The organism is Rhodanobacter sp. TND4EL1, from assembly GCF_054061035.1.
Window position 1 is genome coordinate 1,131,090 of record NZ_JBSSDT010000001.1, and the last position, 56,030, is coordinate 1,187,119.

The window sequence follows — 56,030 nt, forward strand, 5'->3', positions numbered from 1 at the left end:
CTCCCTGTGGTTTCTGGATGAAATCGTAGGGAGGCGCGGCGAGCCGCGCTTGACGCAAGTCATCTTTGCCGCTGGAAAACGATCGCTGCGTCAAGCCGCCACAGTTGCCGCCAAAACAGTCAGCGCGGAAGCAGATTCCTGCCGAGCTGACGCAGGCGTTCGGGGTCGCGCAACAGCAATTCGCGACCTTCCAGCTCGATCAATGCCTGCTGGCGGAAACGGCTGAGCACGCGACTCACCGTCTCGGCCGCCAATCGCAGGTAGTTCGCGATGTCGCCGCGCGACATGCTCAGGTGGAAGCGCGTCCCGGAAAAGCCTCGCTCCTCGTAGCGCGCGGCAAGGTCAATCAGAAACGCGGCCATGCGCATGTCGGCGTTGTGATCACCCGCCAGCAGCGTGGCCATGCCCAGCTCCTTGCTGATCAGGCTGAACAGGCGCTGCTGCACCGCCGGCATGCGCGTGGCCAGCGCGCTCATCGCGGGGAACGAGAAGCGGCAGAAATACGCGGTGTCCAGCGCCACCGCATCGCAGGGAAACTGGTCCGGGTAGATCGCATTGAGGCCGATCACTTCGCCGGGCAGATAGAAGCCCAGCACCTGTTCGTGCCCATCGGCGTCGACCATGCTGGTCTTCACCGTGCCAGCGCGCACTGCGAAGATCGAACGAAACGGATCACCGGTACGGAAGACGTGCTCACCGGCGTGGAATGGTCCGACGTGCTCCACCAGGCAGTGCAATTCAAGCAACTCGGGCTTGCCGTAGCCTTCGGCGATGCAGGCGCCGGAAAACGCACAGGTGCGACAGAAATGGGTCTCGTCGCCATCGTCGGAAATCGGATTGGGTGGCTCGGGCAGGCGGCCTGCCGGATTGTTGCGGCGCATGGGAGACCCTGGAAGTCGCGCGAATCAGACCGGGCGGCACAGACGCCGGATGCAGCCGGCACGTCACCCCTCGGTGGTGTACCGCGATGATACGCAATGACAACGAACCCGGTGGCGACGTGAACGAGTCATGTCGTCGCACCACCATCCTGGCCGCCGCCTTTTCCGCCACAAAAAAAACAAGGGTCGGCATGTCTGCCGACCCTTGTTTGCATTTGGCGCCCGAAGTTGGACTCGAACCAACGACCCCCTGATTAACAGTCAAGTGCTCTAACCAGCTGAGCTATTCGGGCGTGAGCTGCGTAGTTTGCTGAGCAGGTGGCGACCTGTCAAGCCGTCAGGCCGGTTCGCCACCGATTTTTTTACGCGCCGAGCACTCGATAGCATGGCTCGTAGGCGGTACCGCCGGGAAGCTTCATTCGATGCTGCGCCACAAAAGCCTGCAACAGCTTGTCCAGGGCCTTCATGATGTCGGCATCTCCGTCGATATCGAAAGGTCCATTCTTCTCGATCGCCTGCACGCCCTCCTCCTTCACGTTACCGGCGACGATGCCGGAAAACGCTCGCCGCAAGTCCGCCGCCAGCTCGTGCAGCGGGCGTCCGTGACGGATCTGCAACGCACGCATGGCCTCGTGAGTGGGCCGGAACGGCTGCTGGAATTCCAGCGGAATCTGCAGCGCCCAGTTGAAGAAGAACGCGTCCTTGGTATCGAGCCGGTTGTGGCGGACCTTGTCCAGACCCTTGATCATGGTGCGCGCCACGGCCTGGGGATCATCCACGATGATCTGGTAGTGCTGCGCCACCTCGTCGCCCAGGCTGAGCCGCAGGAAGCGGTCAATCTGCTCGAAATAGGCGGCGGATTGGCGCGGTCCGGTGAAGATCAGCGGGAACGGCGTGCCGGCGTTGTCCGGATGCAGCAGGATGCCGAGCAGGTACAGGATTTCCTCGGCCGTACCGACACCGCCGGGGAACACGATGATGCCGTGGCCCAGGCGAACGAAGGCCTCCAGCCGCTTCTCGATGTCCGGCATGATCACCAGGTGGTTGACGATCGGGTTCGGGGATTCGGCCGCGATGATGCCCGGCTCGGTGATGCCGATGTAGCGATTGTGCCGGCGCCGCTGTTTGGCATGGGAGATGGTGGCGCCCTTCATCGGCCCCTTCATCGCGCCCGGACCGCAGCCGGTGCAGATGTCCAACCCGCGCAGGCCGAGCTGGTAACCCACATCCTTGGTGTAGTCGTATTCCTCGCGCGAGATCGAGTGTCCGCCCCAGCACACCACCAGATTGGGATCCACCTGCGGCTTGAGGATACGCGCATTGCGCAGGATCTCGAACACGCCCTGGGTCAGCCCCGCGGACTCCTCCAGATCGAAGCCGACCTGCTCCAGCTGGGTCGACACGTAGACGATGTCGCGCACCACGGCCACCAGCAGCTCGTTGATGCCGCGGATGATCTGGCCATCCACGAAGGCCTGCGCCGGCGCATTGGTCAGCTCGATTTTCATGCCGCGATCCTGTTGCAGCACCTGGATGTCGAAATCCGGATACTGCTCGAGAATCGCCCGCGGATCATCGCTGATGTTGCCGGACGTCAGCACCGCCAGCGCGCAGCGCCGCAGCAACGCGTGCAGTCCGGAACCACTGGCGCCGCGCAGGCGCGCCACTTCATTGCGCGACAGCACGTCCAGCCCGCCGATCGGCGAAATGCGAGCGCTCACGACGCCGGTTCTGGCGGGCGCGCCGTTGTAAGTGTCATTCATTCAATCATTTCTCCTGACCGCTTCATCGCGGCCGACCCGTAAGCTTCCTGCTCAAACCACGATATGGTCAAGCATAAAAAAACCGGCGCCCTCGCGGGCGCCGGTTGTGTTTCAGACCACATTCCGCATCAGAACGTGTACTTCACCGTCAACTGCACCGCCCAACGCTGAGCCAGATCGCTCGGATAGGTCGAGGTCGGGATCTGCTGCGGGTCGTAGTGACCGTTCTTGTCGATGTAGTTGCTGCAGCTCGCGGCACCACCGCAGCTGATGTCGTAGATGTACTTGCCGTCCGCATCCACACCGTAGAAGTCAGCCAGGTTGCGGTAGCCCGGGAAGTTGGCGCGCTTCTCGATACCCCAATGCTTGTTCAGCAGGTTGGTGAAGTTGTAGACGTCGAGCTTGACCAGACCCTTGTTGCCCTTGAACAAGCCAGGAATTTCCTGACTGAAGCTCAGGTCAATCTGGTTGAGCCAGCCTGCACGATCACCGTTGCGCCCGGCGACACCGCCCTGATGATCCTTCAGGTAGTCATTCGACTTGATGTAATCGTAGAACTGCTGGATCAGCGCCGGATCGGTCCCCTGACGGAACGACACCTGGCCCGGCTTCGGAATGAAGACGAGGTCGTTGCTGATGCCGTCACCATTGGCGTCGTTGCCGAAGGTCCAGCTGTACGGCGATGCATTGTGGCCGTCATAGAACAAGCTGGCGCTGGTCGCGTAATCGCCGAAGAAGCGATGCTGCCAATTGAGGCCCGCGATCACGCGGCGCGGAATCGAGTAGTTCGACGTGCTCGCCTCGTTCTCGTTCGGGTTGTAGACGTAATTGTTGACGTAGTTGGAACGGGCAACGCTGCTGGTACCCGGATTCACTTCCGTCGCGCGACTCCAGGTGAAGCCCACCATGCCCGACCACTCGGTCGAGAACGGCTTCTTCAACGACAACGACAAGCTATCGGCGCTGCCACGGCTGGTGTTGGCCAGGTTGATGGTGCCGTCAGAGAATCCGCCGTTCGCAAGATAGCGTGCCGTTTGACCCTTGGCGCGCGGATCCAGATTGGGGTTCTTGTAATAGGTGAAACGGCCATCCGGCAGCACACCGGTCGGCGCGCCAACGTTGAGGTTCTGATACCAGATACCGTCACGCACCTTGATGTGCTGATAGTCGGCCGTGGCGATCAGGCCCCACCACGGCAGCTCCTTGTCCATGCCCACACTGAACTTCCACACACTTGGAATGCGGAAACCCGGCGAAATGGTGTTGACCGTCTGCTGACCGGATCCGACCACGCCGTCCTGCTGGTTGTGCGCATCGGTACTGAACGGCGGCAGGTTGACGTTGCACGGGGCCTTCTGCGTCGGGCCGCAGTTGAACTGCGTCTGCGTCGCACCGGAGTTGGAGAAGATATTGCCGATCCACACGCCGGGCGGATTGGAGATGAACAGGCCCGCGCCGCCGCGCAACTGGGTCAAATGTTCGGTATCGAAATTGTAGTTGAACGACAAGCGCGGCTGGACCACGCGGTTGCCGTTGATGGTGGTCTGATTGGTACGACCGAAGCCACCTTTCGCCGCCGTGCCGGTATGCGCGGCCGGGTCATAGGTAGCAGCAATCGGCGCCGCCGCAAACAGCGGATTGTAGGCGGGCTGGTCACTCATCAACGGGATGTCCACGCGGACGCCGTACTGCACCGACAGGTTGTTGGTGACCTGCCAGGTATCCTGCAGGAAGATGCCCCACTGCTTGAGCTGGAAATTGGCTGCGGCATCGGCCAGGTTGCCGCTGGTCGGGCGGCTGTAGCGATACTGGTAGTAGTCACCCTTCGCAAAGTTCTCCAGGCCGCTCAGACCGTTCAGATCCTCAAACGTGTAGCTGCCGAAATAGTTCTGCAGAAACAGGTTGTAGGCGGTATCCCGCTCGTAGTCGAAGCCACCCTTGATGGTGTGGTCCCCGGCGTAATAGGTGCCCGCCCAAGCCGCATTCAGCGTCTTCACGTCCAGGATGTTGGCCTGGTAGGAATAGTTGGTACCGAACTCCACCTGCGCACCGTTGGCGTAACCGACGGGATACACGGTGATATCCGGCAGGTCACCACCGGCCACCGGGTTGCTGCCCTTGTGGAACTTCGCGTACGAAATGGTCGTGTCGGTCGAGAACGAATCGGACCAGTCATCGTAGAAATGCAGCGCGTAGCTGGTGTTCTTGGTGTCCGAGTTGTACCAGCCACTGGAAAGCACCAGCTTGCTGCTGCTGCCGCCGATGGTCGGCTTGCTTTCCTTGGTCTGGGCGAAGGTGAAGCTGGCACGATGGCTGTCGCTGATGTTCCAGTCGATCTTGCCCAGGTAGCGCTTGTCTTCCAGATCGGTGTTGCCACCACCGACGGAGCCGATGTCGGTGATGCCGTATTTGCTGGCGGCAATATCGCGCACCTGCTGGACCATGTCCGGGGTGAGCCCGTTCACGATCACGCTGGCGCCGCTGCCTTCCGGACCATACGGGCTGCCCGAACCGATCTGCTTGCTCTTTTCGGCCGAAACGAAGAAGAACAACTTGTCCTTGATGATCGGGCCACCCACGGTGGCGCCGCCGGTCCACTGGCGATCGAAGCCGGTGAATTCCGCGTCATTCTCGTTCTTGCCGATCATGTTCTGGTTCTGGAACACGTAGTAGACCGAACCGTGGAAATCGTTGGTACCGCTCTTGGTCACCGCATTGACCGTGGCACCCACGCCGCGGCGAACAGCCACGTCGTAGTTTGCGGTGGAAATGTTGTATTCCTCGATCGTGTCCTGCGAAATCGGCGTACCGAGAGTCGGCAGGCCGTTCGCATTCAGGCCGAACGGGTCATTGGCGCTGACCGAGTCCACCGTGATGTTGTTGTAGCGACTGTTCTGGCCAATGGCCGAGAACGAACCGGCGGCGCGGTCGGTGACCACGATGCGCGGATCCAGACGCACGATGTTCTGGATCGAACGATCAGGCGTCGGCGTGGCTTCGATTTCACGGGCCGACACGTTGGTCGAGATGCCCTTGTTGTCAGCGGAAAAAGTCTGAGCCAGCGAGCTGGCCGAGACCGTCACGCCACCGAGGTTGGTGGCCGTCTTTTCACTGGCGCCACCCATGGTGAGGTTGATCGCCGACTCTTGAGCCAGCTGCAGGTAGACATTGTCCTGCTCCGCCTGAGCCATGCCGGCCTTGGAGACCGTCACGTCGAACGGGCCGCCCACGCGCAGACCCTGCGACGAATAGCGACCATCAGGACCCGTGGTGGTGATCTTGGTGGTACCCGACGGCTCATGCACGATCTGGACGGTGGCGCCTGCCACGGGCTGACCACTGGCGTCGACCACGCGACCACTGATCGCGGAGGAGGTGTCTTGCGCAACGGCAGGCACCGATGCCGCCAGCAGCGAAGCAATGGCAAACGGCAGGAGTTTGGTGCGAATTCGGCTATTCATTCTTGATCGACCCTCAGGCTCGCAACGAAAAGAAACTTTGGTTTGAAGGTCAAAAACGTGACTTTGCCCGACGAATGCCAGGCAACCGCGACACATCTGCAACCCCGATTTGATTTTTTTGGCGGCCCCAACCACACCCTGGACCGCAAGAACTACGACACGCCACGGAACTCATCGCTCGCGGCTTTGTTAAATGATTGTAACGGCATTGTATGACATTTTTGTAACATTTACACGTCACCAACACTCAACCATCACTTCCAAAAACCCCAAGCGAATCTTTGTGAATCAGTCAGTTGCAAGACGCCCCCGCGTCGGCAACCATGCCATGGTGCACTACATTCCCATTCCTGCCTATACCGAATGGCATCTGCATATCGGGGCGCTGCGCACACTTGACGGACCCGGGTCACCGCAAGATTCGGCGCCGCAAGCTTTCACGGGCAGCCTTGCGGGGCCTTCAGGACTTGGGCGCTACCGAGCCTGACGAGGGGACATGCACCTGCACGACCGCGGCGGAACCGCCGACAAAGCGCGACGGCAACTATCTCTGGCACAGCAGCCAACACCGGGAAGTGCGCGGGATGAGGTGTGGCTGGCTCAGCTGGCTGCGCGCAGGAACGACGCCACGCCCGCCATGAACATCTGCACCGAAAGTGCGATCAGCAGCATGCCCATCACCCGCTCCAACGCGGTGAGCACGCTTTCGCCCAGCCAGCGGAACAGATAGGTGGCGCTGAGCAGGATCAGCGAACTGGCCAGCCACGCCAGCAGCAGCGCGATGGTCCAGTCAGCGGTGCGGCCAGGCTGGGTATTGGTCAACAGCAGCAACGCAGCCATTGCCGAGGGACCGGCCACACCGGGTATCGCCATCGGCACGATGAATGGCTCGCCGCCACCGGATTTGCCGAAGATGCCGCTGCCATCGGCCGGCGGGAACACCATGCGGATGCCGATCAGGAACAGCACGATACCGCCAGCGATGCTGATGGATTCCTGCTTGAGCTGCAGCAAGTGCAGGATGTACTGGCCGCCGAACAGGAATGCCAGCAGCACGCCCAGCGCGATCAGCAGCTCGCGCACCATGACGTGGCGACGACGCTTCGGCGGCACATCCTTCAGCAGGCTGAGGAACAACGGGATATTGCCCAGCGGATCCATGATCAGGAAAAGCAGGATGCCCGCGGACAAGGTGGTCATCTGCGCTTCCATTTCAACTCCATGCTTGATGGACGCTTGCCGCGCCCAGGGTCAGCCCGGCCCGCAGGCCGACCATGTCTTGTGCCGGTCAGTCGACCCGCAAATCCAGTATCGCGCCACGCGCCGCCGATCCCTGCGCACTGAGCAGGTGGATCGCGGCAGCCGCTGCGGCGTCCGGCAACGGCCGCTGCAGGACATCTTCACCAAAGTACGCCAACTGGCGCAGCGCCGTGCGCATCGGCGCCGGCAGCAGCGCGTGGACACGCAGCGGACTGGTGTCGGTTTCCTCGTGCAGGATCGCCACAAAGCGCTCCAATGCTGCCTTCGATGCCCCATAGCCGCCCCAATGGGCGCGTTGCAGCAACTCGGGATTGTCCAGAACGAACACCACCGCACTGTCTTCCGACTGGGTGAGCAGCGGCAGGCAGGCCTGGGTCAGCGCGAATGGCGCATTGACGTTGACATGCATCGCGCGCAGCCAGGCATCGGGCTTGTGCATCGTGATCGGCGTGAGCCCGCCAAAGCTGACGGCCGCATGCACGATGCCGTCGAGGCGTCCGAAGTCGCGCTCCAGCCCGTCGGCCAGCGCGGCATAATCCTTCGGCGTGGCCACTTCCATGTCCAGCGGATGGATCACCGGTTCGGCAAGCCCTTCAGCGAGCATAGCATCGTAAAGCTGTTCGAGCTGGCGCTTGCGCTTGCCGGTGATGACCACGGTGGCGCCGGCACGAGAAGCCGCCCGCGACACCGCGCCGCCCAGGCCGCCATAGGCACCGGTGACCAGCACCACGCGACCGGCCAAAGTGTCGTTGGCCGGTTGCCATTCGTCGGGCAGACGCGCGAAAGGCAGCGCGGTCACGGTGCGACCCCGGCCACATCACTGGCCATGCGCGAGAGTTCACCGGCCGCCTTCAATTCTTCAATGATGTCGCATCCGCCGATCAACTCGCCCTGGATGAACAACTGGGGAAACGTGGGCCAGTTGGAAAAATGCGGCAAGGCGGCGCGGATGCGCGGATCCTCCAGCACGTTGACCGTCTTGAACACGGCGCCCGCTTCAGTCAACGCCTGGGCGGCACGGGCGGAGAACCCGCACATCGGATACTCCGGCGTGCCCTTCATGAAAAGCACGATGGGATGCGTGGCCAGTAGCGCCCTGATTTGCTCGTTGATGTCCATAGCGTGGTGATTCATCTTTACAATGCAGGCAGAGCGCTATTGTATCAGTCGGCCGTCGGCTGCCGTCTGCCGCGCCGACCATTTTCCCCAGCCAACGCAAAGGAGCCTCACCATGGCGATTGAACTTCCCCCGCTTCCGTACGAAAAGAACGCACTGGAACCGCACATCTCTGCCGAAACGCTGGACTTCCATTACGGCAAGCATCATCAGGCCTATGTGACGAATCTCAACAAGATGATCGAGGGCACCGAGTTTGCCGATGCCCCGCTGGAAGACATCATCCGCAAGTCCTCTGGTGGCGTGTTCAACAACGCCGCGCAGGTCTGGAACCACACGTTCTACTGGAACTCGATGAGCCCGAAGGGCGGCGGCGAACCGAGCGGCAAGCTCGCCGACGCGATCAACAAGGCATTCGGCTCGGTCGACAAGTTCAAGGAAGAATTCAGCAAGTCGGCCGCCGGCAATTTCGGCTCGGGCTGGACCTGGCTGGTGCAGCGTCAGGATGGCTCGCTCGGCATCGTCAACACCTCCAACGCCGCCACTCCGATCACCGGCAGCGACAAGCCGCTGTTCACCGCCGATGTGTGGGAACACGCGTATTACATCGACTACCGCAACGCCCGTCCGAAATATCTGGAGGCGTTCTGGAATCTGGTGAACTGGGAATTCGCGGCGAAGAATCTCGCCTGAATCCACGGCATCTGAAAATGAAAAGCGGAGCCCTCGCCGGCTCCGCTTTTTTATGTCTGCTCAAGTCGGCCAAAGAGGTCGTCAGCCGAGCCGATCATCCGCCAGGTGATAGTGCGGGTCCTCGGCCGCGTTCGATTCGACCATGCCTCCAGCCTTCCGCAGCAACTCGGCGCAATCGGGGCTCAAATGGCGAAGATGCAGCCGCTTGCCCAGTTTCTGGTAGCGCTCGACCAGAGTATCGATGGCCTCGATGGCCGAGTGATCCATGACTTTGGCCTGGCCGAAATCCACGATCACCTGCCCCGGGTCATCCTTGGGATGGAACAGGTTCTGGAAATTGCGGGTCGAGGCGAAAAACAACGAGCCCTTCAACGCGTAGATGCGCCTGCCCTGGGCATCGACGCGCGCGTCCACCTCGATCTGGCTGGCGTGCTGCCAGGCAAACACCAGCGCCGAGATCACCACACCCAATACCACCGCCACCGCCAGGTCGGTGAAGATGGTCACCACCGTGACGGCCACGATCACCAGCGCGTCGGCACGCGGCACCTTGCCCAGCACGCGCACGCTGCCCCAGGCGAAGGTCTTGGCCGAGACCACGAACATCACCCCCACCAGCGCCGCCAGCGGAATCCGCTCGATCAGCGCCGAGCCGAACAGGATGAAACTGAGCAGGCCCAGACCGGCGACGACGCCGGACAAGCGATGCGTGGCGCCGGCGCCAACGTTGATCATGCTTTGCCCGATCATCGCGCAGCCGCCCATGCCGCCGAACAGCCCGGTCACCACGTTCGCGGTGCCCTGCGCCAGGCATTCGCGATTGGGTTTGCCGCGGGTATCGGTCATCTCGTCGATCAGGTTCAGCGTCAGCAACGACTCGATCAGGCCGACCATGGCCATGATCAGCGCATACGGAAACACGACGCGCAGCGTGTCGAAATTCCACGGTACATCGGGAAGATGAAAGCTGGGCAAGCCGCCCTTGATCGACGCCAGGTCGCCAACCGTGCGGGTATCGATGCCGAAGATGTTGGTCAGCAAGGCCACCGCCAGAATCGCCATCAGCGCCGATGGCACGGCCCTGGTCAGGCGCGGCAGCAGGTAGATGATGGCGATGGCCAGCGCGACCAGGCCCAGCATGACCCACAGCGCGCGGCCGGCAATCCATGCGCCGTGTTGCTGGAAATGTGGCATCTGGGCCAGAAAGATCACGATTGCCAGACCATTGACGAAGCCCAGCATCACCGGGTGGGGCACCATGCGGATGAACTTGCCCAGCCGCAGCACGCCGAACAGCAACTGCAGCAAGCCCATCAGCACCACGGCGGCGAACAGGTATTGCACGCCGTGCTGCACCACCAGCGCCACGATCACCACCGCGATCGCGCCGGTGGCACCGGAGATCATGCCGGGCCGGCCACCGAGCACGGCCGTGATCAGACACATCATGAAGGCCGCATACAAGCCCGTCAGCGGATTGACGTGGGCGATCACCGCAAAGGCAATCGCCTCAGGCACCAGCGCGAACGCCACGGTGAGACCAGACAACGTGTTGTTCTTCGCCTGGGCGAGCGACAGAGACATCGGAATTTCCCGGAATGGTGGATGGACCGCGACGGAGGTTGCCCAAGGCCGCAGCACAAGTATTGGCTCGCGCTGCGCACGACATCGGGTGGCGGAAACGCCACCGACGAGACCGGCAGACAGGTGTCAGCCGGCAGCAGATGACTGGGCCGGGTTATGCCGCGCGAATGATGTAACCGGGGCTTATGACAACGCGTCGACGGTCGGTTGCACCTGGGTTTGACGAGCCAGCGTGCCCGCGAGGTCAGTCAGCCGCGTAGCCAGCATGGCCGGCGTGGCGGCGCACACGGTGGCGTGGCCGACCTTGCGTCCCGGACGCGACTGCTTGCCGTAGTCGTGCCAATGCGCGTCGGGCGTCATCAACACGCCGTTCGGTTCGGGCAGCTCGCCGATCCAGTTCAGCATCGCCGACAACCCGCGTGCACCGGTATCGCCCAATGGCAGACCAAGCACCGCGCGCACATGGTTCTCGAACTGGCTGGCGTAGGAGCCCTCGATGGTCCAGTGACCGGAGTTGTGCACCCGTGGCGCCATTTCGTTGCCAAGCAACTCACCATCCTTGACGAACAGTTCCAGCGCGAACACGCCGACGTAATCCAGCCGTTCGGCCAGTGTCCGGGCCAACGCAGTGGCGCGCCCCTGCAGCTGATCGATAGCCGGCGCCGGCGCCAGACTCATCGACAACACGCCATCGACATGCCAGTTGCGGGTCAGCGGCCAGGTACGGAATTCGCCATCGCGACCGCGCACCGCGATCACCGACAACTCGCGTTCGAACGGCACGAAGGCCTCCAGAATCAGCCCATGGGCGGAGGCCTGGGCGCCAAGCGCAGCCCATGCCGCGTCCGCATCGGCGGCATCGCGCAAGCGGAACTGGCCCTTGCCGTCATAGCCGAGCCGACGGGTTTTCAGGATCGCCGGCACGCCGACCTTGAGCAGTGCGTGATCGAGCTGCTCGCGCGTGTCCACCGTCTCGAAGTCCGGCGTGGCCAAGCCGCATTCACGGAACAAGGTCTTCTCCGCCAGCCGATCCTGCGCCACGGCCAAGGCCTGCGGCGCCGGAAATACCGCGACGCGTTCGGCCAGCCAGCGCGCAGTTGCCGCCGGGACGTTCTCGAAATCGAAGGTCACCACGTCGACCTGCGCAGCGAATTTTTCCAGCGCGGCGTAATCGGTCCAATCGGACACCACCAGCGGCGCGACCTGCCCGGCGCACGCATCGGCCGAACTGTCGACCACCAGTGATTTCACGCCCAGCGGCGCTGCCGCCAACGCCAGCATGCGCGCCAGCTGGCCACCACCGAGTATGCCCAGTACGGGCTGCTGTCGTTCGCTCATTGGCGTGGATCCGGCTGTTCCAGTACGGCATCGGTCTGGCGCTGCCGCCAGCCTTCCAGCGCCGTCGCCAGCGCAGGGTCATGCAAGGCGAGCACCGCGGCAGCCAGCAAGGCGGCATTCACGGCGCCAGCGCGACCAATCGCCAGCGTGCCTACCGGGATGCCTGCGGGCATCTGCGCGATCGACAGCAGTGAATCCATGCCATTGAGCGCCTTAGACTGCACCGGCACGCCGAACACCGGCAGGCGGGTCTTGGCCGCCAGCATGCCGGGCAGATGCGCAGCGCCGCCCGCGCCGGCGATAACCACCTGGATGCCGCGCTCGGTCGCCTGTTCCGCGTAGCTGAACAAGAGGTCAGGCGTACGATGCGCGGAGACCACCTTGACCTCGTGGGCCACGCCCAACTCGGTCAGCACATCGACCGCGTGCTGCATGGTTTCCCAGTCCGAACGCGAGCCCATCACGACGCCAACGCGTGGCTGCATGCTTGTTCCTGTCATGGCCGGAATGCCCAAAAACGGCTATTGTACGGGCTTTCCCCAGCCCGGCACACCCAAGTCACTCATGGACAAGCGCCTGCTAGATATTCTGTGCTGCCCGGTCAGCAAAACCCCTGTGCGCCCGCTGACGAAGCGTGAACTCGACGCGCTCAACGACGGCATCGGTGCCGGCAAGGTCGACACGGTCGCTGGCGTGGCCGTGCGCGAACGAGTCGGCGAAGGCCTGATCACCACGGACAGCAAGGTGATCTATCGTGTCGAGGACGGTATCCCGGTGATGCTGCCGGAGGAAGGCATCGGCACGCTCCAACTGCCGGACTTTCCCGCAGCCTGAGATCCGCGGGCCTGAAACACGCGTCCGCGCATGACACGGAGGCGTCGTATGGCTTATCGTCAACACCTGCGCGGCCCGTTGTGGGTCAGGGCGCACGCCATGTTCCAGGGGGTTGGCGATGAATGAAGCCACCGATCCGTCACGAGTCGTCAGCCTGAGCCAGCGCATGGATCCGGCCAGCGAGCGCGTGGGCGAATTGCTGAGCGCGGTAAGGGACATCGCCAACAAGCGTTTGCAGCAATGGGTCGGCAATGCCTTCGAACACGTCGATGATGCCCTGTTCGACCTGGCCGAGAAGGCAGAGAACAACGCCACCCAGATGCACTACTTTGACGGCATGCGCGAAGTACGCAAGCGCCGACCGACGGTCGAGCGCAATTTTCTGGGCGCCGTGAGTCGCAGCATCGTCGAGCTGGCACATCCGCCGAAGACGCCGACCGCCGCCATCCCGAGCTCGCTGGGTGGCGTCGAACTCTCGCTGGTGGCGGACAACGAACTCGAGGAATCGCTGGCCATCACAAGCATGATCGGCAAGAACGAATCACGCCTCTCGCGCGACCTGTTCTCGGTCAACCAGCGCTTGTCGGTGATCTGCGGCGGCCACAAGGTCGATGACGCGGCCAACCCGGTGGGTCCGGCGATCCTGGCGCAGTCCTTCCGCCAGGCATTGCACGAACTCAGCGCAGACATGCGCGTCAAGCTGATCATCTACAAGCTGTTTGATCGCTACGTGCTGTCCGCTCTGGAAGAGTTGTATCAGGACATCAACACCGAGCTGGTTAGAGCCGGGGTTTTGCCGCAGCTTCGACACGAGATTCTGCGTACCGGCGGAGCCCGGTCGAGCGGAGTTGCCGGTCAGGCCGGGGCGGACCCCGCCACGGGCGCCGCCGGCGCGGCCGGCGAAGAGGGAGGCGAGATACCCAGCGACCTGTTGCAGACCTTGCACGCCTTGTTCAGCGCGCGGCGTCCGCACGCCCGCGGCGGCATCGGCGGGGCAAATCTGCCCGCCTCGAACGGTCCGCTGCCTTCGGCAAACGAATTGCTTGGCGCACTGAGCGTCCTGCAGAGCCAGATCGCCAGCGCCGGTCCGCTGCCACATGCGCAGCCGGACGACGCCGCTGAACTGAGCCGCGAAGTGGTGCAGCTGAAAAGCCATCTGATGACCCAGCTTGGTGCGCTGCGTGGCGAAAAGCCCAGCCACGTCGCCACGATCGATGAGGACACCATCGACCTGGTCGGCATGCTGTTCGAATTCATCCTCGAAGACCGCAACCTGCCCGCCGCGATGCAGGTGATGCTGGCGCGGCTGCAGATTCCCTACCTCAAGGCGGCGATCCTGGACCGCAAACTGTTCGCGCATCGCCAGCATCCGGCGCGGCGACTGCTGGATTGCCTCGCCGAACAGGCCAAGGGCTGGTCCGAAGAGTCCGACCGCGATCAGCGCCTGCACGACAAGGTGAAGTGGATCGTCGACCAGTTGCTGCATGACTTCGACGACGACATGGGCATCTTCGAGCGGCTGCTGATCGATTTGCAGCAGTTCCAGGACGTGAACAAGCGGCGCTCCGAACTGGCCGAGCAACGCGTGGCCGAATCCACCCGCGGTCGCGAAAAACTCGAGCAGGCACGCCACCGCGCCGCCCGAGAAATCCTTGATCGCATCGGCCCGAACAAGCTGCCGCCGCTGGTACATGGCGTGCTGGCACGCGCGTGGGCCAATCATCTCGTGCTGACGCTGTTGCGCGAGGGTGAAGAGTCCCCGGCATTCAGGAGCGCCCTGCGCTTCGTCGACGAGTTCATCGCCAGCACCCGCACACCCGATGACGCCGACGGTCGCCAGCTGTTGCGGGACATGTTGCCCGGCATCGAGCGATCGCTGCGCCTTGGCCTGGCCAACGTGGCCTTCCAGGAGCAGGACGTGGAGCGGCTGCTGGCGCAACTGCATACTTATTATCGCCAGCGACTGGGTGAAACCCTCGGGCCGTCCGAGGTCGTCACCATCGAGGAAGACGCCGCGATGCTGGCCATTCCCGACAGCATCCAGCCGGTCGTCGAAAGCAAGATTCCGCAGGAAGAAGATCCTGAGGAAGAAGTTGCCGAAGTTCCGATGGACAGCCCGGAATGGAATCAGGTACTGGCACTCCAGCCCGGTACCTGGCTCGAGTTCTGCCTGTCCGACGAAGCGATGACGCGCGCGAAACTTTCCTGGATCAGCCCGATGAGCGGTCGTTACCTGTTCGTCAATCGGCGCGGACTGAAGGTCGCCGACTATTCGCCGCAGGAGTTGACCATCTTGATGACGGAAGGTCAGGCCCGCGTCCTGGCGGCCAACGCGCTGTTCGACCGCGCGATGAGTGCGATCGTCGGCAAACTGAGCCAGCCCGGCAAACCAACCTCTGCAGAAACGCCCAGCGAATGACACTCACCGCATCACTGACACCGCCCTCCTCCAATCAGATCTCCCTGGATGTTGAACGCGCCCTCGCCGAAGACCTCGGCTCGGGCGACGCGACGGCGGACCTGCTTCCCGTCGACGCCCGGGCCCATGCGGAACTGACTTGTCGCGACGCGGCGGTGCTCGCTGGCACGGCATGGTTCGACGACTGCTTTCGACGAATGGATCCCGCAGTGCGGATCGACTGGCAGGCACGCGACGGAGATCGCGTGGCGCCGGGCAGCGTGATCTGCCGGTTGTCCGGAGATGCCCGGTCGCTGGTCACCGCCGAGCGTTCAGCGCTGAATTTCCTCCAACTCCTTTCCGCCACCGCCACGCTGACCGCACGCTACGTTGAAGCGGTGGCTGGCACCCGCGCGCGGGTGCTGGACACCCGCAAGACGATTCCCGGTTTGCGCGTCGCGCAGAAGTACGCGGTGACCTGCGGCGGTGGCCACAACCATCGCATGGGCCTGTTCGACGCCATCCTGATCAAGGAAAATCACATCATCGCCGCTGGCAGCATTGCTGCCGCCGTCGCCGCGGCCCGGCAGTCGCATCCCAAGCTGCTGCTCGAGATCGAGGTGGAGAATCTCGCGGAGCTGGAGCAAGCGTTTCTGGCCGGCGTGGACCGCGTCATGCTGGACAATTTCACGCTGGCGGACATGCAGGAGGCCGTGCGTCGCAATGCCGGCCGGGTGGCGCTGGAAGTATCGGGCAATGTCGACCTCGACACGATCGGCGAGTTCGCTCGTACCGGCGTTGATTTCATCTCGGTCGGCGCCCTGACCAAACACGTGCACGCGGTCGACCTCTCCCTGCGTCTGCGGCTGAGCTGATCCGACCCGCCCGGCTCGCTTTCCTCCGGGCATCGTCGATCGCCAGCGCCTTGCACAACGTGGGTTGCACCCACACACTGCACGGATGAGCGACGTCTTCAATCTCCTGTTTTTGCTGGGCCTTGTCGCCGTGGTGACATCGTGGCTGAAACTCAGCGCTGCGCGCGAGCGTGCCGTGCTGGAGGCGCGCAGGCAGTGTCAGCAACATGGCCTGCAATTGCTCGACGAGACGGTCGGGTTGCGCGCCCTGCGCTTGCGCCGCCACAACGGATTGCGCCGTATAGAACGCTGTTACGGCTTCGAGGTCAGCGTCGACGGCCATGATCGCGAGTCGTGCCGGCTGTGGGTGCTTGGAAACACCGTCATCGGAGTCAGCCTGCCAGTCATCGCGTCGTTGCCGCATGAGGAAACGGCCAGCCGGACATTGACGTCAGTCCAGGTCGACAACGTGGTGCCGTTGCGACCACGTTCGAACAATCGCCTGAACTGACCCCGCGTGGCCGTGGGCTACTTCACCACGCGCAGGTGCGATCCGCTGCGCTTCGGCTTGGATCCCGCATCCTCCGCGCCGCTCGTCGTCGACGGGGTTCGGTCGTCCGGCGCGGGTGAGGACGGCGGCGTATCGCCACCCTCCTCTTCGGCGGGAAACATCATGCCCTGGCCATTTTCCTGGGCGTAAAGCGCCAGTACGGCCTGTACCGGGATCTGGATGGACTGACTGACACCGGAAAACCTCGCCTGAAAGCTGATCCAGTCGTTGCCGAGGTCCAGGTTCGCCACCGCTCGCATCGCCAGGTTCAGGACGACCTGACCGTTCTTGACCACCTGCTGTGGCACGCGCACGCCGGAAAACGCCGCGTCCACCAGGATGTAGGGCGTCAGTTCGTTGTCGCTGATCCAGTCATAGATCGCCCGCAACAGGTACGGCCGATTGGAACTCATTGGCACAACGTCATTATTGCTCATGGATTTGCCGCATCGCCTTTTCCTGATCGGTCATGCTGCGCGCAAAACCCTGACTGTGAAACAAACGCTCGCCGTAATCGATCAACGACTTGCCTTGCTTGCCCAAATCCACGCCCAGCCAGGACAGTCGCCAGATCACCGGCGCCACGAGGCAATCGACCAGACTCATCTCGGGATTGAGGAAAAACTTCGCCGCCTTGAACAACGGCACGGAGGCCAGCAGATGCTCGCGCAGACGTTTGCGCGCCGCGTCGGCCGGCCGGCCGCCAGCGCGAATGATGTCGATCTCGGTGAGCCAGTCCTTCTCGATGCGCACTGCGGCGACCCGCAGGCGCGCCCGCGAGAGCGGGTCAATCGGCATCAGCGGCGGATGCGGATAACGCTCGTCGAGATATTCGCAAACCACGGAGGTATCAAACAGAGTCAGGTCACGATCGACCAGGGTCGGCGTGCTGGCGTAGGGGTTGAGGTCGATCAGGTCTTCCGGCGGGCGCGCCGGGTCAACCAGGACGCGTTCGTAGCTGACCGCCTTGGCAGCCAGCACCAATCTGGCACGATGACATTGCACGTCATCGGCAGTGGTGTACAGCGTCAGTACGGTACGCGAGCGAGCGCTTGGGACCATGCGCGATTCCCCCTCGATAAGACGATTGCGGCGGCTCGTGGCCGCCGCAATCAGTTGATGCCATCCTGATTCAGTGAACGTCCTTCCAGTATTCCTTCTTCAACATCGCTGCCAGCAAGGTGAAGAACGCCAGGAACAACAGCACCCAGATGCCGTAATGGTGACGTTCCAGCGCCGCCGGCTCGGAGGCGTACTGGAGGAACGAGGTCAGGTCACGCGTGGCCTGCTGGAACTGCGCGGGGGTCATCTTGCCCGGCTGCGACAGCACCAGCTTCTCGACCTTGGCATCCTCACCCGGCTTGGGCTCGGATTTCACGGCCGTCTGCAGACCCTGCAACTCCCACAGCGGGAACGGCATGGACGCATTCGGGAACACCGTGTTGTTCCAGCCTACCGGACGGCTCGGGTCCAGATAGAACGAATTGAGGTAGGCGTTGACCCAGTCCGCGCCCTTGGCGCGCACTTCCAGCGACAGGTCCGGCGGAGCCTTGCCGAACCACTTGGCTGCCGAATCCGCCGGCATGTGGGAAACCACGGTTTCACCGAACTTGGCGCCGGTGAAATTGAGGTTCTCCATCACTTCCTTTTCGGTCAACCCCAAGTCGCTGGCGATCCGCTCGTAGCGCATGTACTTGAGCGAATGGCAGCCGACACAATAGTTGAAGAACAACTTGGCGCCGCGCTGCAGCGAAGCCTGGTCATGCACGCTGGTACCGGCGGGCGGCAAGCCACCCTCTTCCGACGCCTGCACCGACGCGCTGCCGACGATCAGACTGAACGCCAACGCCACCGGGAAGATGTATCGCTTCATTAGCAGCTGCCGCTTAGTCATGCGTCGTCACCCGTTCCGGAACCGGCTTGGTCTTTTCCCAGCCGAAATATGTATAGGCCCAAAGGAATGCGAAGAACCCGAAGTAGATCAGCGTCATCAGGCGACCGAACAGGTTCTCCCAGAACGTCACGTCGATATCGCCAAACCAGACCGGCATCACCTCGGCGGTGACACCCGCGCCCACCGCACCCAGCGAAATGAACGACACGACGAACAGGCCCAGTGCAACCTTGAAGCCGGTGCCGCGATAGCGGATCGACTTGACCTTGCCGCGATCGAACCAGGGCAGGGCGAACAGCACCGCGATGGCGCCGAACATGGCGATCACGCCCCACACGGCCGAGCCGAGGAAGGACGGAATCATGCGCACGATCGCGTAGAACGGGGTGAAGTACCACACCGGCTTGATGTGCGACGGGGTCGCCAGGTTGTTCGCCGGAATGAAGTTGTCGTGTTCCAGGAACCAGCCACCGAAGGTCGGCGCGAAGAAGATGATGAACGCGGCGATCATCAGGAAGAAGCCCACGCCGACCAGATCCTTCACCGTGTAGTACGGGTGGAACGGAATGCCGTCAGCCGGCTTCAGCGCATCCCAGCGATTGCCCTTGGGACCTTTCTTGATCTCCACGCCATCGGGGTTGTTCGAGCCCACTTCGTGCAGCGCGGCGATGTGCAGCACCACCAGCAGCAGCAACACGATCGGCAGCGCGATCACATGCAGCGCGAAGAAGCGGTTCAAGGTGGCATCGGCCGGCAGGAAGTCGCCCATGATCCATTCCACCAGCGTGCCGCCGATGTAGGGAATCGTGCCGAACAGCGAGATGATCACCTTGGCGCCCCAGAACGACATGTTGCCCCATGGCAGCACGTAGCCCATGAACGCTTCGGCCATCAGCACCAGGAAGATCAGCATGCCGAGCAGCCACACCAGCTCGCGTGGCCTCTTGTACGAGCCGTACATGATGCCGCGGAACATGTGCAGGAACACCACCACGAAGAACAGCGAAGCGCCGGTGGAGTGCATGTAGCGGATCAGCCAGCCCCACTCCACGTCACGCATGATGTACTCGACCGAGTCGAAGGCACCCGCCGCACTCGGGTTGTAATTCATGGTGAGGAAGATGCCGGTGACGATCTGGTTGATCAGCACCAACAGCGCCAGCGACCCGAAGTAGTACCAGAGATTGAAGTTCTTCGGTGCGTAGTACTCGGTCATGTGCGCGCGATACATCGGCGCCATGCCGGGTGCGCGTTCGTTGACCCAGTCACCGATATTCGTGAATACGTTGGCCATTAGCCAGCCTCCTTCGGATCCACGCCAATCTGGATGGTGCTGTCATCGATGAAATGGTACGGCGGCACCGGCAGGTTCTTCGGCGCGGGTACGCCCTGGAACACGCGGCCGGCCAGGTCGTAGCGCGACTTGTGGCAGGGGCAGTAGAAGCCACCCTTCCATTCCGGGTCGAACGGCTCGGGCTTGATCTCCGGCACGAAGTCCGGGACGCAGCCCAGATGCGTGCAGATGCCGATCACGACCAGCCACTCGGGCTTGATCGAGCGCGCTTCGTTCTGCGCGTACTTCGGCTGCTGGTCGGCGGAGGCGCCATCGGACTTGGGGTCCACCAGGCGCGAGTCCACCATCGGCAACGTGGCCAACTGGGCCTTCGTGCGGTTCAGCACGAACACCGGCAGGCTGCGCCAGGACACGGTGAGCAATTGCCCCGCCTCGATCTTGGCCAGCGACTGCGTAACCGGAGCGCCAGCGGCCTTGGCACGCGCGCTGGGTTCCCACGACTTGATGAAGGGCACAGCTGCCGACACGATTCCAATACCACCAACCACCGCAGTGGTTGCTGTCAGGAAACGGCGGCGGCCGTGATCGACGACTTCGTTCGCCATCAGGCTCTCCGGATTACATTGCTTGGCATTGGGCACAGGCATTTTAGTGCCCGCACAAATCGCGTTAGTGTAGCGTCAGGCCCCGCCCCGTACAATAAACGGCATCACGCTGAAGTCCAGCCGCCGCCACACTCGCCACGATCGCCGGAACCCCCCCTCCGACATGAAACATGCCGCCGGCACGCTCCTGTTTATTGCCCGCTTTGCCATTCTCGGCTTGGCCATGGCCTTCGTGGTCGGCCTGTTCTGGCCCGGCAGCGGTGAGCGGCTGCGCGCCCGCTTCGGCCTCGCCGCCGCGCCAGCGCCAACGGCCAGCCAGCCGCACGTGGGCAACGGCCCTGTTTCATACGCCGATGCCGTCGCCGCCGCGGCGCCTTCGGTGGTCAATATCTACGCCAACAAGATCGTTACCGAACAAGCCGTGCGGATGTACGACAACCCGGTGCTGCAGCAGTTGTTCGGCGGCCAGCCCACCACGTACCAGCACAAGGAACAGACCCTGGGCTCGGGCGTGATCGTCAGCCCACAAGGTTATGTGTTGACCAACAACCATGTAATCGCCCATGCGGCCGACATCCAGGTGCTGCTGTACGACGGTCGCATCGCCAAGGCCAGCCTGGTCGGCGCCGACGAGGAATCCGACCTTGCGGTGCTGAAGATCGACGCCAGCAATCCGCCGGTGATCCCGATCGCCACCGGCACGCTGCGTCCGGGCGACGTGGTGCTGGCGATCGGCAATCCACTCGGGCTCAACCAGACCGTGACCATGGGCATCGTCAGTGCCATCGGCCGACAGTTGAACAGCTCCAGCGCCGAAGACTTCATCCAGACCGATGCCGCCATCAACCTGGGCAACTCCGGCGGCGCGCTGGTCAATGCCGAGGGCCAACTGGTCGGCATTAACACCTTGTTGATCGGCAAGGCCGCTGGCGCCGAAGGCATCGGTTTTGCCATTCCGATCACCACCGCCAAGAAAGTGCTGGACCAGATCATCGCCACCGGCCACGTGGTGCGCGGCTGGCTCGGAGCCGATTACGCGTTCGTGCCGGTGGCGGCCAACAGCGGCTTGCCGGCAGCTGCACGCGGGGCCTTGGTGACCACGGTTTACCCCGGCAGCCCGGCCGCGGTGGCGGGCATCAAGCCGCGCGACATCCTGCTGCGCCTTGGCCAGGACGACGTCCTTGACCCGGCCGATCTGCGCCGCTACGAGGCCGCGCTCAAACCCGGCAGCAAGGTGGAGGTCTCGGGCCTGCGCAACGGCAGTCCGTTTCATCTCGAGGTCAACGTGGCGCAGCGTCCCGACATGGGCTCGAGCAGCCTGCCCGCCAACTGACGGCCAGGCATTGCACGCGGTCAGCCCGGGCCGCGCGAGGCCAGCGGCGGATGGATCGCGGCACCGTATCGTTTGCGCAGGGTACCGACCCGCTCCACGTAGACCTGGGTCTCGGCATACGGCGGCACGCCCTTGTAACGCTGCACCGCGCCGGGCCCGGCATTGTAGGCAGCGGCGGCCAGCCGCTCGTCGCCATTGAAGTTGTGCAGCAGCAGACCGAGGTAGCGTGCGCCGCCGCGAATGTTCTGGTCGCTGTTGAACGCATCCAGCACGCCCATGTCACCGGCCGTGCCGGGCATCAGCTGCATCAGACCCTGCGCGCCCTTGAGCGACAGCGCCCGCGGATTGAAGGCGCTCTCGGCATGGATGATCGCCCGCAGAAACGCCTCGTCGACGCCGTACTCCATGCTGGCGGAACGGATGGAGTCCGCGTACGCGGTGAGATTCAGCGACACGCTGCCCCAACGCACCGTCGAATGCAGGTTGCACGCGGCGCAGGTGGCTATGTAGGTGAACAGCATCGTCACCGCATTGCCTTGACGGCCACCCGCTTGCGGCAGATTCGTGTATTCCACGCTGCCATCCGTTCGCACGATCCGATACACCGCCCCGCGCAGCACCTTGTCGGCAGGCTGTTCGGGGGTAGGCAGTCGGGCGACCGGAGCGGCCGATTCGCGATAGGTCCACTGGCCGGGAACGGCGGGCGGCGCCACCCGTTTCGGGGTAGCGGGGTCGGTAACCACCGAACCCTGCACGGCAGCCAGTGAGACATTGCCGGCCGGCGCCTGGCCGATCGGAGTCGCGCCGGTTTCGACCGTTCCGCGCACATTGGCCAGCGAGGTCGTCTCCACTCCAGTCGTTGTCAGCTGGCGAGCCGAGGTGAGTACCGTGCCGGACACGCCGGTCAGCGATACCCGGGAAGGCGGAGCCGCCCGACGCCGTGACGCGACGGGCGCCGCGTAACTGCTGATTGCCCGACACCCGTGATAACCGGCCTTGCTGCTGCTGTAGACCGTTTCACCGTTGCCGCCGGTGCACTGATAAAGCACGCCGGCTCTCGCCGCCGGCCACCACAGCAAGCCACAGACGAGCGCGACCCCGTAAAGGATCGTGCGTAATGGGAAGCCCCGCAGCGGTTGATCGACGCTTCCCCCATGACATGCGACGTCGAGCATGGACGCAGTGTGCCGCCATGTGTTGCCAGCGCCAAGTGCGCGCAGGCGATTTCGTGCGCCATGCAGCGTTCCCGGCAGCCATCCAGCGGTTGCCGGCGCGGCACACATGGCCGACACATCACCGGCCAGAGAGCTGCAAGTGCTTGATCCATCATGGCCAATTACTGGCGAGGCGGCGTCAGCACGGGTAAACTGCACGGTTCACACGATGGCACGTCGTGCCTCACGAACCACGGTATCTACAGCCATGAGCGGCAACCCAACGCCTTCCAAACTCTTCATCAAGACCCACGGTTGCCAGATGAACGAGTACGACTCGGCCAAGATGGCCGACGTACTGAAGGCGTCGCACGGCATGGAGCTGACCCTGGACGAGTCCGAAGCGGACGTGATCCTGATCAACACCTGCTCGATCCGCGAAAAGGCCCAAGAGAAAGTGTTCAGCCAGCTCGGCCGCTGGAAGCAGCACAAGAAGGATGGCAAGCCGGTGCTGATCGGCGTCGGCGGCTGCGTGGCGTCGCAGGAAGGCGCGGCGATCGTCAAACGTGCACCGTATGTCGATCTGGTGTTCGGCCCGCAGACCCTGCATCGGCTGCCCGAACTGATCGAGAAGCAGCGCGCCAGCGGTTTGCCGCAGGTCGACATCAGCTTCCCCGAGATCGAGAAATTCGACCGCCTGCCGGAACCTCGTGCCGAAGGCCCGACCGCCTTCGTATCGATCATGGAAGGCTGCTCCAAGTACTGCAGCTACTGCGTGGTGCCCTACACCCGTGGCGAGGAACTCAGCCGCCCGTTCGACGACGTGATCGTCGAAGTGGCCAAGCTTGCCGCGCAAGGCGTGCGCGAGGTGAACCTGCTGGGCCAGAACGTCAACGCGTATCGCGGGCCGACTTTCGATGGCGGCATCGCCGACCTCGCCGTGCTGATCCATGCCATCGCGCAGATCGACGGCATCGGCCGGATCCGCTTCACCACCTCGCATCCGCTGGAGTTCTCCGACTCGCTGATCGAGGCCTACGCCAACGTGCCGCAGCTGGCCAATTACCTGCATTTGCCGGTGCAAGCCGGTTCGGACCGCATCCTGAGCGCGATGAAGCGCGGCTACACGGCGCTGGAATTCAAGCAGAAGATCCGCAAGCTGCGCGCGGTGCGACCGGACATCTGCGTGTCGTCCGACTTCATCGTGGGCTTCCCCGGCGAGACAGACGCCGACTTCGAGAAGACCATGAAACTGATCGAGGACATCGGCTTCGACCAGAGCTTCTCCTTCATCTTCTCCTCGCGCCCCGGCACGCCTGCGGCGAGTCTTGCCGACGACACGCCGGCAACGGAGAAGCACGCGCGACTGAGCCGTCTTCAAGCCGCCATCAATGCGAACGCCAAGGCCATCAGCCAGGCGATGATCGGCAGCGTTCAACGCGTGCTGGTGGAAAAGCCCAGCACCCGCGACCCGAATGAGCTCACCGGGCGTACCGAGAACATGCGCTTCGTCAATTTCCCGGGCCACCCGCGGCTGATCGGCCAATTCGTGGACGTGGAGATCACCGAGGCGATGAGCAATTCGCTGCGCGGCCGGGTGAAAACCACGGACGATATCGCCGCGTAACGGAACGACAGAAGCGGCGCTGCCGCTTTCAGACCATTCGCCCAACACACTCTTCGCAACCGGCTCGCTTCCCATGACCAACGGCATCAACCAGCGCGACTTCACTCTCGACCCCGAAGACAACGCCCGACTGGCCAACCTGTGCGGACCGTTCGACGAGCACGTGCGGCAGGTCGAACTGCGTCTGGGCGTGGAGATCAACCATCGCGGCAGCATCTTCCAGGTCATTGGTGAAGATGCCGCGGCCCGCGCCACGGAAAAAGTGTTGCGCGCGCTGTACGCCAACACCGCGGACGAGGCGTTGACCGGAGCCAGGGTCAACCTGCATCTGGCCGAGTCGGGTGTTGATGCCATGGTGGGTGCCGATGCCGACGCGGCGGCCGAAGGCGCCCAGGAAGTGGTGATCAAGGTCAAGCGCGGGGTGATCAAGGGTCGCGGGCCGAACCAGGCGCGTTACCTGCACGCCATTGCCAGCCACGACATCAACTTCGGCGTGGGCCCGGCCGGCACCGGCAAGACCTATCTCGCCGTGGCCAGCGCAGTCGAGGCGCTGGAGGCCAACCGGGTGCAGCGACTGATCCTGGTGCGGCCTGCGGTCGAGGCCGGCGAAAAGCTGGGCTTCCTGCCTGGCGATTTGAGCCAGAAGGTCGATCCCTACCTGCGACCGCTGTACGACGCGCTTTACGAAATGCTGGGCTTCGAGAAAGTCGCCAAGCTGATCGAGCGCAATGTGATCGAGATCGCGCCGCTGGCCTACATGCGCGGACGCACCTTGAACGACTGCTACGTGATTCTCGACGAGGCCCAGAACACCACGGTCGAGCAAATGAAAATGTTCCTGACCCGGATCGGCTTCGGCACGGTCGCGGTGATCACCGGCGACGTGACCCAGGTCGACCTGCCTCGCCATATCAGCTCGGGCCTGCGCCAGGCGGTCGAAGTGCTGCGCGGCGTGGACGGCATCAGTTTCACCTTCTTCACCTCGCGTGACGTGGTCCGCCACCCGCTGGTCGCCAAGATCGTGCGCGCCTACGAGGCGTTCGAGCTGACCGACGGAAACGGCGAATGAGCACTCCGCTGGTCCTCGCCGTCGGCTATGCCGTGCCACGCGCCGGCTTGCCCGCAACGCCCAGCTTCCGGCGCTGGACCGAAGCCGCGCTGCGCGGCGCGAAGCGACGCAAAAGCGCCGAACTGGCGATCCGCATCATCGACACCGGCGAAGGCCGTGCACTCAATCGCGACTATCGTGGCAAGGACTACGCCACCAATGTGTTGTCTTTTCCCGCCGAACTGCCGCCCGGGCTGAACCTGCCGCTGATCGGCGATTTGGCGATCTGCGCACCGGTCGTCCTGCGCGAGGCCGCCGAACAGGGCAAGGCACCACGCGACCACTGGGCTCACCTGACCATTCATGGTGTGCTGCACCTGCTCGGTTACGACCACATCGAGGACGCGGATGCCGAGGTCATGGAAGCACTGGAAACCCGCATTCTGGCAGGCCTCGGGATCGCCGATCCTTACGCATGATCCATGCGCCACCTCGCTTTGGTGCAGCGACTCGGGCCGCCCCACGACGCTTGTGCCCTGAAGCGTCTCGTTTTTTCCGCTAGAATCGGCCTTCCGCCCACTGGGCTGAATTCCAAAGAGTAATGAGCGACGACCCTGGCAGTACCAGCGGCCCGGCCCACCGAACCTGGTGGGATCGACTGGGCCACATGTTTTCCGGCGAGCCACGCAACCGCGACGAATTGATCGAGGAACTGCGTTCCGCCCAGACCAACGGGCTGCTGTCCGTGAACACCCTCACCATGGTCGAGGGTGCGATCAAGGTCACCGAACTGAGCGTGGACGATGTGATGGTGCCGCGCGCACAGATCGTCATGCTGGCCGCCGAATCGCCGCTGCCGGACATTCTCGCCGCGGTTGTCGAATCCGGCCACTCGCGCTTCCCGGTTCACGGCGAAGACAAGGACGAAATCCTCGGTGTGCTGCTGGCCAAGGACCTGTTGAAGTATTTCGGCGCCGCCGAACATTTCGACATTCGCTCCATCATGCGCCCGGCCGTGCTGATTCCCGAGTCGATGCGACTGAACGTGTTGCTGGAAGAGTTCCGCCTGACGCGCAATCACATGGCCCTGGTGGTCAACGAATATGGTGGCGTCGCCGGATTGATCACGATCGAGGACGTGCTCGAGGAAATCGTCGGCGAGATCGACGACGAACACGATGACGAGGAAGAGCCCGAGCTGATGCACGAGCAGCCCGACGGCAACTGGCTGGTCAGCGCACTGACCCCGATCGAGGACTTCAACGAACACACCGGCGCCGAATTCCCCGACGAGGAATACGACACCGTGGGCGGCATGGTCACCTCCGAATTCGGCCATCTGCCTGAGGTCGGCGAGGAAGTCGCCATCGGTGACTTCCTGTTCCATGTCACCCATGCCGACGACCGTCGCGTGCAAGGCTTCCGCGTGGTGCGCCAGCCCACATGACGACTGCCCACTGGCCAATGGGCCGCGTTCGCCTGTACGCCCTGGTCTTGCTGGCGGGACTGTGTGCCCTGCTCGCGCCGGCGCACGCCAGCGTTGCCAATGCGCCGGGTGCCAACCTTGAGGTGTCGCTGATCACCTACGGCCCGGGCGAGACCTATTGGGAGCGTTTCGGTCACGACGCCATCGAGGTGCGCGACACGGTGTCCGGTGAGGCGATCAGCTTCAACTATGGCGTGTTCGACTTCAACGAGGCGAACTTCTTCGTCAATTTCGCCCGCGGCCGCATGCACTATCTGATGGATGCGGCACCGACCAGCCTGGACGAAAGCTATTACGTCGAAGCCGGCCGCTCGATCACCCGCCAGCCGCTGGCGCTCAATGCCGATCAGGCCACCGCGCTGCGCGACTTCCTGCTGTGGAACCTGCGCCCGGAAAACGCCGGTTACAACTACGACTACTACGCGGACAACTGCACCACGCGCGTGCGCGATGCGCTGAACCAGGCGCTGGGCGGCGTGCTGTCCACGCAAATGACATCCCGCGCCGGGGGCATGACCTATCGCCAACAAACCGATCGCCTGATGAGTGCCCAGCCCTGGCTGATGCTGGTGCTGGACCTTGGGCTGGGTCCGTATGCCGACCAGCCACTGAATGCCTGGCAGGAAAGCTTCCTGCCCGAAGTGCTGCAGACGCAACTGCGCCAGGTTCAACTGGCCGATGGCCACGGCGGCATGCGCCCGCTGGTGCTCAGCGAACAGCTGGTGTCCGCGAACCGGCTGGAAGTACCGCCGCCCACAGCGCCCGATCTGCGCCTGCCACTCGCGTTTTCAGGATTGCTGTTTGCCGCGCTGATCCTGCTGGCACGCCGTCATTGGCCGACCGGTTACGCACTGCTCGGCACGGTTTATCTTGTTGCCGCGGGTCTGGTCGGCATCGTCCTGCTGGCGCTGTGGACGCTGACCACCCATCACTCGGCGTGGGCCAATGCCAACCTGTTGCTGTTCAATCCGCTGGCGTGGCTGCTGCTGCCGACGCTATGGCGCGCCCGCCGTGGCCTTGCCGCCTCGCGCTTCATCGACGGCGTGATCGCCATCCAGCTGCTGGCTTGCATGATCGCGCTGCTGCTGCATCTGCTGCCCGGTACCGTGCAGCAGAACCAGCCGTGGCTGCTGTTCGCGCTGCCGATCTGGCTGGTGCTGGCATGGAGCCTGCGCCGCGCGCGCTGATTCGCGTTGCCCCGCCCGCGGGCGCGGGGCATCATGCGTTGCATGAACCCCATTTTGTCCGCACCAGACTCCACCTTGCCCGGTGACCAGCCGATGGTGGTCAACTGCATCGCCTATCGGAAGGATGGCAGTCGCGTCGGCGATATCACGCTTGATGCCATCAGCGACGTGCTGGCCGAACCGGACACTTTCGTCTGGGTCGGCCTGCACGAACCGGACGAAGCCACGCTGCAGAAGATCCAGCAGGAATTCGGCCTGCACGACCTGGCCATCGAAGACGCGCACGCCGCGCATCAGCGCACCAAGATCGAGGCCTACGGCGACTCGCTGTTCCTGGTGGTGCAGACCGCCCAGTTGATCGATGGCCAGCTGGCCTTCGGCGAGACACACATCTTCTTCGGCCCGCGTTACCTGGTCACCGTGCGGCATGGCGCTTCGCTGTCATACGCACCGGCGCGACGCACCTGCGAACACACTCCGAATCTTCTGGCAAACGGGCCCAGCTACGCGCTTTACGGCGTGCTCGACTTCATCGTCGACAACTTGTTGCCGATCGTGCGTGACTTCCGGGAAGAGGTGCAGAAACTCGAACACGATATCTTCGGCGAGACCTTCAAGAGCAGCACCATCCGCCGGTTGTACGACATGCAGCGCGACCTGATGACCCTCCGGCTGGCCGTGGCTCCTCTGCAGGACATCGTCCAGCAGCTTGTCCGGCTTCACCCGAACCTGATCCCGGAAGAACTGCGTGCCTACTTCCGCGACGTCTACGACCATGCGTTCCGTGTCAACGAGGCGATCAGCGCCATGCGCGAGATGCTCACCGCCGCGATCAACGTCAACCTGTCGCTGGTCAGCCTGCGCCAGAACGAAGTGATGAAGAAACTGGCCGGCTGGGCCGCGATGCTGGCCGCCCCCACCCTGCTCACCAGCTGGTACGGCATGAACTTCACCCACATGCCCGAACTCAGCCAGCCCTGGGCCTACCCGGTGATGATCGTGGTGATGGCCAGCATCGTCGGCGGCATCTTCATCGGGCTGAAGCGCGCGCGCTGGTTGTAGTGCCGCGCTCCGACAGGCGGTTGTCGACACGGTAAGGAACCGTCAACATGACGACTGCTTCCATCCTGCCTGCCGTGACCGAATGAACGACGCCGCCAGCCGCATTCCCGCCGACGCCAGCGCCCCGGTGGAAACCCTTTACGAAGGCCGCTGGCTGAGTCTGCGCAAACGCGGCCGCTGGGAGTACGCCGAGCGCAACAACCCCGGCGGCGCGGTGATCATCGTGGCGGTGACGCCCGAAGACAAGGTGCTCTTCGTCGAGCAATACCGCGTGTCGATCTTGCAGAACACCATCGAGATGCCTGCAGGTCTGGTCGGCGATCTGCCCGGGCAGCTCGACGAAAGCGTCCTGCTGGCGGCACAACGCGAACTGGAAGAAGAAACCGGCTACCGCTGCGAGCGGGTCGAATTCATCCACCAGGGGCCATCCTCGTCCGGCATGAGTACCGAAATGATCGCTTTCGCACGGGCCTGGGATCTGCAGAAAACAGGGCCCGGCGGCGGCGACGAAAGCGAGAACATCGTGGTGCACGAAGTCCCGCGCAGCGAAGCCGGCGCGTGGCTGTTCGCCCGCGCGGCGGAAGGCTATTCGATCGACCCCAAACTGTTCGCGGGACTCTGGTTCATCGAGCACGCACGGCCATAGTCGTCCGCGCGGGTTGTCGTCCAGCCCCCGGTTGAAGGGCCGCTGACCCGGGACGGTTCGCAAGGCGGCGTCCGAAACGCCATAGGGTGGGCGTCCGCACCGACAGGCATTCGCATCCGGTAGCCGAACGGTGCGGGTACGGCATTTTGGCGGGCCAACCCTAAAGTTCCTGCCCTGCCGGCCGATCAGAGTCGTACCCACATCAAAACATCCGGGACGACTTCGACCTATGAAAACCATGCTTCTAGCCTCTCTCCTGCTGCTGGCACCCGTTGCCGTGCACGCCGAATGCAACGTCAAGGATTTTGCGATCACCGATTTCAAGCCGGGCGTGGGGAACGGTGCAGGCAGCCGCCTCGTCCTGCGTGGTGAACTGGTGAACAACTGCGCCGCCGCTTCGGCAGCCCAGATCCGCATCGAGATCAAGGACGACGCCGGCAAAGTCATCCAGACCAAGCAGGCCTGGCCTGCAGGCACCTCCAACATCACTCCGGGAGAGACCGTTCACTTCGATCTGGGCCGGCTTTTCCGCTACCAGGCGGGCATGGCGAGCTTCACTGCCAGCGTGGTGGACGTTCGGTCCTGGTGAGGCGAGCAAACCCAGACAGCAAAAAGGCTCCGAAAGGAGCCTTTTTGCTGTCTGGCTGAACCAGCGTGGAGATATTGCCGGACTCCCCTGTCCGCCTCCACTGCGCGACGCGTCCCGTGCGAAACCGCTCGCTCAGTGCAGCACGAACAACTTGTCGAAACCGGCTACCCGCAGCGTGCCACGCAACGCGCTTCCCGCGTTGACAATGCGGATGTCGGCACGATCCGCACCGGCGTGCTCACGCAACAGCAACAACATGCCGAGCGCCGAGCTGTCCATGCTCGTGACCTCCCCCAAGTCAATGAGATAACTCCGCGCCGCCGTACCCTCGCCCAGACAGGCCTCGTGGAAGTCCCGATGGACGCTGAAGTCGAACCGTTCGCCCAGTTGAAGGGTCAGGCAATCTTGTTCGCTGTCGTGATGAACGATCATGGTGTGTTCCTTCAAAAAAGTTCGATTTCGCCGGCATCCATCGTGCTTTGCAACGCCGGGCCGCGTGAGCGCAATCGCGCCTTCTCGCGCTGGACGGCGAGGCGACTGCGCACGCGCTGGGCGTGCATTTCCAGCGCCTCGGCCTCCAGCGGGGCGCAGGCCAGTTCCTCGATGTCACGGGTACATTCCGCTGTCACTTCCTGAAGCTCGACCAGTCGCGTCCGCGTCTGGGTGATCAACTGACTCAGGATGTCCTCGAACTGCAGCGAACGGATGGTGGTGGATACATCGCTGCCCAGGCCGCGATTGATCTCCACCACCTGATCGGCGACCGCGCTGGTACGGGCGTCGCTCTCGGTCACGTGGGCCATCATCGCGTCGATGCCGCCCTTGGCCGAGAGCGCCACGTTGAGATCCTGTGAGGCCATCGCACCCACCAGACCACGCAACTGCCCCATCGCGGTACGGGCACGCTCGACATGGCTGCCGATCTGTTCGTTGAACTGATTGGAATGGCTGGCCAGGTTGCGGATTTCGCCCGCCACCACGGCAAATCCGCGACCGGACTCGCCCGCGCGCGCGGCCTCGATGGCGGCATTCAACGCCAGCAGATTGGTTTCCTCGGCAATCGTGTTGACGTTTTTCAACAGTCCGAATACCGCATCCATTTCCTTCGCCATGCCGTCAATCCGGTAGACGATGCGCAGGCTCTCGCGCGACATCTGCACGATCATACCGACGAAGTGTTCCAGCAGGTCGCCGGTACGGGCAGCGAAGTCCTGAATCGAGACGTCACCATCTTTGACCTCGATGATCTGCTTCAGCAGCGATTGCTGCATCGCGGTTTTGCTGGAAAGCCCGTCGAACCCCCCGCCGAGTTCCAGCACCGCGTCACGCAGCAGATCCAGACCCTGATGCAGTTCGCGGGTGGCGTGGCCGAGCTCATCCACCAGCGCGCCCCGGACATCTTCCAGCGCCTCACGCACGGGCACGACGTGGCCGGGCACGACCGATGGCGCAACCGGCACGGCACGTTGCCGCGTCTCGACCAACCACGCCACGGTCAGCGCCAGCACGAGCAAGGGTGTCATCCACGAGGGATGCCACAGCAGCGACACCAGCAAGGCCAGCACGCTGGCCACGCCACCAACGACGGGAAGCCGGGCCGGGAACAAGGAAGTGAAAGTCATGACGTGATACCTGGGCTCAGCCGCTTGCAGCGACGGCGTGGGGTTGACGCGCCAACGCGAGCAGGCGCGAAGCGATATGGTCGAGCGGGTGCATTTCATTGGCCGCGCCAAGTTTCCATGCGGAACCCGGCATGCCCCAGACCACCGAGCTCGACTCGTCCTGGACCAGTGTCGCGGCGCCAGACTGTCGCAACTCAAGCAGGCCACGGGCGCCATCGTCGCCCATGCCGGTCAGCAGCACGCCGATGGTCGACGCGCCGGCGCTCGCGGCCATGGAGCGAAAAAGCACATCGACGCTGGGCTTGTGCCGATTCACCGGCGGACCGTCGTGCAGACGGCAGACATACCTGGCGCCATCCCACATCACCAGCAGATGGTGACTGCCCGGAGCGATGTAGACGTGCCCGGACTGGATCGGCTGTCCGTCGCGCGCCTCACACACTCGCATCGCCGAGCAGCGATCCATCCGTGCGGCAAACGGGCCACTGAAAGCGGCGGGAATATGCTGTGCCACCAGGATCGGCGGCGCATCGGGCGGCATGGACTCCAGCACCACACGCACCGCTTCCGTGCCACCGGTGGAAGCACCCATGACGATGATCGGGCTGCCGCCCCGGCTGCCGGCCGCTTGTGCGCGCGGCAGGACGGCGTCGGCGGAAAGCCGCGGCGCCACGTCCAGTTTTCGTACCGTGGTTCGGGCGCGTGGCTTCGTGCGCGCGGCCAGCTTCACCTTCTCGCAGATTTCCATCGCGCTTTCGGAGAAGCTGGTGGCCAGGTCGTGTTCGGGCTTGGCAAAGAAATCCACGGCGCCCATTTCCAGCGCGCGCAAAGTCACTTCGGCTCCCTCGACGGTCAGCGACGAGACCATCACCACCGGAATCGGCCGCAGCCGCATCAGGTTTTCCAGGAACGTGATGCCGTCCATGCGGGGCATCTCGACATCCAGGGTCAGGACATCCGGGTTGAGCTGCTTGATCTTCTCGCGCGCGATGAAGGGATCGGCCGCGGTGCCGACGACTTCGATGGCCGGATCGCAGGCAAGCATCGTCGACATCAGCTTGCGCACCAATGCGGAATCATCGACCACCAGAACGCGCACTCTTTCCATTGCTGCTCAACTCACCTTGGCATGACGCGGGAAGCCCGCTTGTACGGGATGCTGCCGATCGAGCTAGAAAAGCTCGACCTCACCTGTTATCGGATCATTTGCCAATCGCTTGAGGTAAACGCGCTCCTCGGCCACCAGCTTCAGGTCGTCGTTGCGATGCAGCAGCCGCACGCGGGCGCGACCGCTGTGCGGAAAGAACTGGACCTGGCGCGGATAGACATCGCCCAGATCAGAGGCCACCAGCGCGAGATTCTCGGTGGCCAGATAGCGCTTCACGAATTCGATGTTGCGCTGACCGACATCGCTCATCTGCTTGAGCACGCGGCCACCGCCAAACACCTTCACGCGCATGTCGCTCCGCTGGCCGCCGGCCTTGAGGATCGCGTTGATCAGTTGTTCCATGGCGTCGCTGCCGTAGCGCGCGGCGCGGCCTGCCGTGGCCGACCAGCCGTCGCGCTCACCCATCGGCTCGGGCAGCATGAAGTGGTTCATGCCACCGATACCGCAACGCACATCATGGATGCACGCCGACACGCAGGAGCCCAGTACCGTGCTGATCATTTCCTCGCGGTCGCTGACGTAGAACTCACCCGGCAGGACCTTGACCGTCATGCAGGCATGAGCGGGATCCCAGAACCGGCGCAGATGCTCGAAACCCGGTGGCGACGGCGTGACCGCGGGCGTCACCCGGCGTTCGAGAATGCGGCCATCCATCAACGGCGCTTCCGGTAGACGGTACGTCCGATAAGCTCAAAATCGTCATTGATGCCGTGCAATGACTCGCTGTGCCCCAGAAACAGGTAGCCGCCTGCCGGCAGCAGGCGCGCGTACCGGGCGAACAATCGATGCTTGGTCGGCTGGTCGAAATAGATCACCACGTTGCGGCAGAAAATCGCGTCGAACGACCCGGTCATGGGCCAGTCGTGCAGAAGGTTCAGCGGCTGGATGGTGACGCGCTCGCGCAGATCAGGGTGCACGCTGGCCAGGCCCTGGTAGTCACCCTCCCCGCGCAACAGCCAGCGTCGACGGCGCCCTTCGCTGATGCCGCCAAGTCGGTCCAGTGCATAAACGCCCCGGCGCGCGACTTCCAGCGCCTGCGGCGAAAGGTCGGTGGCCAGGATTTTCGCATCCAGACCGTCAGCGCCGTGGGCCTGCAGGGCTTCCGCAAGCACCATCGCCAGCGCATAGGGTTCCTCGCCCGTCGAACAACCCGCCGACCACAGACGCAGCCGGCCGCCGGCGGCCTTTTTCTCGGCGATCCAGCGCGGCAGCAGTTCCTCCTCGAGCAGATCGTAGTGATGCACCTCGCGGAAGAACGAGGTGACATTGGTACTGATGACGCTGGCCAGCTCACCCAACTCGCCTTGCGGGTCGCGACGCAACAACTCGCAATAGCTGCTGAACTGCTTCATACCCAGGGCGCGCAGGCGGCGCAACAATCGACCCTGGACCAGCTGTCGTTTGTGCTCACCCAGCGAGATCCCGCAATGCTCAAGCACGAAGCTGCGCAGAAACTGGAACTCGGCATCACCCAAGCGTGGTCCATGGCCTGCCACCAGACCGGCATCCGCCACCAGCGCGTTGGGCGACGCATTCATCTCAGAACTCCTTCCAGACACCCGACACGGCCGCCTGCACCTCGGCGACCGGACGCGGCTGCGGCGCATTGCGCACAGCGGCGAACACTGCCTCGGTCTCGACCGCCACGCTGCGTGCGCGGCCGGCCACCGGTGCCGGCTCGGCGGTCGCATCATCAGACTGACGGAAGAAGCCCACCTGATGAGTCAGCTCACGCGCCTGTTCCTGCATCGCGCGAGCCGCGGCCGAAGCCTCTTCCACCAGGGCAGCGTTCTGCTGGGTCATTTCATCCATCTGCATCACGGCGTTGTTGACCTGGTCGATGCCGGCGGACTGTTCCTGACTGGCCGCCGCGATCTCCGCCACGATGTCGGTGACCTTCTTGACGCTTTCGACGATCTCCGACAGCGCCTTGCCTGACTCGCTGACCAGCAGCGAACCGTTGCGCACCTTCTCCTCGCTGTTGGCGATCAGATCCTTGATCTCCTTGGCTGCCCCTGCGCTGCGCTGGGCCAGGCTGCGCACCTCGGTGGCCACCACTGCAAACCCGCGACCCTGTTCACCGGCTCGGGCCGCTTCGACGGCGGCGTTCAGCGCCAGCAGGTTGGTCTGGAAGGCGATCTCCTGGATCAGGCCCACGATGTCACCGATCTTGCGGCTGGAGGCATCGATTTCATGCATGGCCAGCACGGCCCGACCAGCCACTTCACCACCGCGTTCGGCCTGTTCGCGGGCACCGCGAGCGAGCTGGTTGGCGTGGCTGGCATTCTCCGCATTCTGCTTGACGGTGGAGGTCATTTCTTCCATCGAGGAAGCGGTTTCCTCCAGGCTGGAAGCCTGTTCCTGGGTACGCTGGCTGAGGTCGTCATTGCCGCGGGCAATCTGCTGTGCCGCCGTGCTCACCGCATCCGAACCCTGGCGCACTTCTCCCACGATGGCGCTCAGGCGCTCGTCCATCTGGCGGAAGGCATGCAGCAACCGGCCCAGTTCGTCCTTGCTCTTCACCTTGATGTCGTGCCCCAGACGGCCGTCGGCAATTTCATTGGCGATATTCACCGCAAGGCGCAGCGTGCCGGTCACCGAACGGATAAGCAGGGCTGCCACGGTCAGGGCCAGCAACAGACCGACAAGCAAGGAAACCAGAGTCAGCACCCGCACGAAGTTGTAGCGCTTCACCTGGGCGTCGTAGATCTGCCGCGCATTGTCGCGTTGCGCCTGCATGATCTTCTGCATCACCGACTGGCGTTCCAGCATCAACGGGCGCACCTGCATTTCCAGCAGGTCGGGCGCGCTCTCATCCTTTTCGTTGAGCGCCTGGAACAATTCGTCACTGCCCTCGGTCAGGTCTTTTTCGGTCGACGTCCATTGTCCATAGAGCTTGCTGATCTCCGGGCTCTTCCTGGCCGCCGCCAGCTCCTTGGCCAGACCGGCAATCGTGGTTTGCGAGTCCTGGAAGTCCTTCACCTTCTGCTTCATCTTGTCCGGCTCGGTCATCAGCGCGGACGCCTCGCCGAGCGCGATGTAGGACAGCAGCGATTGCTGCATCAGCCTTGCCTCGATGGTGGCTGGCACCATCTGGTCCTCGTAGATGTGCTCAGTGCCCTTGTTCTGCATCTGCATGCTGCCAAGGCCAAGCGCCGCACCGGCGATCAGCATGATGCAGAGCAGACCCAGTACGCCGATCAGGCGAACCTTCACGCTCAAGCTCGGCAAGGTGGTGATACGCGACATGAATTTCTCGATTTTCATCAGTGATCCCCTGGTTCAGGCAGCAACTTCGACGTCCTGAACGTCCGTCAGAGCGGCATCCAGTGTTTCCACATCCTCTGGGCGCATCAGCTTCTCGACATCGAGAAGCATGACCATGCGTTCGACATGGGTGGCCAGCCCTTTCAGATATCGCGTATCCACGATCGCGCCCATGTCCGGCACGGGCTTCACCGCCGCCGGGTCGATGTCCACGACATCCGATACCGCGTCCACCACGATTCCGAACAGCCGCTCGGCCACGGCGACGATGATGACCACCGTGCTCTCGGCGTAGGTCTCGCGCTCCAGGCCGAAGCGCAGTCGCAAATCCATGATCGGCACGATCGCGCCGCGCAGGTTCAGCACACCCAGCACATACGCCGGCGTCTGCGGGATGCGGGTGACCCGCGACCAGCCGCGGATCTCGCGCACTGACAGGATATCGACGCCGTATTCCTCGCCCGCCAGATTGAACGTCAGTTGCTGCGTGGTCGGTGCCGCGCCATCGGTGTTTTCGTGCATGAGCTTGCTACCTTGTGATGGGCGATTGCGGTCGCCCTGCCGCCATCACTTGTGTCGGCACGGCGACAGGAAACTTGAGCGGAATGCGGACGCCGCCGCTGCTGCCGTGCCGTGCGAAAGACAGGCGCGCCCCCATCGGGCCTGGCAGACGAGCGCCCGGCGGGGACCGCGAAATGGAGAATCAGAACTCGGTCCAGGCGCCGGCGGCCACCGCGCGTCGCGGTGCCGGTTCGGCGGCACGAGCCACCGTCTTGCGCGGCAGCTCCACCACGCGTGCCAATTCCGGCGCCGCGACGGGCGCTTGCGTATCGGATGGCGCGTCGCCCATCTGGAAGAACTTCATCTGTCGCTGCAGTTCAAGCGCCTGCTCCTGCATCGCCCGCGCGGCGGCGGCGGCTTCCTCGACCAGCGCCGCGTTCTGCTGGGTGACCTCGTCCATCTGCATCACGGCGCGGTTGACCTGGTCGATGCCGGCGGACTGCTCGTGGCTGGCCGCGGCGATCTCGGCCACGATGTCGGTGACTTTCTTGACGCTCTCCACGATGCCGGTCAGCGCCGCACCGGACTGGTCCACCAGCGCGCTGCCGGCCTGCACCCGCCGCACGCTCTCGTTGATCAACCCCTTGATCTCCTTCGCCGCCGCCGCGCTGCGCTGGGACAGGCTGCGCACCTCGCCGGCCACGACGGCGAAGCCGCGGCCCTGCTCGCCGGCACGCGCAGCTTCCACCGCGGCATTGAGCGACAACAGGTTGGTCTGGAATGCGATCTCGTCGATCAGCCCCACGATGTCGGCGATCTTGCGGCTGGAAGCGTTGATCTCGCCCATCGCCGCCACCGCCTGCGCGGCCACCTCGCCACCCCGCTCGGCCTGCTCTCGCGCGCCGCTGGCAAGCTTATTGGCGTGGCTGGCGTTCTCCGCGTTCTGCTTCACGGTGGAGGTCATCTCCTCCATTGAGGCGGCGGTTTCCTCCAGGCTGGATGCCTGCTCCTGCGTGCGCTGGCTGAGGTCGTCGTTGCCCTTGGCGATTTGCTGCGCTGCGCTGCTCACCCCTTGCGACCCGTGCTGCACCTCGCCGACGATGTCGATCAGCCGGTCGCGCATGCGCACCAACTCGGCCAGCAGGCTGCCGGTGGCAAACGCCTTGCCATCGGCAACCTTGCTCAGGTCGCCGTTGGCGATGCGCGTGGCCATGGCTACCGCGAAACCCGGCTCGCCGCCGATGCTGCGGCGGATGCTGCGCATCGACAACCACACCAGCGCGATCACCAGCAACGCCAGCAATCCCGCCTTGCCCAGGTTCAGCGCCAGGCTCTGACGGAACTGCGCATCGATATCGTCGAAATAGGCGCCGGCGCCGAAGTGCATGTCCCACGGCTGGAAGCGCTCGGAGTAGGTCACCTTGCCCACGATCTTCTTGCTGCTGGGCTTGAGCCAGTCGTAATAGGTCAGCCCGCCGCCGTCCTTCGTGTCGATGGCATGCATCGCCTGGAAGATCGGCTTGCCGTTCTGGTCGGTCATGTCACGCACGCTGGTCCCGAGCTTGTCCCGCATCACCGGATGCAAGGCCAACGTGTACTTGTCGTCGAATGCGAAGACGTAGCCGGCACCCTTGTTCCACTGCATGTCGTGGATCTGGGCGAGCGCGCGCTTCTGTGCCTCCGCCTCGCTGAACTCGCCCTTGCCCGCGCGCTCGTGGAAAGCGGCGGCCACCGACACGGCCGACTCGATCTGGCTGCGCAACAGGCTTTGGAGTCCGTCCATCTGATCGGCGCGATCTTGCAGCGCATTCATTACGGTGAGGCCGAACAGACCCAACACGACCACCGACACGACCAGCACCAGCCTTGCGTTCAGGCTGAGCCGATCAAAGAAACCGCGTATCGCCGACAACATCTCGAATACCTCGAAGAGAAGGCCCGCCGGCCACCATGACCGCGCGGGGCGGCGCGCACAGGCGCCGTAACGCTCGCCGGCGAACACATCCCGGTTCGTCGACACTTTTCAAGAAGCACGCGGGGCCTTCGCCGCGGCTGCAACGTTCATGCTGCCTTGTTGCGCTGCTGGCCCAGTCGAACCACCCCGCTCACGTCGACGATGAGCGCTACCGAGCCATCGCTGAGAATGGTCGCGCCGGAAATTCCCTGCACGCGCTGGTAATGCGCTTCCAGTGATTTGACGACGGCCTGCTGCTGGCCGAGCAGGTCGTCCACCAGCAGGCCCACGCGTCGTCCTTCCTCCTCGACCACGACCACGATGCCGCGCTCGACGTCGGTAATGGCATCGCTGCAGCCAAACGAACGGTGCAGGCGCATGATCGGCAGGTAAGCGTCGCGGAAGTGGAACACCTCTCCGCCGCCGGCAATCTTGCGCACCATCTCCGGCCGCAGTCGCAACGACTCGATGATGGAGATCAGGGGCACGATGTAACGCTCGCCACCGACCACCGTGACCAGGCCGTCAATGATCGCCAGAGTCAGCGGCAACGCGATGGTGAACACGCTGCCCTTGCCGGCCTGGCTGCGCACGCCGACGCTGCCACCCAGATCGCGCACATTGCGACGCACCACATCCATGCCCACGCCTCGGCCGGACAGATCGGTGGCCTGGGCCGCGGTTGAAAAGCCCGGTTGGAAGATCAGCTCGGCGACTTCGGCGTCGTCGAGTTCCTGGCCGGCACGGATCAGACCGCGCTGCTCCGCCTTGTTGACGATGGCGGCGCGGTTGAGGCCGGCGCCGTCGTCGCTGATCTGCACCACGATGTTGCCACCCTCGTGATACGCGTCCAGCCGCAGTGTGCCGGCTTCCGGTTTGCCTGCCGCACGGCGCGTTTCGGGCGTTTCCAGTCCGTGATCGATGGCGTTGCGCACCAGATGCACCAGCGGATCGCCGATTTTTTCCAGCACTGTCTTGTCCAGTTCGGTCTGCTCGCCGTGCAGTTCCAGCCTGACCTGCTTTCCCAGCTTGTGCTCCAGATCGCGGACCAGCCGTGGAAAGCGGTTGAAGACCGAGCCGATCGGCAGCATGCGAATGCGCATCACCGCTTCCTGCAGCTCCCGCGTATTGCGCTCCAGTTGCACCAGTCCGTCGCGCAACCGCTCCAGTTGCGAAGGTTCGAAGTGCTCGCCGATGTCACTGAGCATCGATTGGGTGATCACCAACTCACCCAGCATGTTGATCAGGGCATCGACCTTGTCGATGCCCACGCGAATCGAGCCGCCTTCGCCGGGCGACACGGCCGCCTCACGCGGAGCGCGCGGACTCGGCGCTGGCACGAAGCCGGCGGCATTGGCCGGCGCGACGACAGCCGCGGGTGTTTCGGCCGACTTCGCGGGCGTTGTGGCAACCACCGCGATGGGCTCGATCGACAGCTCGCAATCACCGTCCAGCCAATCGAATACGCCGTCGACGTCCGGTCGGGCAATCGCGCCGTGCAGGCTCAATTCCCAGCCCAGGTGGCATTGACCGGGATCCAGTTCGGCCAACCGCGCGGGGGCCGCCTCCACCACGAAAGCGCGCACGACCTCCAGCCGGCCAAGCTGCTGCAGTTCGCGAAACACCCGCAGCGGGTCGTTGCCGGTCTGCAGCAGGTGCGGCAAGGCCACGAAGCGGATATGCCATCCCGCCACCCCATCCGTCTGCGCTTGCCCGGCGCCGGGCGCGGCGGCCGCCCTGCCGCTGACCAGACGCTCCAGTTCCACGCGCAAGGCCTCGGTATCCGCATCGGCCACCGGCTGCCCCCGGGCGGACCGGGCAAGCATGGCGCGCAACCCGTCCACCGAGCGCAACAGCACGTCGATCAAGGTATCGTCCACCGCGCGACGCTCGCTGCGCACCTCTTCCAGCAGGGACTCCGCCACATGGGTGAATGCCGCGACATCGGCAAAGCCGAAGGTCGCCGCGCCGCCCTTGATGGAGTGCGCGGCGCGGAAGATGGTGTGCACCAGCTCGGCATCGGTCGAGCCCGAATCCAGCGCCAGCAAAGCGGCTTCCATCGCATCAAGCCCCTCCAGGCTTTCCTCGAAGAAGGTCTTGTGGAATTGAGTCAGGTCGACGGTGCTCATCGGTGCTTGCCTCAGCTCAGCACGCGCTTGACGGTTGCCAGCAGCTGCTCCGGATCAAAGGGCTTCACCAGCCAGCCGGTGGCTCCGGCCGCCTTGCCTTCCATTTTCCTTTCGGTGTGCGACTCGGTGGTCAGCATCAGGATCGGCACGCCCTTGTAGGCGTCCATCGCGCGCAGTTCGCGCACCATCGCAATGCCGTCCATCACCGGCATGTTGACGTCGGCCAGCACCATCTCGAACGAGCCGGCACGCGCAGCGTCCAGCGCAAGCTGGCCGTTCTCCGCTTCCGTCACTTCATGGCCTGCACCACGCAGGGTGAAAGCCACCATGCCACGCATCGAAGCCGAATCGTCTACTGCAAGAATCTTTGCCATGCTGCCACCTCTTGTTTCAGGCCAGCGTTGCCGCTGGCAGGTTCAATAGTCGTTCCAGACCGAGCACGCCGGCCGCTTCGGCCAGGACCTGGTTGGCGCCGCTCCAGCGGAATGTTCCGCCCGAGCACTCGAGTTCACGGCGGAACAGCACCAGCAACTGGAGTGCGGCGGTATCCACGCGCTCCAGTGCGGATACATCCAGCACGATTTCGCTTTTGCAAAGCACGTCCAGCAACTGCGCTTTCAGCGCCGCCTGCGCGGCCATTCGGCAATCCGCTGGCAGGTGCACCACGGCCGTGGCTGCCGGCATGATGTCCGTCGACGCCACGGCCTCTTCCGTCGTGGTTTTTGTTGCCGTCCGTTTGCCGCCCATCGGTCCGCTCCGCTTGCGCTGTATGCGCTGACAATCGCTCTATCGGCCAACCCGGGCGACGCTTTAGCCCGGGTTGGCCAATCTCGTGCATGCTGCGCCGGGCGGTTCGCGGGGTGACATTCAAGTATTCCCGGGAATGGCCGATGCACTGCATGACCCTCCTCGTCCATGCCCACGCCAGTCGCAGGAATCCCGATTGAACATTCCACCGATCAGCCTCGCCGCGCTTACCTGGGCAGGTGCCGCTTCCGGCACCACCGCCCAGAGTTGGCGTATCGGCGCCGTGCTGTCGGCGCGGCCGCTCGGGGTCAATCCGCAGGGGCTGCTGGTATTGCAGATCGGGGCCATGACCGTCGAAGCCGAGGTGGGACAGAACCCGCTGCCGGCGCAATTCCAGGTGCGCGTGCTCAGCCTGGGCACGCAACCGCTACTGGAAGTGCTTGCGCATACGGTCGACCCGACGTTCCAGCGCATGCTGCGTGAACGCCTGCCCCAGCAGAACGGATATGCGCCACTGTTGGCGACTTTGTCCGCGTTGTCCCAGCGCCCGGCGCTGCGCCAGCTGCCACCCGAGGTGCGCACGGCGTTGGCTCTGCTGGAGCAGGCATTGCGCACGCCGGCGGAAGTGACTCAGGGCGATGGTTTGCGCGAGGCGATCCAGCGCAGCGGCTTGTTTTTCGAGTCGCATCTGCTCGGCCCTCACGGTGCGCCGGCAGCTCCGCCCACGGATGACTGGAAGGCGGCCCTGCTGCGCCTTGCCGGCCTGCTGGGCAAGCGCGCGAATACCGCGTCAGCCGCGCACCGCGGCGACACCGACCCGCCGCTGCTGCAGCGGGGATTGCAACCCCAATCGCGCCTGCCCTTGCCGGTCATGCCGGAGGACGACGACGTCGGGACGCTGCTCAACCGGCTGCATGGCGACGTCAGGGCCGCGTTGGCGCGGATCGAGGTGGCACAACTGGATGCCGGCGCCCACCCCGCCTCGGCCTGGATCATCGAGATTCCCTTGCTGGGCAAGGACGGCCACGACGTCCTGCAGATAAAGCTGGAACAGCTGGTCGATACCATCGAGGGCGGCCAGGGTTGGACCTTGGGTTTTGCACTTGACCTGCCTCGACTGGGTCCGGTCCAGGGTGAGCTGCAATTGCGCGAACCGCGCTTGTCAGTGCGACTGTGGGCGGAGCGGATCGAAACCGTGCAGCGGCTGGAGCGCCAGTTCACGCCACTGCGCCAGCGGCTGGCCGCCTGTGGCGTGTTGCTCGACCAGTTGAGTTGTCAGTTGGGCGTACCGCAACCGGTGGGCAACAGCAGCTCGCTCTTGCTGAAGGCCACGGCATGAACGGCCAGCCGCCACCGCGTCGGGTCAGCCTTCGACTGGCCAACGATGCCGATCAGGTCAAGCCGATGCCTGAGCAATCGCTGGAGCTTCTGCTGGCACGCGCCAGAGACCAGGGCGTCCCCTTGCATCACGACGCGCAGATCGCCGCGTTGCTGGCCGCCTTGCGCCTGCGCGATGACATTCCCGTACAACTTTACGCATCGGCGGCATCTGTGCTCGCCACGATTTACGACGCCGCCGAAGAGTAACCGGCGCCGCACTCAGGCGTTGACCGGATGCATCTGCATGACCAGTCGGGCCTCGTCGCGTGAGAGTCCGCAGCGGCTTACCAGCTGGTCGAGATCCGCGCCCTCGCGCGCCATGCGCTGCGCCAGTTCGTAGGCCTGGCGTGTCGGTGGTGCCTGCTGCTCCATCAGCCGCAACTGGCGTTCGACCCTGCCCAGTGCGGTGACCAGCATGGACGTGGGCACGTCGGTGATGGCGTGCGCAGGGATGGCAGATGCTCTGTCCAGACGTCCCCGCAGCAACACCGACTCTCGCCACAGGTGGAACAGGAAGGCCGACTGTCCGAGCGCAAGTAACAGCAGAAGGCCGATGGCGACGTCAGACCACATCAGCCGGCTCCCCGCTCAACCGGCACAGCCGGCGCACATCAAGCAGTGCCACGAACCCACCTGACAGGGACAACACCCCGGTCACCGGATCATCGGTTCTGCAGGCGCGGCCCGGCGGCGGCGGCTCGATCTCCCGACCGTCCGTGCAGAGCAACTCGCCCATCGCATCCACACGGATCCCGACCAGATGCCCGGCATGCGTCAGCAAGACAATGCGCACCTGATCGCGGTCCGTCGAGGAATGCGGCACGCCCATCCGCCGACAGCCATCCAGCACCGGCACGATGCGCCCCCGCAGATGCCGCACGCCCAGCACCTCCGCCGCTGAGCCCGGAACGGGCGTGATGTCCCCATCCCGGATCACTTCGTTCACGGCCACCAGCGGAGCTGCGTAGAGCTGCTCCCCGATTCGGAACGACAGCCAGTGTCGACCACTTGGATCAGACGAGGATTCGATGGTGCTCATCGGGCATTCCAGGATCAATTGAAAGAGTCATCCAAGCTACCGATCCGGACTCACCGGCCGGGCGCTTGAACGGGAAGGCTTGGCGACCGCCGGTGCAGTCGGTTCCACCGGCACCGCGTCTGCCGCGACGATGATGGGGACACTGGGCAACTCCGGCTGGCCGCTGGCCGGAGGCGTTGGCGCGCGAACCGATACCGTCGGCAGATCGTCCGTGGCGGAAGGCGGTGTGGCGGCATCGGCGATATCGCGCACATGCGCGGCATCGCTCTGCGCGCGCGGCGCGCCCGGCTGCTCGTTCATCACCACCACCAGCACCCGCCGGTTCTGGTTGCGCCCTTCGGCCGTTGCGTTGTCGGTCAATGGGCGAACCTCGCCCCACCCGATGATGCCCAGCCGAGCCGGCGTCACGCCGCTCGACGCGAACAGGCGCGCCACACTTGCCGCCCGCGCGGCCGACAGCTCCCAGTTCGAGGGGTATTGCGGGGTGCTGATCGGCACGTTGTCGGTAAAACCTTCGACTCGCAACGGGTTCGGGAACGGCGCCAGAATGTCGGCAAGGCTGTGCAGCACCGTATCCGCGGAAGTCGACAGCTGCGCCACGCCACTGGGGAACAGGATGTCGGTGCGAATTTCCACTTCCAGCCAGTCCGGCTTGTGCCGCACGACCACCAGCTTTCGATCGATCAACGGTTGCAAGGCACGACGCACCTGGTCCTCGATCTGGTCCAGGCTTCGGCGCGCGCCATCCACCTGACTGGACAGACCGGCGGCAGCCTGCGCGCGCGCCGGCATGGGCAACTTGATGTGACTGTTGGCCGGGCGAGTGGACGATACCGGCGCAATCCGTGCGTTCGCGCTTTTCGTGAGTTCGGGCGTCGGAGCCGGCACCGGGACCACGGTGGAACTGGATCCGTTGAACGCCTGGATGAGGGATTCGGACATCACCCGATACTTGCCTTCGTTGACCACCGACACGGCATACATCACCACGAAGAAGGCCAGCAGCAGGGTCATCAGGTCCGCATAAGGGATCGCCCACGCTTCATGATTCAAGTGCTCTTCGGGTTTGTGACGCCTCATTCGACGTAGCCTTGCAGGCGTGTCTCGATCTGGCGCGGATTGTCACCCTGCGCGATCGACACCAGCCCTTCAATCAGGATTTCGCGCATCCGCGACTGCTTGCCCACCAGCGTCTTCAACCGCGCGGCCATCGGCAGCATGAACATGTTGGCCAGCGCCACGCCATAGATGGTGGCCACGAAGGCCGCGGCAATGCCGTGGCCAAGTTTGCTGGGGTCGGACAGATTCTGCATGACGGCCATCAGGCCCATCACGGCACCAATGATGCCGAGCGTCGGCGAATAGATCCCGGCGTTCTCGTAGACCTTCGCGCCGGCCAGGTCGATGGCCTCGCGCGTTCCCAGATCCACTTCCAGGATGCTGCGGATGGTTTCCGGCTCGCCACCATCAACCAGCATCTGCAGACCCTTGCTGATGAACGGGTCATGCTCCACTTCGATCTGCGGTTCCAGACCCAGCAGGCCCTGGCGACGGGTGATCTCGCTCCAGCCGACGACCCGACTGATCAGGTCATGCGGATGGTGCTGTGGTGGCCGGTAGATCATCTTCATCATCGACATCGCGTGCTTGATCACCTTGCCCTGGTTCTGCACGAGCAGGGCGGCGAGCGTGCCGAAGAACACGATGACAAACGCGGCGGGATTCCACAGCGCCTCGACCGTCGACCCCTTGAGGATCGTGCCGAGGATGATGACCACGAAGCCCAGTATCGTGCCCGCCGTGCTGATTCTGTCCATGCGCATCAGCCTTCGATCTGCAGTGAGGTGAACAGGCCGCCGCGACCGTCGACCAGCCCGGCCAGATCCATCACCAGGGCCAGTCGACCGTCACCGGTCACCGTGGCACCCGCGATGCCTGAAAGGTCGGCGAACAGCGGTCCCAGTGGTTTGACGATGACGTCCTCGCGGCCCAGCACTTCATGCACCAGGCAACCCACGCGTTGATGGCCGATGTGCAGCACCACCACATGGCGCGCGGTGCCCGTGGCCACCCCGACCCACGCCGAAAGGTCGGCCAGCGGCAGCGCGCGGCCCCGGTGATCTGCCACCAGTCGCCCATCCAGCGGTCGGTCCTGGCCCTCGCTCAACTCGAATACCTCGGCCACGTTGCCCAGCGGCATTGCCAGCAGGCGACTTTCCACGCGCACCATCAACACGCGCAGCACGGCGAGCGTCAACGGCACGGTCAGTTCCAGCTCACTGCCGTGGCCGAGCCCGGACTGCACGCGCAAGGTGCCACCCAGTTCGGCCACGCGCGTTTTCACCACGTCCATGCCCACGCCGCGACCGGAAATGTCCGACACCGCCGCCGCCGTACTGAAGCCGGGACGAAAGATCAGTTCATAGCATTCCATCTCGCTGAGACGCGACGCCTGGGCCTCGTCGATCACACCCTTCTCGACGGCCTTGCGGCGCAGTACCTCCGGATCCATGCCACGACCGTCGTCGCTGACCGAAATGACAATGCGCTCGCCGCGTTGGCTGGCTGACAGGCAGATGCGTCCCTTGCGTGACTTGCCGGCCTGTTCGCGATCAACCGGCATTTCCACGCCATGGTCGAGCGCGTTGCGAAGCAGGTGGATCAGCGGATCGGCCAGGGCCTCGACCAGACCACGGTCAAGGTCGGTGCCCTCGCCTTCCAGCACCAGCTCCACGTCCTTGCCCAGCTGCCGGGCGAGGTCGCGCACGATGCGCGGGAAGCGCTGGAACAGCCTGCCCACGGGCTGCATGCGCATGCCCATCGCGGCACCCTGCAGGTCATCCGTTACCCGGTCCAGTTCGGCGGCGGTGGCCGCCAGCGCCTCATCGCCAAGACGTGCGGCGAGGCTGAGCAAACGGTTGCGCAGCAGCACCAGTTCGCCGGCGTGGTTGACCAGCAAGTCCAGCCGCGCGGTGTCGACGCGTACCGAGTTTTCCGCCGCCACGGCGTGCCGCGTCGCGGGGGTGGCGATCGCCTCCGGTTGCGCGGGCGCGACAGCGGTGGCGACGGGCGGAACCGCCGTGACAGCGGCCGAGGCCGGCTTGCCATGCAGCGCATCCAGCAATGCCTCGAACTCGTCATCGTCGATGGTGGTGCTGGCCGCTGGCGGTGCGGACACGATGACCGGCTCGATGGAGCCGGGCACGGCATTGCCGTACATGCTGTCCAGCAGGGCTTCGAATTCGTCGTCGTTGATCGACGTGGCGTCGGCGGCAGCGGCCACCGGCTCCGGCGCGATCACGACCGCCGCCACCCGCGGCAGCAACGATTGCAGCAAGGCGGGCGGTGGCAGCGGCAGCGGCGTGCCGGCGCTGAGGCCGGCCATCATCTCATTCAGCAGATCAAGTGCCTGCAACAACGCATCCATGTGGCTGGCATCCAGCGACACCTTGCCGTTGCGCGCCTCGTTGAGCAGATCCTCGGCATGGTGGCAAAGCACCACCATCGGCTCCAGCGCCAGAAATCCGGCGCCGCCCTTGACCGTGTGGAATGCGCGGAACACCGCGTTCAACAGTTCGCTGTCGCGTGGCGAGGTTTCCAGTGCGACCAGTTGTTCACCCAGCCGCTCCAGCAGCTCGCCGGCCTCGACCAGAAAATCCTGCCGCAGCTCGAGGTCGAATGACGGGGTCATCGTCACGCCGGCCTCAAAACCCGAATTCGCTGAGCAGACGGTCGGCCTCTTCCTGGCTGGATACCTTGGCCACGCTTTCCGCCATGTCGCTGGCCGCCAGCGCACCGGTCAGGCGTACCAGCTCCAGCAAGGTCGACTCGACCGTGCCGATGAAGTTGTCCACCTTCTTGATGCGCTGACCGGTCAGGTCCTGCCAGGACTGCGCCACCACCATGTCCGCCAGACCATCGCGACAGGTCGTGGCAAATGCGGCGGATTCTCGCGCCAGTGCGCCGGTGACGTCGTCCGGGGCGTGTTCCAGCACGCCAGCGGCACGCTGCTGCAAGGCATCGGCCTGCGGCTGGATGCGCTCGGCAAAATCGATCGTGCGGTGCGCGGCCTTGTCGCTCATCTCCAGCGCGTCCTGCAGGTACTGACGCGCGTCGGCCACGCTGCCGGGAAAGCCCTCATGCGCCAGATCACTGCCCAACCGGCGCACCGCGTCGTGCAGGTCTCGCGCCAGTTGGCCGAGCGCACGGAACATGTGCTGTTCGCGCTGGCGCACCATCACATCCAGCGCCTGTTCGAACGCCGGACCCTCGGGACTGTTCAGCAGATCGCGCAGTTCGGCCGGAAGGGTTTCGCTGATGGCCATGGCGTTCATGCGGCGGCTCCGCTGGCGGCAATCCGCTCGAAGATCTTGGTCAGTTTTTCCTTGAGCGTGTCGGCGGTGAACGGCTTGACGACATAGCCGTTCACCCCGGCCTGGGCCGCGGCAATGATCTGGTCGCGGTTGTTCTCCGCGGTGACCATCAGCACCGGCATGCCTTTCAGCGACGCTTCGGCGCGAATCGCCCGCAGCAGTTCGATCCCGGTCATGTTGGGCATGTTCCAGTCGGTCACCACCAGGTCGAACGGGGCGCTGCGCAACATCACCATCGCGCTCTCACCATCGTCGGCTTCCTGGATCAGCGGATTGCTGAAACCAAGTTCGACCAGCAGGTTGCGAACGATTCGCCGCATGGTGGAAAAATCGTCCACCACCAGGATTTTCATGTTCTTGTCCAACGCTCTCTCCACATGCGGTACAGGCCGTAATGCGGCCTTTGAAATGTTCGAATGACACTGGCGATCAGGCACGCCACCCGGCAAGTCGCGAGCGCAGCCGGAGCACGGCCTGTCCATGGATCTGACAGATCCGCGATTCGCTGACTCCCAACACCGCGCCAATTTCCTTCAGGTTCAATTCCTGCTCGTAATACAGCGACATCACCAGTTGTTCGCGCTCGGGCAATCCCGTGATGGCCTCGACCAGGGCCTCGCGCATGCCGTCCTGCTCGATGTTTTCCTGCGGTCCGAGGCTGGCCTCGTCCGCCACATCCATGAAACCGCCCTCTTCGCCACCGTCGTCCGAGGCCGTCAGACTCAGCAGACGCACGCACGCTGCGTCGGCCAGTACCTGGTGGTACTCCTCCGCGCTCATGCCAAGGCGGCGGATCACCTCTTTCTCGTCCGCTTCGGCACCGGTCTCGGTCTCCACCTGGCGAATCATTTCGGCCACTTCGCGGGTCTTGCGGTGCACGGATCGTGGCGCCCAGTCGGTACGCCGCAGTTCGTCCAGCATCGCGCCCCGGATGCGGATACCCGCATAGGTCTCGAAGCTGGCGCCGCGGTCCTGGGAGAAATTGCGCGCCGATTCCAGCAAACCGATCATTCCCGACTGAATCAGGTCGCCCACGTCGACACTGGCGGGCAGCCGGCCCATCAGGTGATAGGCAATCCGACGCACCAGTGGCGCATGCCGTCGAACCAGCTCGTCGGCACTTTCGCGGCAAACCTGCAGATATTCCGAAGCCACACTCATCCCGGCACCCCGTCAGCCAACACGTTCCGACCGCCAAAGAAGGCGATCCGGTCGAGCGCTGCGCGATCCGGTTCCGCCCATTTATCGACCAGGTCCGCCAATTTCTTGAATGCCTGCGACGAATGGCTCGATGGCCACAGGTCAACCACGGCACATTGCCGGCGGATGGCCTGACGCAAACGCTCGTCATGCGGCACCCAGCCGGCGAAATCGATCACCACATCAAGGAAGCGGTCGCTGACCCGCGCCAGCTTGTGATGCAGCATTCGTGCATCACCCTCGTTGCGCACCATGTTGGCCACCATGCGCACCCGACGAACGCCGTAGTCGCGACTGAGCACCTTGGTCAGCCCGTACGCATCGGTCAGCGAGGCAGGCTCGTCACAGACCACCAGGATGACCTCCGACGCGGCGGCGGCGAACATCGTGACGTTGTCGGAAAGGCCGGCCGCAGTATCGACCAGCAGAAACTCGGGTGGCTGCGCCAATTCATCAAACGCACGGATGATGGCGGCATGCTCGCCATTGTTGAGCTGCGCCAGACGCCGCGTACCGGAGCCGGCCGGAACCACTTGCAGGCCGCGCGCCGCTGGCAGCAGCAACTCCTCCAGCGTGCACTCGCCATCCAGCAGGTGGCCGATATGGCGCGACGGCGTCAATCCCAGCATCACGTCGACGTTGGCCAGGCCCATGTCCGCATCCAGCAGCATGACGTCCCGGCCGGCCATCGACAGCGACATCGCCAGATTCACCGCGACGGTGCTTTTGCCGACGCCGCCCTTGCCGCCCGCCACGGCGATCGCCCGGCACGGCGGTCGCGCAGACTTGCGCGCAGCCAGCAGGCTGCTGGCCTGATGGCTGCCCGGAAGCTTCACCGAGGTGGCCGGCTCGTGCGGTGGCTGCGCCAGCATCTGCTGCAGTCCTGCCGCCTGGTCGTTGGATATCACGGTGTTCATGCGCCGGCCACCGCGAAGCCGAAGCGCTCGGCCATCAGCCCGTCATCGGGCGGGTTGCCCTTCAGCGACTGCGCAGCACGGCAGACCAGCACGCGCGCATCGGCGGCGGCAATGTCCTCGGGCACGCGTTGTCCGTCGGTGGTGTAGTCCAGTGGCAGGCGATGCCGGATCAACACCGACAAGGCGCCACCGAGGTTCGGCGCTTCGTCGAGCTTGGTCAGGATCACCGAATGCGGCTTCAGCGGAAGATAGGCGCGCACCGAGTCGTCCAGTGATTGCGCGTGGGTGTTGGCGGCCAGCACCAGCGTCGCACGCAATTCGTTCGCGTCAGCGAGGATGTCCAATTGCTGGTTGAGTCGCGGATCGTTGCCGGCCACACCGGCGGTATCAATCAGCACAGTGTGCTGGCCGCGCAACATGTCCAGCACCTTGCGCAGGCTCTCGCCATCGTAGGCGGGGTAGACGCGCACGCCCAGCAAACGCCCATAGTGTTCCAGCTGCGCGGCGGCCCCGATGCGATAGTGATCGGTACTGACCAGGGCGACCTGGTCGGCGCCATGACGCATCACGGCCCGCGCGGCCAGCTTGGCGATGGTGGTGGTCTTGCCCACGCCGGTCGGGCCCACCAGCGCGGTCACCGTCGGCGCGTTGTCTTCCAGCCCGCGACCGCTGACGGCCAGCCGGCGGCTGAGCATGCCCAGCGGCAGATAGCGCGCCTGCTCGGCATTGATCTGTTCGGGAAGCTCGTCCACCAGACCCCGCGCCACGTCGGATTCAATGCCGATGCGGGTCATTTCGCGCAGTATCCGCGCGCGCAGTGGCTGGCGGCGCTCCAGGTCATTCCACGCCAGGCTGGACAGCTGTACTTCCAGCATCTGCCGCATGCTGCCCAGCTCACGACGCAGTTGCGCGGTTTCTCGCGAAGCCTGGTCCACCGGGTGAGCCGCAAGGGTTGGCGCGGCAACGGGTGTCTCCACCACTGCGCCGGCAACTGACGCAGCGGCAACTTCGGGCGCAACCCGCTCGACCACGCGCGGAGGCGGAGGCGGAAGCGGTCTCTGTGCAGCCGGCGGTGGCGGCATCCGGGGTGCCGCGACCGCGGCCACGACCGGCGCTGTCGGAACATGCGCGGCGGGCGCCGGCTCGGTCGGCGCTCCCTGGCGGGTCGCTTCGCGCATCAGCGCCTCGTCGTAATCCAGCGCGGCAATGACCTCGATGCCATCGGCAATGCGGCGGGTCGACAGGATCACTGCCTCAGGCCCCTGGTCCTCGCGCACTTCGCGCATGGCCTGGCGCATGTCGGCCGCCACGAATCGCTTGATCTTCATGCGTCATGGCTCCGCTGGTTTCTGGTCGCCGCCGGGAAGCCGGCGCGGCAGGGAAAAGCAGCCGTTGCGTTGTGTCTGGCAGTAACCATGTCATCCGTCCTGTTCATCGCCCCAATGCCTGCACCAGTCGCACGCGACGGTTGTCGGGCACCTCGTTGTAAGCCAGTACGTGCAGGTTTTGTGCCACATGCCGAGTGAACCTTGCGAGCCACGGTCGAAGCGCCGGCGCCACCAGCAAAACCGCAGGTTCTCCGCCCATTTCCTGACGGCGTGCCGCGTCTGCCACGCTCTGCTGCAAACGATCGGCCAGGCCAGGTTCCACCGCGGCGCCAGCCAGTCCGGCGGGCCCGGACAAGGAGCCCAGCAGGATCTGTTCGAGTTCCGGGGCCAGCGTGATTACCGGCACCTCCGTGCCGAGCCCGGTGATCTCCTGCACGATCTGGCGACCCAGCGCGACGCGCACTGCGGCGGTCAGAACGCCGGGATCCTGACTCTGCCCGGCGTGCTCCGCCAAGGATTCGACGATGCTGCGCATGTTGCGGATCGGCACGCGCTCCGCCAGCAGGTTCTGCAACACCTTGACCACCACGCCCAGCGACAGCCGCTTCGGCACCAGGTCTTCGATCAGCTTCGGCGCCGACGCGGCAAGACGATCGAGCAACTGCTGCACGTCCTGATGACTGAGCAGCTCGTGCGCGTGTCCCTGGAGAATGTGCGAAAGATGCGTGGCGATCACGGTGGCCGGATCAACCACGGTATAGCCGTAGCTCTGGGCCAGCTCGCGCTGGCCGCTCTCGATCCACACCGCCTCCAGCCCGAAGGCCGGATCCTGCGTGGCAATGCCTTGCAGCGTGCCGTGCACCTGGCCCGGGTTGATCGCCATCAGCCGTTCGTTGTGCACTTCGGCCTCGCCCATCGGAACGCCCATCAGGGTGATCCGATACGTGTTCGGGCCCAGGTCCAGGTTGTCGCGGATATGCACGGCCGGCACCAGAAAGCCGAGTTCCTGCGACAGCTTGCGGCGCACCGACTTGATCCGTCCCATCAATTCGCCGCCCTGGTGAACGTCCACCAGCGGAATCAGCCGATAGCCCACCTCCAGTCCCAGCGGATCGACACTGGCCACGTCTTCCCAGCCCAGCTCGACGCGTTCGGCCGGTGCACTGGCCACCGGCGTTTCGGTGACTGCTTCGGCCAGCCGTGCCTGCGTGTCGCGCTCGCGCTTGTGCAGCATCCACGCCATGCCACCACAGACGGCACCCAGCAACAGGAAGGCCACGTTCGGCATGCCGGGAATGATGCCCATCACGCCCAGCACCACGGCCGCAACGCCGAGTGCGCGGGGCTGGCCGAACAACTGGCCAATCACGTGGCGGCCCATGTCCTGCGACTTGGAAACCCGGGTGACGATGATCGCCGCCGCGATCGACAGCATCAGCGCCGGCACCTGCGCGACCAGGCCATCGCCGATGGTCAGCAAGGTGTAGGTACGGGCCGATTCGCTGGCGGACAGGCCATGCTGCATCACGCCGACAAAGAAGCCGCCGATGATGTTGATGAACAGGATCAGGATGCCCGCCGTGGCATCGCCACGCACGAATTTCGAGGCACCGTCCATCGAACCGTAGAAGTCGGCCTCCTCGCGTACCTCCTGTCGACGCTCACGCGCCTGCTCCTGGGTCAGCAGGCCGGCGTTGAGGTCGGCGTCAATCGCCATCTGCTTGCCCGGCATGGCATCCAGGGTGAATCGGGCCGTCACTTCGGACACGCGGGTGGCGCCCTTGGTGATCACCACGAAGTTGATCACCACGATGATCGCGAACACCACCAGACCCACCGCGAAGTTGCCGCCGATCACGAAGGCGCCGAACGCCTCGATCACCTTGCCGGCCGCGCCGGGGCCGTCATGACCGTGCAGCAGCACCACGCGGGTGGAGGCGATGTTGAGCGCCAGTCGCAGCAAGGTCGACATCAGCACCACGGTCGGGAACGACGCGAATTCCAGCGGCCGCATCACGTAGACCACGGCCAGCAGAATCACCAGCGACAGCGCGATGTTGAAACTGAAAAGTATGTCCAGAATGAACGGCGGCATCGGCAGCATCAGCATGCCGAGCATCGCCAGCATCGCTATCGGTGCGCCAACGCCTCGTCGCGCGAGGTCCCTGAAATTGCCTAGTACATCCGCACCCGTCATGGTTTTGACTCGTCATGCATCGCGATAAGGGCCCATCAGGTCAGGATCGATCTCCGGACTGGGCACGTTCGGTGGCGCCTCACCCTGCGCCACCGCTTGCTTCAGCTGGTACACGTAGGCAAGCACCTGGGCCACCGCCACATACAGCGAAGCGGGGATTTCCCGACCCAGTTCGGTAGTTGCATACAAGGCGCGTGCCAAAGGCGGCGCTTCGACCATCGGAATGCGATGGGAGGTCGCCACCAGCCGGATTTGCTGCGCCAGCACGTCAACGCCCTTGGCGATTACCCGCGGCGCACCCATGCGTCCGTCGTCGTAGCGCAAGGCCACGGCGAAGTGGGTGGGATTGACCACCAGCACGTCCGCCTGGGGCAGCTCTTCCATCATGCGACGGCGTGACTGGGCCTGTTGTACCTGGCGAATGCGCCCCTTCATTTCGGGGTTGCCTTCGCTTTCCTTCATCTCGTCACGGATCTCCTGCTTGCTCATGCGCAGGTTCTTCGCGTGATCGAACTTCTGGTACAGCGCGTCGATGGCGCCAATCAGTGCCAGCATCGAGCCGAACCACAACGCCGCCCTGCCCAGCAAGCCGATCGACTGGGCAATGCCGGCCATCACCGGGCCGCGGCCCGTGGCCTGCAGCTCACCCTGCCAGTGTCGCAACAGCAGCCCCAATACGGCACCGATGAACAGCAGCTTCAACAGCGCCTTGCCCAATTCCACCAGCCCGCGCAATGCGAAGATCTTTCCCAGGCCCTTGATCGGGTCGAGTCGCTCGAATTTCGGCTGCAGCGCCTGGGCGCTGAAATTCAGCCCACCCAGCAACAGCGGCGCGGCCAGCGTGGCGAGCAAGGTGGCCAAGGCCACCGGCGTGAACAGTTGCAGGGCTTCGGCCAAGGCCGCATGCAAGGTGCGCCCCGGCAGCGCATCGGAAAAAAGCGATTCGCGCGAATAGCCCAGACCCAGTTCGAAAATCCGGCGGGCGTGGCGCAGACCGCTCTGTCCGCTGTTCATCAGCGCGACCACGCCGGCGAGTACCACGATGGCACCGGACAGATCGCGCGATCGGGGAACCTCGCCCTTCTCGCGGGATTCGCGCAGGCGTTTTTCGGTAGGTTGTTCGGTCTTCTCCTGGTCGCTGTCGTCAGACACGGCGTCAGCTCCCCAGCAGGTGGCGCATCAGCGACCAGGCATCGCCCTGCAATGCCTCGAACGCGCCAGGCAGGCTGCGCAAGGCCAGCCACAAGGCAATGAAACCGAGCGAAATGGTGATCGGAAAACCCACCGCGAACAGATTCATCGAAGGCGCAGCACGACTGATCGCGGCAAAGCCGATATTCACCACCAACAGCGATGTCATCGCCGGAAGCGCAACGCGCACCGCGCCGGCAAACAGCTCGCCGCCAAACGCCACCACCGCATGCAGCACATTCGCGCTGATCGTGGGCGAACCGGGTGGCAGGCTGCGGAAGCTGTCGGCCAGCAACGCGATCAGCTGCAGGTGACCATCCATCACCAGGAACAGCAAAGTCACCAGCAACAGATAGAAC

Annotated in this window: 55 protein-coding genes and 1 tRNA gene (1 of these 56 only partly in view); 16 read left to right on the forward strand and 40 right to left on the reverse strand. The window is 64.2% G+C overall.

What is annotated here, in order from left to right; all coding sequences use genetic code 11:
• Nucleotides 1–119 precede the first annotated feature (119 nt).
• From ACVWWQ_RS05350 to grxD, 7 genes are all read right to left on the reverse strand, one after another.
• Nucleotides 120–881 carry a helix-turn-helix domain-containing protein gene (locus ACVWWQ_RS05350; protein ID WP_099654263.1) on the reverse strand — a complete coding sequence of 254 codons (762 nt, stop codon included), beginning with the start codon at nucleotides 879–881 and terminating at the stop codon, nucleotides 120–122.
• A gap of 216 nt (nucleotides 882–1,097) precedes the next feature.
• Nucleotides 1,098–1,174: transfer RNA gene (locus tag ACVWWQ_RS05355), tRNA-Asn, on the reverse strand.
• A gap of 69 nt (nucleotides 1,175–1,243) precedes the next feature.
• Nucleotides 1,244–2,644 carry a nucleotide 5'-monophosphate nucleosidase PpnN gene (ppnN, locus tag ACVWWQ_RS05360; RefSeq protein WP_099654213.1) on the reverse strand — a complete coding sequence of 467 codons (1,401 nt, stop codon included), beginning with the start codon at nucleotides 2,642–2,644 and terminating at the stop codon, nucleotides 1,244–1,246.
• A 128-nt stretch (nucleotides 2,645–2,772) separates the two neighbouring features.
• On the reverse strand, nucleotides 2,773–6,105 hold the full coding sequence (locus ACVWWQ_RS05365) for a TonB-dependent receptor (protein ID WP_133951031.1): 3,333 nt from the start codon (nucleotides 6,103–6,105) through the stop codon (nucleotides 2,773–2,775).
• Between the two features lie 600 nt (nucleotides 6,106–6,705).
• The gene (locus ACVWWQ_RS05370; RefSeq protein ID WP_099654296.1) at nucleotides 6,706–7,305 is read right to left on the reverse strand and encodes a YhgN family NAAT transporter; all 600 of its coding nucleotides are present in this window, start codon (nucleotides 7,303–7,305) and stop codon (nucleotides 6,706–6,708) included.
• A gap of 88 nt (nucleotides 7,306–7,393) precedes the next feature.
• The gene (locus tag ACVWWQ_RS05375) at nucleotides 7,394–8,164 is read right to left on the reverse strand and encodes an SDR family NAD(P)-dependent oxidoreductase (RefSeq protein WP_133951033.1); all 771 of its coding nucleotides are present in this window, start codon (nucleotides 8,162–8,164) and stop codon (nucleotides 7,394–7,396) included.
• Complete coding sequence (gene grxD, locus ACVWWQ_RS05380; RefSeq protein WP_099654210.1) at nucleotides 8,161–8,484, reverse strand: Grx4 family monothiol glutaredoxin; 324 nt, start codon at nucleotides 8,482–8,484, stop codon at nucleotides 8,161–8,163. Before grxD ends, ACVWWQ_RS05375 begins: the two co-directional genes overlap by 4 nt.
• A gap of 112 nt (nucleotides 8,485–8,596) precedes the next feature.
• Here grxD and ACVWWQ_RS05385 point away from each other — a divergent pair, with 112 nt between their 5' ends.
• Complete coding sequence (locus ACVWWQ_RS05385) at nucleotides 8,597–9,175, forward strand: Fe-Mn family superoxide dismutase (protein WP_133951035.1); 579 nt, start codon at nucleotides 8,597–8,599, stop codon at nucleotides 9,173–9,175.
• Between the two features lie 81 nt (nucleotides 9,176–9,256).
• On the opposite strand, the gene ACVWWQ_RS05390 is transcribed toward ACVWWQ_RS05385, so the two are convergent.
• The 3 genes from ACVWWQ_RS05390 to purE all read right to left on the reverse strand — a co-directional run bounded on the left by ACVWWQ_RS05390 (nucleotide 9,257) and on the right by purE (nucleotide 12,597).
• Nucleotides 9,257–10,759, reverse strand: a complete 1,503-nt coding sequence (locus ACVWWQ_RS05390) for a SulP family inorganic anion transporter (protein ID WP_133951037.1) — start codon at nucleotides 10,757–10,759, stop codon at nucleotides 9,257–9,259.
• A gap of 183 nt (nucleotides 10,760–10,942) precedes the next feature.
• Complete coding sequence (locus tag ACVWWQ_RS05395; protein WP_099654207.1) at nucleotides 10,943–12,097, reverse strand: 5-(carboxyamino)imidazole ribonucleotide synthase; 1,155 nt, start codon at nucleotides 12,095–12,097, stop codon at nucleotides 10,943–10,945.
• Nucleotides 12,094–12,597 carry a 5-(carboxyamino)imidazole ribonucleotide mutase gene (gene purE / locus ACVWWQ_RS05400; protein ID WP_099654206.1) on the reverse strand — a complete coding sequence of 168 codons (504 nt, stop codon included), beginning with the start codon at nucleotides 12,595–12,597 and terminating at the stop codon, nucleotides 12,094–12,096. The genes ACVWWQ_RS05395 and purE overlap by 4 nt, the downstream gene beginning before the upstream one ends.
• Before the next feature lie 64 nt (nucleotides 12,598–12,661).
• On the opposite strand from purE, the gene ACVWWQ_RS05405 reads away from it, so the two are divergent.
• From ACVWWQ_RS05405 to ACVWWQ_RS05420, 4 genes are all read left to right on the forward strand, one after another.
• Nucleotides 12,662–12,931, forward strand: a complete 270-nt coding sequence (locus ACVWWQ_RS05405; RefSeq protein ID WP_099654205.1) for a Trm112 family protein — start codon at nucleotides 12,662–12,664, stop codon at nucleotides 12,929–12,931.
• A 118-nt stretch (nucleotides 12,932–13,049) separates the two neighbouring features.
• Nucleotides 13,050–15,350: a DUF1631 domain-containing protein gene (locus ACVWWQ_RS05410; RefSeq protein ID WP_133951039.1), complete on the forward strand. Its 2,301-nt coding sequence runs from the start codon at nucleotides 13,050–13,052 to the stop codon at nucleotides 15,348–15,350.
• Nucleotides 15,347–16,204, forward strand: a complete 858-nt coding sequence (gene nadC, locus ACVWWQ_RS05415; protein ID WP_133951041.1) for a carboxylating nicotinate-nucleotide diphosphorylase — start codon at nucleotides 15,347–15,349, stop codon at nucleotides 16,202–16,204. The genes ACVWWQ_RS05410 and nadC overlap by 4 nt, the downstream gene beginning before the upstream one ends.
• A gap of 85 nt (nucleotides 16,205–16,289) precedes the next feature.
• Nucleotides 16,290–16,694, forward strand: a complete 405-nt coding sequence (locus ACVWWQ_RS05420) for a DUF3301 domain-containing protein (protein ID WP_099654202.1) — start codon at nucleotides 16,290–16,292, stop codon at nucleotides 16,692–16,694.
• 17 nt (nucleotides 16,695–16,711) lie between these two features.
• On the opposite strand, the gene ACVWWQ_RS05425 is transcribed toward ACVWWQ_RS05420, so the two are convergent.
• From ACVWWQ_RS05425 to petA, 5 genes are all read right to left on the reverse strand, one after another.
• Complete coding sequence (locus ACVWWQ_RS05425; protein WP_099654201.1) at nucleotides 16,712–17,146, reverse strand: ClpXP protease specificity-enhancing factor; 435 nt, start codon at nucleotides 17,144–17,146, stop codon at nucleotides 16,712–16,714.
• A 13-nt stretch (nucleotides 17,147–17,159) separates the two neighbouring features.
• Nucleotides 17,160–17,795 (reverse strand): glutathione S-transferase N-terminal domain-containing protein, encoded by a 636-nt coding sequence (locus tag ACVWWQ_RS05430; RefSeq protein WP_133951043.1) that lies wholly within the window; start codon nucleotides 17,793–17,795, stop codon nucleotides 17,160–17,162.
• Between the two features lie 70 nt (nucleotides 17,796–17,865).
• Nucleotides 17,866–18,606: a cytochrome c1 gene (locus tag ACVWWQ_RS05435; protein ID WP_099654199.1), complete on the reverse strand. Its 741-nt coding sequence runs from the start codon at nucleotides 18,604–18,606 to the stop codon at nucleotides 17,866–17,868.
• A 13-nt stretch (nucleotides 18,607–18,619) separates the two neighbouring features.
• On the reverse strand, nucleotides 18,620–19,921 hold the full coding sequence (locus ACVWWQ_RS05440) for a cytochrome b (RefSeq protein WP_099654198.1): 1,302 nt from the start codon (nucleotides 19,919–19,921) through the stop codon (nucleotides 18,620–18,622).
• A complete protein-coding gene (petA, locus tag ACVWWQ_RS05445) occupies nucleotides 19,921–20,526 on the reverse strand; it encodes a ubiquinol-cytochrome c reductase iron-sulfur subunit (protein ID WP_099654197.1) in 606 nt (201 codons plus the stop codon). Before petA ends, ACVWWQ_RS05440 begins: the two co-directional genes overlap by 1 nt.
• Before the next feature lie 163 nt (nucleotides 20,527–20,689).
• On the opposite strand from petA, the gene ACVWWQ_RS05450 reads away from it, so the two are divergent.
• On the forward strand, nucleotides 20,690–21,859 hold the full coding sequence (locus ACVWWQ_RS05450; RefSeq protein WP_133951045.1) for a trypsin-like peptidase domain-containing protein: 1,170 nt from the start codon (nucleotides 20,690–20,692) through the stop codon (nucleotides 21,857–21,859).
• Between the two features lie 20 nt (nucleotides 21,860–21,879).
• Here the strand turns inward: ACVWWQ_RS05450 and ACVWWQ_RS05455 are convergent, their stop codons facing one another.
• Entirely contained in the window at nucleotides 21,880–22,908 is a 1,029-nt protein-coding gene (locus ACVWWQ_RS05455; protein ID WP_457383321.1) for a transglycosylase SLT domain-containing protein, read from the reverse strand.
• A 373-nt stretch (nucleotides 22,909–23,281) separates the two neighbouring features.
• On the opposite strand from ACVWWQ_RS05455, the gene miaB reads away from it, so the two are divergent.
• The 8 genes from miaB to ACVWWQ_RS05495 all read left to right on the forward strand — a co-directional run bounded on the left by miaB (nucleotide 23,282) and on the right by ACVWWQ_RS05495 (nucleotide 30,658).
• Nucleotides 23,282–24,640, forward strand: coding sequence for a tRNA (N6-isopentenyl adenosine(37)-C2)-methylthiotransferase MiaB (gene miaB / locus ACVWWQ_RS05460; protein ID WP_133951049.1), 1,359 nt, complete (start codon nucleotides 23,282–23,284; stop codon nucleotides 24,638–24,640).
• A gap of 73 nt (nucleotides 24,641–24,713) precedes the next feature.
• Complete coding sequence (locus ACVWWQ_RS05465) at nucleotides 24,714–25,709, forward strand: PhoH family protein (protein ID WP_099654194.1); 996 nt, start codon at nucleotides 24,714–24,716, stop codon at nucleotides 25,707–25,709.
• A complete protein-coding gene (gene ybeY, locus ACVWWQ_RS05470; protein ID WP_133951051.1) occupies nucleotides 25,706–26,167 on the forward strand; it encodes an rRNA maturation RNase YbeY in 462 nt (153 codons plus the stop codon). The genes ACVWWQ_RS05465 and ybeY overlap by 4 nt, the downstream gene beginning before the upstream one ends.
• A 122-nt stretch (nucleotides 26,168–26,289) precedes the next feature.
• A complete protein-coding gene (locus ACVWWQ_RS05475) occupies nucleotides 26,290–27,135 on the forward strand; it encodes a transporter associated domain-containing protein (protein ID WP_133951053.1) in 846 nt (281 codons plus the stop codon).
• Nucleotides 27,136–27,152: 17 nt separating this feature from the next.
• Nucleotides 27,153–28,361: a lipoprotein N-acyltransferase Lnb domain-containing protein gene (locus tag ACVWWQ_RS05480; RefSeq protein ID WP_133951506.1), complete on the forward strand. Its 1,209-nt coding sequence runs from the start codon at nucleotides 27,153–27,155 to the stop codon at nucleotides 28,359–28,361.
• A 42-nt stretch (nucleotides 28,362–28,403) separates the two neighbouring features.
• Entirely contained in the window at nucleotides 28,404–29,423 is a 1,020-nt protein-coding gene (gene corA, locus ACVWWQ_RS05485) for a magnesium/cobalt transporter CorA (protein ID WP_099654190.1), read from the forward strand.
• Between the two features lie 82 nt (nucleotides 29,424–29,505).
• On the forward strand, nucleotides 29,506–30,069 hold the full coding sequence (locus ACVWWQ_RS05490; protein ID WP_099654189.1) for an NUDIX hydrolase: 564 nt from the start codon (nucleotides 29,506–29,508) through the stop codon (nucleotides 30,067–30,069).
• A gap of 229 nt (nucleotides 30,070–30,298) precedes the next feature.
• Entirely contained in the window at nucleotides 30,299–30,658 is a 360-nt protein-coding gene (locus tag ACVWWQ_RS05495; protein WP_099654188.1) for an FxLYD domain-containing protein, read from the forward strand.
• A gap of 132 nt (nucleotides 30,659–30,790) precedes the next feature.
• Here ACVWWQ_RS05495 and ACVWWQ_RS05500 read toward each other — a convergent pair whose 3' ends face one another.
• The 11 genes from ACVWWQ_RS05500 to ACVWWQ_RS05550 form a co-directional block, all read right to left on the reverse strand.
• Nucleotides 30,791–31,090: an STAS domain-containing protein gene (locus tag ACVWWQ_RS05500; RefSeq protein ID WP_099654294.1), complete on the reverse strand. Its 300-nt coding sequence runs from the start codon at nucleotides 31,088–31,090 to the stop codon at nucleotides 30,791–30,793.
• Nucleotides 31,091–31,101: 11 nt separating this feature from the next.
• Nucleotides 31,102–32,280 carry a methyl-accepting chemotaxis protein gene (locus ACVWWQ_RS05505; RefSeq protein WP_133951055.1) on the reverse strand — a complete coding sequence of 393 codons (1,179 nt, stop codon included), beginning with the start codon at nucleotides 32,278–32,280 and terminating at the stop codon, nucleotides 31,102–31,104.
• Nucleotides 32,281–32,296: 16 nt separating this feature from the next.
• Nucleotides 32,297–33,388 carry a protein-glutamate methylesterase/protein-glutamine glutaminase gene (locus tag ACVWWQ_RS05510; protein ID WP_133951057.1) on the reverse strand — a complete coding sequence of 364 codons (1,092 nt, stop codon included), beginning with the start codon at nucleotides 33,386–33,388 and terminating at the stop codon, nucleotides 32,297–32,299.
• A gap of 63 nt (nucleotides 33,389–33,451) precedes the next feature.
• A complete protein-coding gene (gene cheD / locus ACVWWQ_RS05515; protein WP_133951059.1) occupies nucleotides 33,452–34,102 on the reverse strand; it encodes a chemoreceptor glutamine deamidase CheD in 651 nt (216 codons plus the stop codon).
• Nucleotides 34,102–34,986: a CheR family methyltransferase gene (locus tag ACVWWQ_RS05520; protein WP_133951061.1), complete on the reverse strand. Its 885-nt coding sequence runs from the start codon at nucleotides 34,984–34,986 to the stop codon at nucleotides 34,102–34,104. The genes cheD and ACVWWQ_RS05520 overlap by 1 nt, the downstream gene beginning before the upstream one ends.
• A gap of 1 nt (nucleotide 34,987) precedes the next feature.
• Nucleotides 34,988–36,715: a methyl-accepting chemotaxis protein gene (locus ACVWWQ_RS05525; RefSeq protein ID WP_133951063.1), complete on the reverse strand. Its 1,728-nt coding sequence runs from the start codon at nucleotides 36,713–36,715 to the stop codon at nucleotides 34,988–34,990.
• A gap of 15 nt (nucleotides 36,716–36,730) precedes the next feature.
• Nucleotides 36,731–37,237, reverse strand: a complete 507-nt coding sequence (locus tag ACVWWQ_RS05530; protein WP_133951065.1) for a chemotaxis protein CheW — start codon at nucleotides 37,235–37,237, stop codon at nucleotides 36,731–36,733.
• Nucleotides 37,238–37,418: 181 nt separating this feature from the next.
• The gene (locus ACVWWQ_RS05535; RefSeq protein WP_133951067.1) at nucleotides 37,419–39,131 is read right to left on the reverse strand and encodes a methyl-accepting chemotaxis protein; all 1,713 of its coding nucleotides are present in this window, start codon (nucleotides 39,129–39,131) and stop codon (nucleotides 37,419–37,421) included.
• 146 nt (nucleotides 39,132–39,277) lie between these two features.
• Nucleotides 39,278–41,299 (reverse strand): chemotaxis protein CheA, encoded by a 2,022-nt coding sequence (locus ACVWWQ_RS05540; protein ID WP_133951069.1) that lies wholly within the window; start codon nucleotides 41,297–41,299, stop codon nucleotides 39,278–39,280.
• 11 nt (nucleotides 41,300–41,310) lie between these two features.
• Nucleotides 41,311–41,673, reverse strand: a complete 363-nt coding sequence (locus ACVWWQ_RS05545) for a response regulator (protein WP_099654181.1) — start codon at nucleotides 41,671–41,673, stop codon at nucleotides 41,311–41,313.
• A gap of 16 nt (nucleotides 41,674–41,689) precedes the next feature.
• Entirely contained in the window at nucleotides 41,690–42,001 is a 312-nt protein-coding gene (locus tag ACVWWQ_RS05550; RefSeq protein ID WP_457383322.1) for an STAS domain-containing protein, read from the reverse strand.
• 241 nt (nucleotides 42,002–42,242) lie between these two features.
• Between ACVWWQ_RS05550 and fliK the strand changes: the two genes are divergently transcribed.
• Together fliK and ACVWWQ_RS05560 are read left to right on the forward strand one after the other, a co-directional pair.
• On the forward strand, nucleotides 42,243–43,385 hold the full coding sequence (gene fliK, locus ACVWWQ_RS05555) for a flagellar hook-length control protein FliK (RefSeq protein WP_133951071.1): 1,143 nt from the start codon (nucleotides 42,243–42,245) through the stop codon (nucleotides 43,383–43,385).
• Nucleotides 43,382–43,633 (forward strand): flagellar biosynthesis protein, encoded by a 252-nt coding sequence (locus ACVWWQ_RS05560; RefSeq protein ID WP_099654178.1) that lies wholly within the window; start codon nucleotides 43,382–43,384, stop codon nucleotides 43,631–43,633. The genes fliK and ACVWWQ_RS05560 overlap by 4 nt, the downstream gene beginning before the upstream one ends.
• A gap of 12 nt (nucleotides 43,634–43,645) precedes the next feature.
• Here ACVWWQ_RS05560 and ACVWWQ_RS05565 read toward each other — a convergent pair whose 3' ends face one another.
• From ACVWWQ_RS05565 to fliR, 13 genes are all read right to left on the reverse strand, one after another.
• Nucleotides 43,646–43,999 (reverse strand): DUF2802 domain-containing protein, encoded by a 354-nt coding sequence (locus ACVWWQ_RS05565; protein ID WP_133951073.1) that lies wholly within the window; start codon nucleotides 43,997–43,999, stop codon nucleotides 43,646–43,648.
• The gene (locus tag ACVWWQ_RS05570) at nucleotides 43,989–44,465 is read right to left on the reverse strand and encodes a chemotaxis protein CheW (protein ID WP_133951075.1); all 477 of its coding nucleotides are present in this window, start codon (nucleotides 44,463–44,465) and stop codon (nucleotides 43,989–43,991) included. Before ACVWWQ_RS05570 ends, ACVWWQ_RS05565 begins: the two co-directional genes overlap by 11 nt.
• A 36-nt stretch (nucleotides 44,466–44,501) precedes the next feature.
• Complete coding sequence (motD, locus tag ACVWWQ_RS05575) at nucleotides 44,502–45,518, reverse strand: flagellar motor protein MotD (protein ID WP_457383323.1); 1,017 nt, start codon at nucleotides 45,516–45,518, stop codon at nucleotides 44,502–44,504.
• Between the two features lie 23 nt (nucleotides 45,519–45,541).
• Nucleotides 45,542–46,282, reverse strand: coding sequence for a flagellar motor protein (locus ACVWWQ_RS05580; RefSeq protein WP_099654291.1), 741 nt, complete (start codon nucleotides 46,280–46,282; stop codon nucleotides 45,542–45,544).
• A gap of 5 nt (nucleotides 46,283–46,287) precedes the next feature.
• A complete protein-coding gene (locus tag ACVWWQ_RS05585; protein ID WP_133951079.1) occupies nucleotides 46,288–48,156 on the reverse strand; it encodes a chemotaxis protein CheA in 1,869 nt (622 codons plus the stop codon).
• Between the two features lie 13 nt (nucleotides 48,157–48,169).
• Complete coding sequence (locus tag ACVWWQ_RS05590) at nucleotides 48,170–48,799, reverse strand: protein phosphatase CheZ (protein ID WP_099654173.1); 630 nt, start codon at nucleotides 48,797–48,799, stop codon at nucleotides 48,170–48,172.
• Entirely contained in the window at nucleotides 48,796–49,203 is a 408-nt protein-coding gene (locus tag ACVWWQ_RS05595; RefSeq protein WP_099654172.1) for a chemotaxis response regulator CheY, read from the reverse strand. Before ACVWWQ_RS05595 ends, ACVWWQ_RS05590 begins: the two co-directional genes overlap by 4 nt.
• 64 nt (nucleotides 49,204–49,267) lie before the next feature.
• The gene (locus ACVWWQ_RS05600) at nucleotides 49,268–49,999 is read right to left on the reverse strand and encodes an RNA polymerase sigma factor FliA (protein WP_099654171.1); all 732 of its coding nucleotides are present in this window, start codon (nucleotides 49,997–49,999) and stop codon (nucleotides 49,268–49,270) included.
• Nucleotides 49,996–50,955, reverse strand: coding sequence for a MinD/ParA family protein (locus ACVWWQ_RS05605; RefSeq protein ID WP_099654170.1), 960 nt, complete (start codon nucleotides 50,953–50,955; stop codon nucleotides 49,996–49,998). The genes ACVWWQ_RS05600 and ACVWWQ_RS05605 overlap by 4 nt, the downstream gene beginning before the upstream one ends.
• Nucleotides 50,952–52,283, reverse strand: a complete 1,332-nt coding sequence (flhF, locus tag ACVWWQ_RS05610) for a flagellar biosynthesis protein FlhF (RefSeq protein WP_133951081.1) — start codon at nucleotides 52,281–52,283, stop codon at nucleotides 50,952–50,954. Before flhF ends, ACVWWQ_RS05605 begins: the two co-directional genes overlap by 4 nt.
• A 103-nt stretch (nucleotides 52,284–52,386) precedes the next feature.
• Nucleotides 52,387–54,480 (reverse strand): flagellar biosynthesis protein FlhA, encoded by a 2,094-nt coding sequence (gene flhA, locus ACVWWQ_RS05615; RefSeq protein WP_099654168.1) that lies wholly within the window; start codon nucleotides 54,478–54,480, stop codon nucleotides 52,387–52,389.
• 12 nt (nucleotides 54,481–54,492) lie between these two features.
• On the reverse strand, nucleotides 54,493–55,632 hold the full coding sequence (flhB, locus tag ACVWWQ_RS05620; protein ID WP_133951083.1) for a flagellar biosynthesis protein FlhB: 1,140 nt from the start codon (nucleotides 55,630–55,632) through the stop codon (nucleotides 54,493–54,495).
• 4 nt (nucleotides 55,633–55,636) lie between these two features.
• Nucleotides 55,637–56,030 carry the 3' portion of a flagellar biosynthetic protein FliR gene (gene fliR, locus ACVWWQ_RS05625; RefSeq protein WP_133951085.1) on the reverse strand. The gene runs 377 nt beyond the window's last position, so 394 of the gene's 771 nt are visible here — the last part of the coding sequence; the start codon falls outside the window, past its right edge; it ends in the stop codon at nucleotides 55,637–55,639.

Coding starts and splice junctions, on each gene's coding strand:
- ACVWWQ_RS05590 (WP_099654173.1), bottom strand. CDS start 48,799: ATGAACGCCATGGCCATCAGCGAAACCCTTCCGGCCGAACTGCGCGAT.
- ACVWWQ_RS05560 (WP_099654178.1), top strand. CDS start 43,382: ATGAACGGCCAGCCGCCACCGCGTCGGGTCAGCCTTCGACTGGCCAAC.
- ACVWWQ_RS05565 (WP_133951073.1), bottom strand. CDS start 43,999: ATGTGGTCTGACGTCGCCATCGGCCTTCTGCTGTTACTTGCGCTCGGA.
- ACVWWQ_RS05480 (WP_133951506.1), top strand. CDS start 27,153: ATGGGCCGCGTTCGCCTGTACGCCCTGGTCTTGCTGGCGGGACTGTGT.
- ACVWWQ_RS05490 (WP_099654189.1), top strand. CDS start 29,506: ATGAACGACGCCGCCAGCCGCATTCCCGCCGACGCCAGCGCCCCGGTG.
- ACVWWQ_RS05605 (WP_099654170.1), bottom strand. CDS start 50,955: ATGAACACCGTGATATCCAACGACCAGGCGGCAGGACTGCAGCAGATG.
- ACVWWQ_RS05420 (WP_099654202.1), top strand. CDS start 16,290: ATGAGCGACGTCTTCAATCTCCTGTTTTTGCTGGGCCTTGTCGCCGTG.
- ACVWWQ_RS05495 (WP_099654188.1), top strand. CDS start 30,299: ATGAAAACCATGCTTCTAGCCTCTCTCCTGCTGCTGGCACCCGTTGCC.
- ybeY (WP_133951051.1), top strand. CDS start 25,706: ATGAGCACTCCGCTGGTCCTCGCCGTCGGCTATGCCGTGCCACGCGCC.
- ACVWWQ_RS05580 (WP_099654291.1), bottom strand. CDS start 46,282: ATGGACAGAATCAGCACGGCGGGCACGATACTGGGCTTCGTGGTCATC.
- ACVWWQ_RS05465 (WP_099654194.1), top strand. CDS start 24,714: ATGACCAACGGCATCAACCAGCGCGACTTCACTCTCGACCCCGAAGAC.
- petA (WP_099654197.1), bottom strand. CDS start 20,526: ATGGCGAACGAAGTCGTCGATCACGGCCGCCGCCGTTTCCTGACAGCA.
- ACVWWQ_RS05370 (WP_099654296.1), bottom strand. CDS start 7,305: ATGACCACCTTGTCCGCGGGCATCCTGCTTTTCCTGATCATGGATCCG.
- ACVWWQ_RS05365 (WP_133951031.1), bottom strand. CDS start 6,105: ATGAATAGCCGAATTCGCACCAAACTCCTGCCGTTTGCCATTGCTTCG.
- ACVWWQ_RS05600 (WP_099654171.1), bottom strand. CDS start 49,999: ATGAGTGTGGCTTCGGAATATCTGCAGGTTTGCCGCGAAAGTGCCGAC.
- ACVWWQ_RS05405 (WP_099654205.1), top strand. CDS start 12,662: ATGGACAAGCGCCTGCTAGATATTCTGTGCTGCCCGGTCAGCAAAACC.
- ACVWWQ_RS05475 (WP_133951053.1), top strand. CDS start 26,290: ATGAGCGACGACCCTGGCAGTACCAGCGGCCCGGCCCACCGAACCTGG.
- ACVWWQ_RS05425 (WP_099654201.1), bottom strand. CDS start 17,146: ATGAGTTCCAATCGGCCGTACCTGTTGCGGGCGATCTATGACTGGATC.
- ACVWWQ_RS05410 (WP_133951039.1), top strand. CDS start 13,050: ATGAATGAAGCCACCGATCCGTCACGAGTCGTCAGCCTGAGCCAGCGC.
- ACVWWQ_RS05585 (WP_133951079.1), bottom strand. CDS start 48,156: ATGACCCCGTCATTCGACCTCGAGCTGCGGCAGGATTTTCTGGTCGAG.
- flhA (WP_099654168.1), bottom strand. CDS start 54,480: ATGACGGGTGCGGATGTACTAGGCAATTTCAGGGACCTCGCGCGACGA.
- ppnN (WP_099654213.1), bottom strand. CDS start 2,644: ATGAATGACACTTACAACGGCGCGCCCGCCAGAACCGGCGTCGTGAGC.
- cheD (WP_133951059.1), bottom strand. CDS start 34,102: ATGGATGGCCGCATTCTCGAACGCCGGGTGACGCCCGCGGTCACGCCG.
- ACVWWQ_RS05520 (WP_133951061.1), bottom strand. CDS start 34,986: ATGAATGCGTCGCCCAACGCGCTGGTGGCGGATGCCGGTCTGGTGGCA.
- ACVWWQ_RS05450 (WP_133951045.1), top strand. CDS start 20,690: ATGAAACATGCCGCCGGCACGCTCCTGTTTATTGCCCGCTTTGCCATT.
- nadC (WP_133951041.1), top strand. CDS start 15,347: ATGACACTCACCGCATCACTGACACCGCCCTCCTCCAATCAGATCTCC.
- ACVWWQ_RS05510 (WP_133951057.1), bottom strand. CDS start 33,388: ATGGAAAGAGTGCGCGTTCTGGTGGTCGATGATTCCGCATTGGTGCGC.
- ACVWWQ_RS05390 (WP_133951037.1), bottom strand. CDS start 10,759: ATGTCTCTGTCGCTCGCCCAGGCGAAGAACAACACGTTGTCTGGTCTC.
- ACVWWQ_RS05540 (WP_133951069.1), bottom strand. CDS start 41,299: ATGAGCACCGTCGACCTGACTCAATTCCACAAGACCTTCTTCGAGGAA.
- ACVWWQ_RS05430 (WP_133951043.1), bottom strand. CDS start 17,795: ATGGTCCCAAGCGCTCGCTCGCGTACCGTACTGACGCTGTACACCACT.
- ACVWWQ_RS05350 (WP_099654263.1), bottom strand. CDS start 881: ATGCGCCGCAACAATCCGGCAGGCCGCCTGCCCGAGCCACCCAATCCG.
- ACVWWQ_RS05395 (WP_099654207.1), bottom strand. CDS start 12,097: ATGAGCGAACGACAGCAGCCCGTACTGGGCATACTCGGTGGTGGCCAG.
- ACVWWQ_RS05535 (WP_133951067.1), bottom strand. CDS start 39,131: ATGTTGTCGGCGATACGCGGTTTCTTTGATCGGCTCAGCCTGAACGCA.
- ACVWWQ_RS05530 (WP_133951065.1), bottom strand. CDS start 37,237: ATGCACGAAAACACCGATGGCGCGGCACCGACCACGCAGCAACTGACG.
- corA (WP_099654190.1), top strand. CDS start 28,404: ATGAACCCCATTTTGTCCGCACCAGACTCCACCTTGCCCGGTGACCAG.
- ACVWWQ_RS05525 (WP_133951063.1), bottom strand. CDS start 36,715: ATGAAAATCGAGAAATTCATGTCGCGTATCACCACCTTGCCGAGCTTG.
- ACVWWQ_RS05385 (WP_133951035.1), top strand. CDS start 8,597: ATGGCGATTGAACTTCCCCCGCTTCCGTACGAAAAGAACGCACTGGAA.
- ACVWWQ_RS05435 (WP_099654199.1), bottom strand. CDS start 18,606: ATGAAGCGATACATCTTCCCGGTGGCGTTGGCGTTCAGTCTGATCGTC.
- ACVWWQ_RS05545 (WP_099654181.1), bottom strand. CDS start 41,673: ATGGCAAAGATTCTTGCAGTAGACGATTCGGCTTCGATGCGTGGCATG.
- ACVWWQ_RS05505 (WP_133951055.1), bottom strand. CDS start 32,280: ATGACTTTCACTTCCTTGTTCCCGGCCCGGCTTCCCGTCGTTGGTGGC.
- flhF (WP_133951081.1), bottom strand. CDS start 52,283: ATGAAGATCAAGCGATTCGTGGCGGCCGACATGCGCCAGGCCATGCGC.
- ACVWWQ_RS05570 (WP_133951075.1), bottom strand. CDS start 44,465: ATGAGCACCATCGAATCCTCGTCTGATCCAAGTGGTCGACACTGGCTG.
- ACVWWQ_RS05440 (WP_099654198.1), bottom strand. CDS start 19,921: ATGGCCAACGTATTCACGAATATCGGTGACTGGGTCAACGAACGCGCA.
- grxD (WP_099654210.1), bottom strand. CDS start 8,484: ATGGACATCAACGAGCAAATCAGGGCGCTACTGGCCACGCATCCCATC.
- purE (WP_099654206.1), bottom strand. CDS start 12,597: ATGACAGGAACAAGCATGCAGCCACGCGTTGGCGTCGTGATGGGCTCG.
- miaB (WP_133951049.1), top strand. CDS start 23,282: ATGAGCGGCAACCCAACGCCTTCCAAACTCTTCATCAAGACCCACGGT.
- ACVWWQ_RS05500 (WP_099654294.1), bottom strand. CDS start 31,090: ATGATCGTTCATCACGACAGCGAACAAGATTGCCTGACCCTTCAACTG.